The sequence below is a fragment of the Nocardioides abyssi genome (assembly GCF_030412915.1).
GTDB lineage: Bacteria > Actinomycetota > Actinomycetes > Propionibacteriales > Nocardioidaceae > Nocardioides > Nocardioides abyssi.
In genome coordinates this window covers 737,420-794,040 of sequence record NZ_JAUHJR010000002.1, presented here as the reverse complement: position 1 = coordinate 794,040, position 56,621 = coordinate 737,420, and the positions used below count along the sequence as shown (strand labels likewise).

The window sequence follows — 56,621 nt, the reverse complement described above, 5'->3', positions numbered from 1 at the left end:
AGCTCACCAAGCGCGACCTCCGCGCCTCCGCCCTGGCCCGCCTCCAGCCCGCCCCCGGCCAGCACCTCTGGGACATCGGCGCCGGGGCCGGGTCGGTCGGCATCGAGTGGATGCGCGCCCACCCCACCTGCCGGACCACGGCCGTCGAGTCCCACCCCGACCGCGCGGCTCGTATCGCCCGGAACGCCGCCCGCCTCGGCGTCCCCGACCTCCTCGTCGTCGAGGGCCGCGCCCCGGATGCCCTCGCCGCCCTCCCCGCGCCGGACGCGATCTTCATCGGCGGCGGTGCCACCCGCCCCGGCGTCCTCAGCGCCTGCCTGGACGCCCTCGCCCCCGGCGGCCGCCTCGTCGTCCACGGCGTCACGCTTGAGACCGAGTCACTCCTCGCCGACGCCTACCGCACCCACGGTGGCGAGCTGACCCGCCTCTCGGTCGAGACCACCGCCCCCGTCGGCACCTTCACCGGTTGGACGCCCGCCCGCACCGTGACCCAGTGGTCCTTGAGTCGGTGAGCGTTCTAGCCACGCGCGTTGACGGCCAGGCCAGCACCTCAGTCCGCTCAGCATGGGCGCCCACCCCGCCGCCTATGGGCCGGCGTTGATACGGACTCGTCGGCTTGACCCTGCTCGGGCCCCTACCGCGATGACGGGCCCACGACCGGCCGACGACCCTCGGGAGCGACCCGCCTACCGGCCGTTCAGCGGCTCCGGTCCTGCCAGAACGGCAGGTCGGCCCCCGCGGCCACCGCCTCGGCAGAGGTGGTGACGTCGACGCGGGGGTCGCCGGCGATGGCGAACAGGACGTCAGTGGAGATGGGCAGGTCGAGCTCCCGTGGGTCGCCGGTGATGGCCGGCCCGGCGTAGAACAGCAAGGCGGCGCTGTCGCCCTTCTCCACGACCACGTAGACCACGCCCGGGTCCTCCTCGGGCGCTTCGTCCTCCCACATCAGCACGCCCTGGTCGGTCTCCACGCAGCCGGCGAGCGAGTTCGTCGCCTGCGCGTCGCAGTCGACGAGGGACGTGTCGAGCCCCTCGCCCACCGCCACCACCAGCACGTCCCCGTCGTACCCACCCGTCGAGCCGTACCGGAGCTCGGCCCCGACCCCGCCCCGGGCGAACTCCTCCGCGGCGTCGCTCTCCCGTGCCGCGGAGTCCGGGGTCCCGGCGTGCTCGGCCGCGACGTGGGCGAGCGCCCGTGCCGTCGTCGGCTCACGCCCTCCGCTGCCGGCGTCCGTCGGGGTCGCCCGCGTGCCGTCGCCGCAGCCGCTCAGCCCCAGGGCGAGCAGGACGCCGACCAGGATCGACGCACGCATCTCCATCGTGCTCCTCACCCCCGCTCGGGCCAGCGCCACGGGACTGTCATCGACGCCCCGGCCTCGACGGCGCGCCACTGCTGCGACAGTGCGTCGAGGCGGGCGAGGACCCGGTCGAGGTCGGCGTCGCCGAGGTCGGTGGGCGGAGGGTCCTGACGGACGCCGGGGCTCCCGGGCTGGTGCCCGCTGCGTCGCAGCCAGCGTGGGTGGACCTGGGCCGCGAGGTCCTCGGACCGCCCCATGTCGGCACCGGTGGAGCTGTTGCGCCGCGCCACCCGGCGTGCCCACGCCTTCGTCCGCAGCTCCTCGGTCGGCACGAACGTCCCGGCGTTCCCGCCCGCGGCGAGCTGTCCGAAGATCCCGTTCCGCAGGCCGAGCTCCTCCTCGACCACCAGGTGCACCAGGTCGTGCGGGATCAGCTCCGAGTACCCCGGCGCCGGATCCATGCGGAGGTCGCCGTGCCTCTCGCGGAGCACGGCCACCGCATACCGCCGGTGCCCGGTGCGCTCGAACCTCACCTGCATCCCGGTGACGCTAACAACCCGGTGCCGTCCGTCTCGACCGGCTTTCACGCGAGTGCTGGTCACGGGCGAGGATCGGGTCCGCCGCCAGCGTGGTGCTACCCCCCCCCCCCCCGCCCGACTTCCCCCGAAGCGGCCTCGTCGTCGCAGGTCATCGTCACCAGGTAGCCCCGCCCGGCCTGCCGTCGACCAGTCGACCGTCCGACCATCCCGGCGGGCGGCAGCCACGCGTCCCTGGATGCCTCGCCGGCCCGCACCAGACCCTTGACAACTTTTCTCGTCAAAGCGCAGAGTGGCGATCATGCAGGACGTCGAGGTCATCGAGAGCACGGAGGCGGCCGCCGCCGCCTTGGACCCGGTCCGGGCCCGGCTGCTGGCCGAGCTCGCGGTCCCGGCGTCGGCCGCAGGGCTCGCCGCCCGGGTCGGCATCGCGCGCCAGAAGGTCAACTACCACCTCAAGGCGCTCGAGGCGCACGGGTTGGTGGAGCTGGCCGGCGAGCGCCGGCACGGCGGCATCACCGAGCGGGTGCTGCAGGCGTCGGCGGCGTCGTACGTCGTGTCGCCGGCGGCCGTGAGCGCGTCCGCGGCCGACCCCGACGCCAACGCCGACCACCTGTCGGCGGGCTACCTCGTCGCGCTGGCCGGTCGGCTGGTGCGCGAGGTCGGAGCCCTGGCGCGCCGGGCCGGCGCGTCCGGCAAGCGCCTACCGACGCTGACCATCGACACGCAGATCGGCTTCCGGTCGGCCGCCGACCGGGCGGCCTTCGCCGACGACCTGACCGCCGCGGTGCTCGACCTGGCCGCCCGCTACCACCACGACGACGGGCGCCCGCACCGGCTCCTGGTCGCCGCCCACCCCCTTCCCGAGGAGAACCCATGAGCACCACCCCGAACGTCCCCTACCGCCTCGAGTTCAGCGTCGAGGTCCCCGGCACTCCCGAGCAGGTCTGGCAGGCCATCGCCACCGCGCAGGGCATGAGCGCCTGGTTCACGCCGACGACGATGGAGGAGCGCGAAGGTGGCTCCCTCCACTTCGACATGGGCCCCGACATGGGCTCGGACGGCCAGGTCACCGCGTGGGAGCCGCCGCGCCGCCTGGTCTACGAGGAGGACTGGGCCGCGCTCATGGGCAAGGAGCCGGACGCGCTCAGCCCGCTCACCTCGGAGTTCATCGTCGAGGCGCAGTCCGGCGGGACCTGCGTCGTGCGGGTCACCAGCAGCGGCTTCGGGACCGGCGCCGCCTGGGAGTCGGAGTTCTGGGACACCATGGCCCCCGGCTGGATGCCGTTCTTCGACAACCTGCGCCTCTACCTGTCGCACTTCCCCGGACAGGAGGCCACCCACCTGGAGACCACTGCCGCGCACGCCGGCGACGCGGAGGCGCTCTGGACCGCCGTGAACGACGCGCTCGGTCTCGGCCCCGAGGGCGCCAGCGTCGACGTCCGCGGCGCCACGGGCACCGTCGAGCGGGTCGGCGACCGGCAGGCGCTGGTCCGGCTCACCGCGCCGGTGCCGGGCATGCTCAGCGTCTACACCTGGGACGACGGCGACGGCAAGGCCACCGCGGGAGTGCGGGCGTACCTGTTCTCAGCCGACGCGGCGGACTACGTGCGGCGCGAGGAGCCGGCCTGGCAGGCCTGGCTGCAGAGCCTCTCCGTCCCGGCCTGATCCCCGGCCGGCACCGGGGCGAACCCGGGGCCGGGCGGCCGCGTCGGCCGGCCGGCCCCGTAGCTCACTGCTCGAGCAGGTGCTCCCGCAGCGTGCTGCTGGTGTACTCCGTGCGCAGCCGCCCGCGCCGCTGCAGCTCGGGGACGACCATGTCCACGAACTCCTCGAAGCAGCCCGGGGTGTACGTCGCGATGAGCACGAACCCGTCGGCGCCACCCTCGTCGGCGCACGTCTCGAGCTGGTCGGCGATGGACGCCGGAGTGCCCACCAGGACCGGCATGCCCATGCCCTGGGCGTAGATCATCGCCGCCTCCGCGACCGTGACCAGCTCGCCGTTCTCGGCGTGAATGATCGACTCGACGAGGCTCTGGATGCCCGGGACGGCCGGCACGGAGGGGCGCCTGCGTGCGCCGGCGGTCGGAGCACGGCCTGGAGGCTGCGCGCGCGCCGCGAGACGAGAAGAACCGCCGGGGTCTCGGGTCCCCGGCGGTTCGAGCACCACACAACCACCGCCGGCGCAAGACCACCTCGAGGAATCCGCAAGATTCCCGCAACGTGCCCGGTCGCCGGCTCGGCTGCCGGCGCAGGTCACGGGCTCCGGGGACTGTCCGATCGGGCGCCTTCGCCTAGTCCTTTCGCACTAGTCCCTGGCGCGTCCTGGGCCCTGGGGGTTCTGCTTTTCGGCAGACACCAGAAGGACCGCTTCTCTCGGGTGGTGCGAGTGTCCATGGGGGACCGATGTCGAAGTGCACCCAGCCCAGAGTCGTGGTCGCGGACCAACAGGCGATGCTCGCCGAGTGCCTCGGGGTCGTCTTCGAGATGCGCCAGTACCAGTACCGCGTCGTCCCCATACCGCGCGAGCCGGCGAGCGTCGGGCACATGGTCGGCCAGGTCCTCAAGCTGCGACCCGACGTGCTGGTGATCAACGCCGACCTGGGCCCCACGTGCAACGGGGCGGCGCTGGTCGCGCCGACGACCCGGGCGGGCGTCGAGGTCGTCGTGCTCACCGACACCGTCGACGAGGCCCGCGCCGGCGAGTGCCTGCTGCAGGGCGCCCGCGCGGTGCTGCCGAAGAGCGAGCCGCTGGCCGTGGTGGTGTCGGTGATTCGGCGGGTGCTCGCCGGCGAGTCCGTCATCGACCACACCGAGCGCGAGCGACTCGTCGCCGCCTACCACCGACGGGAGTCCCACGAGCACGGCCTGCGCGAGCGGCTCGACCGGCTCTCCCCGCAGGAGTCCGAGGTGCTGCGGCACCTCATGACGGGCCGGACCACGCGCGAGGTGGCCCAGCTGCGGGTGGTCTCCGAAGCCACGGTCCGCACCCAGGTGAAGGCGGTGCTCGCCAAGCTCGAGGTCAGCTCCCAGCTCGCCGCCGTCGCCCTCGCCCGCCGGGCGGGCTGGACGGCGTCGGGAGGCATCCCCCGGGCCGTCGCGCGCGCCCCGCGACCGGCGCGGGTCCGCGCCGCGCCGCCTCAGCCGACCGGCGGGGCGGCCCCGCGCGCCGCGGCCGCGCAGGCCCCCTGACCGGCCGGGGCTGCGGGCGCGGCGTACGACTCCTCGTGGACCACGAGCGGCGAGCGCGAGCGCCAGCCGAACCGCTCGAGGTCGGGCACGTCGGGGACGTCCGCGACCCCGCCGACGCAGAGCCACGCCACCGGGCGGACGTGGGACGGGAAGCCGACGAGGTCGCTGAGGAACGGCTCGCGGTAGAAGCTCACCCACCCGACGCCGAGGCCCTCCGCGGTGGCGGCCAGCCAGAGGTTCTGGATCGCCAGGCACACCGAGTACAGCCCCGTGTCGGCGATCGCGTGCCGGCCGAGGACGTGCTGCCCGGCCGTGGTCGGGTCGTGGCCGACGACCAGCCCGAGGCCCGCCTCGACGATGCCCTCGACCTTGATCCGCGCGAACGTCTCGGCACGCTCCGGGTCGTCGGCCAGCGAGGCCGCGAAGGCCTCGCGCTCGGAGGCGACGTGGTCGCGGAACGCCACCAGCCGGGCCGGGTCGCGGACGGTCACGAACACACACGGCTGGGACATGCCGACGCTCGGGGCGCGGTTCGCCGCCTCCAGCACGCGGGCGAGCGCGGCGGCCGGCGGCGGGCCGGTGAACTCGGCGCGGGTGTCGCGGCGCCGGTGGATGGCGTCGTACACGTCCAGGTCAGCGCCTCCGCTGGCGGTCGGCGCTGTAGAGGAACGACTCCCCGCCGGCGCCGGACGCGTCGAGGGCACGACCGAGAAGGATGACCGCCGCCTGGCGCAGGCCCGCCTGCTCGACGCGGTCGGCGATGGTGCCGACGGTGCCGCGCAGGACGAGCTCCTCGGGCTGGGAGGCGCGGTGCACGACGACGACCGGGCAGTCGCCGCCCACGACCGGGGCGACCTCGGCCATCAGCTCGCGGGTGCGGGTGATCGCCAGGTGCAGCACGAGCGTGGCGCCGGTGGCGGCGAAGTCGGCCAGCGACTCGCCCTCCCCCATCGGTGTCGAGCGGGCGCGGGTGCGGGTCAGCACGACCGACTGCGCGACGTGCGGCACGGTCAGCTCGCGGCCGACGAGCGCCGTCGCCGCGGCGTATGCCGGCACGCCCGGCGTCACCGACCAGGCGACACCGGCCGCGTCGAGCCGCCGGGTCTGCTCGTGCAGCGCGGAGTAGAGCGACGGGTCGCCGGAGGTGAGCCGGACGACCCGCTCGCCCGCCCGCGCGCCGGCGGCGAGGTGGGCGGTGATCGCGTCGAGGTCGAGGTCCTGGGTGTCGACGAGCCGGGCGGCCGGACCGCAGTGGGCGAGCACGTCGGGATCCAGGTACGTGCCGGGGTAGAGCACCAGGTCGGCCTCGGCCAGGAGCCGCGCCGCCCGCAGGGTCAGCAGGTCGGCCGCGCCGGGACCGGCCCCCACGAACTGCACGGCGACCTGCCCGGGGAGGGCGCCGGTCACCGCACGTACCTCGGCGTCCACACGCCCGCCGCCGACACCCGCGTCGAGGAGGCGCCGATGATGAGCAGGCACTTCATGTCGATGGTGGCGGGGTCGAGCTCGCCGAGCGTGGTGATGGTCAGCGACTCCTCGGCCCGCCCGACGTCGCGCCCGACGACGACCACGGTCTCCGGCGCCCGGTGCTCGAGCAGCACCGCACGAGCCACCGCGACCTGGTCGGTCCGGGTCCGCGAGGCCGGGTTGTAGACCGCCAGCACGAGGTCGGCCTCGGCGATCGCCCGCAGCCGCCGCTCGACCACCTCCCACGGCTTGAGCCGGTCCGAGAGGCTCACCACCGCGAAGTCCGCGCCCACCGGCGCGCCCGCCCGGGCCGCGACGGCCTGCACCGCGCTGACGCCGGGCAGCACGCGCACCGGCACTGCGGCGTACGCCGGGTCCTCGGCCGCCTCGAAGACCGCGGCCGCCATCCCGAAGACACCCGCGTCGCCGCCGGACACGACGGCGACCCGCTCGCCGCGCGAGGCGAGGTCGAGCGCCAGCCGGGCGCGGTCGACCTCGACGGTGTTGCCCGACGCGTGCCGGGTCAGGCCGGCCCGCTGGGGGACGCGCGCGACGTACGTCCCGTAGCCGACGACGTGGTCGACCTCCGCCAGCGCGGCCGACGCCTCGGGGGTCAGCCAGCCGTCGGGCCCCGGCCCGAGCCCGACGACGAGCAGCTCGGCGGCGCCGGGGGCCGCGGTCTCGGGAGTCGCCTCGGCGGTCGCGGCGAGGTCCCGAGAGCGGCGGCCGTTGCGGCTGTCGCCGGTGACGACGATCAGCGAGAAGTACGGCACGGACGCGGGATCGACCTCGGCCACGGGGCGCCACTGCTCCTCGGGCATGGAGGCACGCTCGACGTACAACGCGTGCTCCAGCCGGCCGGCCTCGGCCAGCGCGCGGCGGACGGCGGGGAAGGTGCGGCCGAGCTTCATGATGACCGCGCCGTCGGTGTCGGCGAGCCGGCGCGCGAGCTCGGGCTCGGGCAGCGTGCCGGGCAGCACCGTGAGCACGTCGGTCTGCCGCACCAGCGGGCTCGCCACCGTGGCGGTGGCCGCCAGGAACGCCGGCACGCCGGGCACGACCTCCGCCTCGTAGCGGGCAGCGAGCCGGTCGTGCATGTACATGTACGACCCGTAGAACAGCGGGTCGCCCTCGGCCAGCAGCACCACGTCGCGGCCGGCGTCCAGGTGCGCCGCGAGCCGCGCGGCCGACGCCTCGTAGAACTCCGCCATCGCCCCCGCGTAGCCACCCGGGTGGTCGGTGGTCCCGGTCGTCACCGGATAGGTGAGCTCCTCCTCGAGCACGCCCTCCGGGATCAGCTCCGCGGCGATCCGGCGGGCGTTGGACCGCTTGCCCGCAGCGGCGTGGTACGCCACCACGTCGGCCTGCTCGATGAGCCGGGCCGCCTTGCGCGTGATCAGCCCGGGGTCGCCCGGTCCCACGCCCACCCCGGCGAACCGCCCGGCCCTCACTCCTGCTCCTGGGCGATCGCGTTGAGCGCGGAGGAGGTCATCGCCGAACCCCCGCGGCGACCGCGGACGGTCACGAAGGGGAGGTCGATGCCGTGGTCGGCGGCGAGGTCGACCAGCGCCTGCTTGGACTCCGCGGCGCCGATGAAGCCCACCGGGCAGCCGACCACGGCGGCCGGGCGGGGACCGCCGTCGAGGAGCACCTCGAGCAGGTGGAAGAGCGCCGTCGGGGCGTTGCCGATCGCGACCACGGCGCCCTCGAGGTGCGGCTCCCACAGCGAGACCGCGGCCGCGGTGCGCGTCGTCCCCCACTCCTCGGCGAGGCCCGGCACCCGCGGGTCGTCGAGGAAGCACAGCACCTCGTTGTCGGCGGGCAGCCGGCTGCGGGTCACGCCGCGGACGACCATCGTCGCGTCGCACAGGATCGGCGCGCCCGCCTCGAGCGCGGCGCGCGCGGCCGGCACCAGGCGCGGGTCGACCACCAGGTCGCGGACCAGGTCGACCTGGCCGCTGCCGTGGATCATCCGCACCGCGAGCCGCTCCGCGCTCGGCGGCACCGCCAACAGGTCGGCCTCGCGGCGGATCGTGGCGAACGAGTCGAGGTAGATGTCGGCCCCGCGGTCGACGTAGGTGTAGTGCCGTCGGGGCCGGCGGGGGCTGCCGGTCCTGCTCGGGATGCTCATCGGGACTCCTCCGGGACGAGGACGCCACGCCACGGCGTGACGACGAGGACGGGTGCGGCGGCGCAGAGCCGCTCGACGGCGGCGCGGTCGAGGCCGTCGTCGGGGACGGGCACGTGGACGCCACCGGGCACGGGACCGTGCGGCAGCGCCGACGCAGGCGGGGGCAGGCCGGGGTCCGGCAGGTGCGGCTCGACGAGCGGCTCGGCCAGCTCGGCGACGTGCCAGGCGGCGCCCGGCCCCTGGCCGCGCCTCTCGAGGAAGCAGCGAGCCAGGTCGAGCAGCGCCTCCGCCGCGCCGGCCAGGTCGACCACCTCGCCCCAGCCGTCCCCGACCCGCAGCTGGCCGCGGTGGGCGTCGATCGCCACCACCCCGAGGTCGCCGGGGCGGTCCGCGAGGTCCCCGCGGTCGTCGAGCACGTGCAGGAAGCGGCCCGGCAGCGCGGCGAGCCGCCGGTCCGCCCGCAGGCCGGCGTCGAGATCGGCGACGAGCGGCCGGAGGTCCGCCCGGCCGCCCGCAAGCCCGGTCTGCGGTGAGGCCATCACGTTCCGGGCGACGTCGTGCGCGCGGCTGGGCAGCAGCCCGGTCGCCTCGACCGCAGCGAGCACGTCGCCGGGCAACCGGTCGCCACCGGCCGCGGCCGGGAGGGCGCGGACCTGCAGGTTGGCGCGGCCGGTCACGCGCACCCGCCCGTCGCCGTACCGCTCGGCGACCCGCGACAGCGCCCGCAGCGACGCCGACGACACCCGGCCACCCGGCGGTCGCAGCCGGACCAGCAGGCCGTCGTCGGCGCGCCACGGTCGCAGGACGCCGGGGCAGCGATCTGGACGGGACCGGGGGACGGCTGACACCTTGGAGCTCACCTGTTCGAGTCCGGGTCCGGTTCGCGGGACCCTCGTTGACCCGACGACGGCTGTCGTCGAGGCCAGCAGGTCTTCGGACTCGGATCAACCGGGAGCTGGACGCCTTCCCAGGACCCGAGGGCCCCAGTGGCTCGCCGTTGCCGGCGTGTCCGTCCCGTCACCTCACCGCTGCGCGTCAGTCCCGGAGTCGCACCGGGTTCCCTGACTCCACTGAGGAGTACGACTGGCTGTGCCGGAGACTACCGGCTCGCGTCGACCGTCGGCGCCCCGCCCGCGCCCCGGACCCTCGGGTCGGCGCGTCCACCAACGCGCCGCACACCTCGCCGCCCACTCCGAGCCTGCTGCTACGTTCCCGTTGTTGCAAAGCATGTGCAACAGCGCTGCGAGGGGAAGGGGTCCTGGTGCTCGACACCGCAACGGCGCCGCGGTCGTCGGAGGGCGAGGACGCGGTCGACCCGCTCGGCCTCGACGCAGGCCGTCGGCGCGCGACCGCGTGGACACTCGGGCTGCTCGCCGCGCTCGTGGCGACGGTCGTCGCGGGCGTCGGCGTCGGCGCGGTCCCGGTGCCGGCCGGCACGGTCGCCCGCGTCGTCGGGCACCACCTGCTCGGCTGGCCGGGCGAGCCGACCTGGAGCGCGCCGGTCGACGCGATCGTCTGGCAGGTGCGCCTGCCGCGCGTGCTCCTGGGGGCGCTCGTCGGTGCCGGTCTCGCGGTCTGTGGCGTGGCGCTCCAGGCGATGGTGCGCAACGTGCTGGCCGACCCCTACCTGCTCGGCGTGAACTCGGGGGCCTCGAGCGGCGCGGCGGCGGCGATCCTGTTCGGCGTCGGCGCAGGGTTCGCCGAGCACGCCCTCCAGGTCATGGCGTTCCTCGGCGCGCTCGCCGCCTCCCTCTTGGTGTTCCTGGTGGCCCGCAGCGCCGGACGGGTCACCTCCGTGCGACTGCTGCTGGCCGGCGTCGCGGTCGGCTACGCGCTCTACGCGCTGACCAGCTTCCTCATCTTCGCCTCCGGCTCGGCCGAGGGCGCCCGCTCGGTGATGTTCTGGCTCCTGGGGTCGCTCGCGCTGGCGCAGTGGGACACCCCGCTGGCCGTCGTCGCGGTCGTGGTCCTGGGCACCGTCGCGCTGCTGACCCTCTGGGGACGTCGGCTCGACACGCTGGCCATCGGCGACGAGACCGCCCACACCCTGGGCGTGCGGCCCGAGCGGTTCCGGCTGCAGGCGCTGGTGGTCGTCGCGCTGTGCGTCGGGGTGGTCGTCGCAGCTTCGGGGAGCATCGGGTTCGTCGGGCTCGTCGTTCCGCACCTCGCCCGCCGCGCGGTCGGCGGCCGCCACGTGCGCGTGGTCGTCGTCGCCGCCCTCATGGGCGCCGTCCTGCTCGTCTGGGCCGACGTGCTCGCCCGCACGCTCTTCGCCCCCCAGGAGCTCCCGATCGGGATCATCACCTCCCTCGTCGGCGCACCGTTCCTGCTCGTGCTCATCCGCCGCCTGCACGCCACCACGGCCTGATCTCCGTCCCGACCCACCCTCCCGAGGAGAACCGTGCCCGCTCGCCACCCCCGTCCCCGCGCCCGCTGGACCGCCTGCGCCGGGATGGCCCTGCTGCTCGGCGGCCTGACCGCCTGCGGCACCGAGGACGACCGCGCCGCCCCCGCGTCGACGGCCACCGGCAACTACCCGGTCACCGTGGAGAACTGCGGCGCCGAGGTCACGTTCGATGAGGCACCGGAGCGGGTGGTGCTCCTCAAGAGCTCGGCCGTGCCGTTCCTCCAGGCCCTCGGTGTGCTCGATCGGGCGACCGCGCGTGCCGGGCAGTACCCGGCGGAGTATCACGACGACGCCACGCTCGCCGCGCTCGAGGAGGTCCCGCTGCTGACCGACGAGCTGGACAGCAGCGGGCACCTGCAGATCTCCAAGGAGGTCGTCATCGGCCAGGAGCCCGACCTGGTGCTCGGCGAGGTCGACAACCTCTCGCGCGCGACGCTCGACGCCGTCGGCATCCCGCTGCTGGAGGAGCCGGCACTGTGCGGCGGCGTCGACGCCCCCGGGTTCGACGACGTCTCCGCCCAGCTCGAGCTCTACGGCAAGGTCTTCGGCCGCGAGGCCCAAGCGCGGGAGGCGGTCGCCGACCTCGAGGCCGACCTCGCGGCGATCGACGCCGAGGTGGGCCAGCCGTCGGGGCGGACCGCCGCCGTGCTCTACCCGACCGTCGGTGGCGGCACGACGTACGCCTACGGCACCGCCAGCATGGCCCACCCGCAGCTGGAGGCGGCCGGCTTCGAGAACGCCTTCGCCGACGTCGACGAGCGGGTCTTCGAGGTCACCCTCGAGGAGCTGCTCGGCCGCGACCCCGACGTGCTCGTGCTGCTGCACAGCGACGGCGACCCGGCCGCGGTGGAGGACGCCGTCACCCGCCTGCCCGGGGCGGACCGGCTGACCGCGGTGCGCAAGGGGGACGTGATGACCCAGCTGTTCAACTTCACCGAGCCGCCCACCCCGCTCTCGGTCGCCGGCCTCGCCCGCATCGTCGAACGCTTCGGGACCGGCTCGTGATCGAGGCCGAGCAGCTCTCCTGGTCCTACGGACGCGCGCCCGTGCTCGACGCGGTCTCCCTCGCCGCGCCGCACGGACGGGTGCTCGGCCTCGTCGGGCCCAACGGCAGCGGCAAGACCACCCTGCTGCGGCTGCTCCACGGCGCCCTGACCAGCCCCACCGGCACCGTCACCGTCGACGGTGACGAGCTCCGCGCGCTCGCTCCGCGTGAGGCGGCCCGCCGACTGGCGGTGGTCGTGCAGGAGGCGGGCGGCGAGAGCGCACTGACCGTCGCCGAGATGGTCCTCCTCGGGCGCGGCCCGCACCTGTCCACCTTCCGGCGCACCCGGCCCGAGGACCACGCGATCGCCGCCCGGGCGCTCGCGACGGTCGGGGCCACGCACCTGGCCGGCCGCTCGTTCGCCGGGCTGTCCGGCGGCGAGCGGCAGCGGGTGCTCATCGCCCGCGCCCTGACCCAGCAGGCCACGCACCTGCTGCTCGACGAGCCGACCAACCACCTCGACATCCGCTACCAGCACGAGGTGCTCGGCCTGGTCGCCGAGCTCGCCCACGACCTGCACACCACCACCGTCGTGGTGCTGCACGACCTCAACCTCGCCGCCCGCTACTGCGACGACGTCGTCCTGCTCGGGGGCGGCGGCGTCGTGGCCTCCGGAGCAGTCGAGGACGTGCTGGCCCCCGAGGTGCTCGAGCCGGTCTACGGCATCGGCGTCGAGCGCGTCGAGGCCGGCGGCCGGCTGCACCTGCTCTTCCACCCCCGCCCCCGAGAGGACCTCCGCGCATGAGCCAGCACCCCGACCCCCTCCAGGCCAGGATCGACGACTACTGGACCGGGCGCGCCCCGTCGTACGACGCCTACCAGCAGCGGCCCGAGCGCCGCGACCTCGACCGGCAGGCCTGGGGCCGCGTGTGGTCCGGCGTCCTCCCCTCGGCACCCGTCGAGGTGCTCGACGTCGGCACGGGCAGCGGCCACGTCGCCTGCCTGCTCGCCGAGCTCGGCCACCGCGTCACCGGCATCGACCTCGCCGGCGGCATGCTGGATCTCGCCCGCGAGCACGCCGCCGAGCTGGCCGACCCGCCGCGCATCCTCGTCGGGGACGCCGTCGCCCCGCCGTTCCCGCCGGCGTCGTACGACGCGGTCGTGGGCCGGTACGTCATGTGGACGCTCCGCGACCCCGCCACCGCCGTCGCCCGCTGGGTCGAGCTGCTCCGACCCGGCGGGGTCGTCGCGATGGTGGACAGCACGTGGTTCACCGACGGGCTCGGCGCGCTGTACGGCGACCGCCCCGACGCGGCCCTCCCGCTGGCCGAGGCCCGCTCGATCGAGGCGACCGCCGACGTCCTCCGCGCGGCCGGGCTGGTCGACGTCGCCGTCGTCCCCCTCGAGGAGGTCCTCGAGCTCGACCGCGCCCACGGCGTCGCGCCCGGCCACGACGTCCAGCTGCAGTACCTCGTCACCGGCACCCGCCGCTGACGGCGGCCGATGCGAGCCACCAGGAAGCCGTCGCCACTCCCCCGGGCGCGAAGGAGAAAGGCCCCCGACCGCATCACTGCAGATCAGGGGCCTTGATCGGAGCCGCCTGTCGGAATCGAACCGACGACCTTCTCATTACGAGTGAGACGCTCTACCGACTGAGCTAAGGCGGCGCGCTGCCCGGCGCGGTCGGGACCTGCCGGGCAACCCGAAGGAGTATAGGGACGCCGCCCCGTCGGGGCGAAACCGAGGGCGTCAGGCCGCGAGGACGACCTTGCGGGACGTCGCCGGCGCAAGGCCGTAGGGCGCGGACTGCTCGGCGCCGCACCAGCAGGTGAAGGTGGCGACCGGGCCCTGCTCGCTCTCGGCGACCGCCGTGACCTGGGAGGGGAAGATGAGCTGGCGCTTCGCGCAAGCGGTGCAGACGTGGGTGAACACGGCGGATCCTTTCGTTCTCGGGTGCAGGAGTACTGACTCCATTCTGGAGGAGTTCCAGCCATAGGGGTAGCCTGACCTTCCTTCAGTCGACATAGGCTGTCCCTATGCTTTCTGTGCACCAGCTCACATGCTTCCTCGCGACGTACGAGCAGGGCTCCCTGACCCGCGCGGCCGAGGAGCTCGGCTACGCGCAGCCGTCGGTCTCCGAGCAGATTCGCGCCCTGGAGAAGTCGCTCGGCGTCCAGCTCTTCCGCCGGGTGGGCCGCGGCGTGGTGCCGACGACGGTCGCCGACACGCTGCGCCCGTACGCCGAGCGGGTGCTCGCGTCGATCGACAAGGCCGAGCGCGCCGTGCGGAGCGTCCGGTCGCTGGAGACCGGGACCATCCGGTTCGGCATGTTCGGCACCGCCCGGCTCTACGCGGGAGCGGACCTGGTGGCCGACGTGCTCGAGCGCTACCCCGGCGTCCGCGTCGAGCTGGTGGGCCAGAACTCCACCGACGTGCAGGAGGAGCTGCGCCGCGGCCGGCTCGAGGCGGCGATGATCGCGGTCGCCGCCGCGACGAGCGAGGGCATGACCATCACCCCGGTGGCCAAGGACGAGCTGGTCTACATCTCCGCCGACCCCGAGCGGGTCGCGTCGCCAGTGACGGCTGCCCGCCTCTCGCAGGCCTCGCTGGTCATGCCGGAGACCACCTGGCGCGCCAACGACTCGACCCGCATCGTGCTGCGCCAGATGCTCCACGAGACCGGCCGCAACCCGGTGACGCGGATCGAGGTGGAGGACGTCGAGACGGCGGTCGAGCTGGTCGGCATGGGACTGGCCGACAGTGTCGTCCCCCGTGGCGTCGTCGACCAGCTGTTGCCGCGCCTCGCGCCGGACGCCGGCTGGACCTCGCTGCGCCCCCGCCAGCACGACGTGCTCGCGATCGTGCACCGGGCCGACGCGATCCTCTCCCCCGCGGCGCAGCTGATGATCGAGCTCGCGACGCGGCGCATCCAGGAGATCTGCGAGCCGGTGCGGCCCCGGTGACCGCTTCTCCTGTTATTGTCGAGTGACCCAGTCGACTTACAACAGGAGGAACCGTGACCAGCACCCTGGACCGTCCGACCGGCTCGCCCGACAGCACCAGCGCCGACACCCCCACCCTGCCCACCGTCCGCAAGGTCGGCGGCCGCATCGGCGCCGTCGTCGAGGGTGTGACCCTCGGCCCCGACCTGCACCCCGAGGTCGTCGCGACGATCCGCGCCGCCCTGCTCGCCCACAAGGTCGTCTTCTTCCGCGGCCAGCACCACCTCGACGACGCCGGCCAGCTCGCCTTCGCCGAGCAGCTCGGCACGCTCACCACCGCGCACCCGACCGTCAACACCGGCAGCGCGCACGTGCTCAGCCTCGCCGCCACCCAGGGCATGGCCGCCAACAGCTGGCACACCGACGTCACCTTCGTCGACCGGGTCCCCGCGATCAGCATCCTGCGCAGCGTCACCATCCCGCCCTACGGCGGCAACACCGTGTGGGCCAACACCGTCGCGGCGTTCGACGCCCTCACCCCGCCGCTGCGATCGCTCGTCGACGGGCTCTGGGCGGTGCACACCAACGAGTACGACTACGTCGCCTCCTCCGAGGACCCCGACGGCGACTCCCCGGACCGCGACGCGCTCGACCGCGGCCAGTTCCGGGCGACCTACTACGAGACCGAGCACCCGGTGGTCCGCGTGCACCCCGAGACCGGTGAGCGATCGCTGCTGCTCGGGCACTTCGTCAAGCGCTTCCTCGGGCTCAACACCGCCGAGTCGAGCGCGCTGTTCCAGCTCCTGCAGGACCGCGTCACCAAGCTGGAGAACACCGTGCGCTGGCAGTGGCAGCAGGGCGACGTCGCGATGTGGGACAATCGGGCCACCCAGCACTACGCGGTCGCCGACTTCGACAACCACCGCCGCGAGGTACGCCGCGTGACGCTCGTCGGCGACGTGCCGGTCGCCCTCGACGGCCGCACCAGCCGCGTGGTGGCCGGCAGCTCGGACGCCTACACCCGCATCGACGAGCTGATCAGCTGAGCGGCCGGCCGGGCTCCGGCGCCGCCGGCGGGTTTCGAGACGGTTCCCAGCGGAACCTCCTCAACCAGCCGATGCTCTTCCGGCCGGGTCTCGAGACGGTTCCCAGCGGAACCTCCTCAACCAGCCGTGCACCAGCCGAGGGGCTCAGCAGCGCAGGCCGTCCGCCGGGACGGTCCCGTCGACCAGGTAGGCCTCGACGGCCCCGTCGACGCAGGCGTTGCCGGCGCGGTAGCCGGTGTGGCCGTCGCCGTCGCGGGTGACCAGCACGCCCGGCTCGAGCTGCTCGGCCAGCGCCTCGGCCCAGGCGTACGGGGTGGCGGGGTCGCGGGTCGTGCCGACCACCACGATCGGCGGAGCACCCGAGGCGTCGACCTCGGGCGTCTCGACCGTGGCCTTCGCGCGCACGCCGAGGCAGCCGGCCAGCCCCCAGGCGAAGACCTCGCCGAAGGTCGGCGAGACGCGCTCGAAGGCGGGCACCTGCGCGGGGACGTCAGCGGGGTCGACCGCGGTCGGGTCGTCGAGGCAGTTGATCGCGAGGATCGCCTCGGAGCTGTTGTCGGTGTAGCCGTCCGGCCCCCGCGAGGCGTAGAGGTCCGCGAGCTGGAGCAGCGGGGCGCCGTTGCCGTCGAAGGCCGCGCCGAGCGCCCGGGTCAGCAACACCCAGTACTCCCGGTTGTAGAGCGGCAGGACGATCCCGTAGAAGGCGTTGCCGACGGCGAGGTCACGGTCGCCGGCCGGCAACGGCTCGGCGTCCACCTCGTCGAGGAAGTCGGTGAGCCGCTGCAGCCCGCCCTCGACGGAGTCGCCGAGCGGGCAGCCGTCGGAGGCGACGCAGTTCTCGACGTACGCCCGGATGGCGGTCTCGAAGCCCTGCGCCTGGCCCAGGCTCTGCTCGCGCGAGCTGAGTGAAAGGTCGACGGCGCCGTCGAGGACGAGGCGGCCGGCGCGGTCGGGGAAGAGCTCGGCGTACGTCGCACCGAGCTTGGTGCCATAGGAGGCACCGAAATAGGTCAGCGTGGACTCGCCCAGGGCCGAGCGCAGCACGTCCATGTCCATCGCGGCCTCGACCGTGGTCACGTGGTTCGCGAGGTCGCCGGACTCCGCCGCGCACCCGGCGTTGAAGGCGCGCTGCGCCCGGGCGAGCGCGGCCGCCTCGGCGCGGTCGTCGGGGGTCGGGTCCGCGGCGAGGAAGACGTCGAGCTGCTCGTCGGAGACGCAGTCGATCGCGGTGGAGAAGCCGGTGCCGCGGGGGTCGAAGCCGACGACGTCGAAGCGCTGGAGCAGCGGCTGCCCGAAGACCAGGCCGGCCTGCGAGGCGTACGTCGTGCCGGGTGCGCCGGGACCGCCGGGGTTGACCACGAGCGAGCCGGCCCGCCGGTCGGGGTCGGCGGCGGGCACCCGCAGCACCGCGACCTCGATGGTCTCGCCGCGGGGCCGGGCGTAGTCGAGCGGCACGGTCAGCCGGGCGCACTCCTGGTCACCGCACGCCGCCCAGTCCAGCTCCTGCTCGTAGAAGCGGGCGAGCGCCGGGCGGGGCGGGTCCTGCGCGCCGGGCGCCGGCGTGGTGGTCGGCGCCGGGACGGTGCGGGCCGGCGCCTCGGAGGAGCCGTCGCCCGGGGAGCCGTCGCCGGAGGTGAGCCCGGCGATCGCGATGCCGATCCCGCCGAGGACGAGGGCGGCGACGAGCAGCAGCACGATGACGCGGACGGTTCCCTGCTTCACCGGGCGCTCCCCTGGGTCGGCACCCGCAGGGCGACCATCATCGACTCCAGCGCCAGCGCGACCGGCACGTTGAACTCCAGCATCTGCTCGCGGGCCTCGAAGACCCAGCCGATCCGCCGCAGGTTGAGCTCGGGGCTCGAGGTGCGCGCGACCTGCTCGACCGCGGGCCGGATCTCCTCGTTGACCAGCTCGCCGGCGGCGCCGGTCGCCACGGCGATCGCGTCGCGGTAGACGGAGACCAGGTCCATCAGGCCGCGGTCGACCACGTCGAGGTGCCGGCGCTTGGCGCGCGTCTTCTGGCCGCGCTCGAGCGTGGCGAGCGCCGGGGAGTACTCCCGGGGGCGCCGGCCGCGCTCCACCACGCCGTAGGAGGAGTCGAGGTCGGCCTTCTCCCGGGCGTCGAGCTCGCCGGTGAGCAGGTCGGCCTCCTCCTTGGTGACCTCGACGAGCCGCGACGCGGCGCGCATGCAGGCACCGAGGCTGGTCAGCGTCGCCGGGATCGCCACGACCTCCTCGCGCCGCGTGCGGGCACCCGCGTCGCGGGCCAGCGCGCGGGCCCGGCCGATGTGGCCCTGGCTGGCGCGGGCGGCGTACGACGCCAGGCCGGGCTCGACGCCGTCGGTGCGCACGAGGAACGCCGCCACGTCGGCGGTCGCCGGCGTCGAGAGCGTGACCAGCCGGCAGCGCGAGCGGATCGTGGGGAGGACGTCCTCGACGGTCGGCGCGCACAGCATCCACACGGTGCGGTCCGTGGGCTCCTCGATGGCCTTGAGCAGCGCGTTGCAGGCCTGGTCGGTGAGCCGGTCGGCGTCCTCGACCACCAACACCTGCCAGCGCCGGCCGACGGGCGCGAGGGCGGAGCGGCGGACGAGGTCACGGACCTCATCGACGCCGATGGAGAGCTTCTCGGTGCGGACCAGGGTGATGTCGGCGTGCGATCCCCCCAGCGCGGTGCGGCACTCGTGGCAGCTGCCGCAGCCGGCCTGCTCGCACTGGAGCGCGGCGGCGAAGGCGACCGCGGCGTTGGACCGGCCCGAGCCGGGCGGCCCGGTGAACAGCCACGCGTGGCTCATCCCGTGGCCCTCGGCGGCGGTCCGGAGCGCCTCGACGGGGCGGGCCTGGCCGACCAGGGAGTCCCAGACGGTCATCGCACGGCCTGCCCGAGCAGCGGCTCGACCCGGGCGCGCACGGCGGCCTCGATCTCCTCGACCGGCGACCGGGCGTCGAGCACGAGGTAGTGGTCGGGGTCGGCCGCGGCCATCCGCAGGAACGCCTCGCGGACCCGCCGGTGGAACCCCAGCGACTCCCCCTCGATCTTGTCGCGCTCGGCGAACCGGGCCAGCCCCTGCTCCGGCTCGAGGTCGAGCACGACGGTCAGGTGCGGCCGCAGGTCGTCGGTGGCCCACCGCGAGACCCGCTCGACCATCGCCACGTCCAGGTCGCGGCCGGCGCCCTGGTAGGCGAGGGAGGAGTCGACGTAGCGGTCCATCACCACGACCTCGCCGCGCTCCAGCGCGGGCCGCACGACGCGGGCGACGTGCTCAGCGCGGTCGGCGGCGTACAGCAGCGCCTCGGTGTGTGGGTCGAGCGCGCCGGTCGCCGGGTCGAGCACCAGCCGGCGCAGCACCCGGCCGACCTCGGTGTCACCGGGCTCGAAGGTCAGCACGACGGCGTACCCCTCGGCCTCCAGCCACGACCGCAGCCGGCGGGACTGCGTGGACTTGCCGGAGCCCTCCCCTCCCTCGAAGCAGACGAGGACGCCGGTCGTTGCGTGCACGGGCCGAACCTACGTGGGCGCGCCGACACCCACCAACCGGGGCGTCGCTGGGGCCGCCTGCCAGACTCCCCCGCCATGACGACCGCGCGCACGGTCCCGGTCACGACCGAGATGGACGGCGACGAGCTCGACGCCGAGGACGCCTGGCACCTGGCGCGCCACCACGGGCTGCGACGGGTGGCGGTCGACTCCTTCGTGCGGTTCCGGTACGGCGACGGGTTCACCAACAGCCGCGCGCTCGCCCTGCAGGCCTGCCTCGCGGTCGTGCCGTTCCTGCTCGCGCTGACCGGGCTCACCGCCGACCTCGACCGGGAGCGGCTCGCCGAGGTCGTCGCCCTCACCGTCCAGCAGGTCTCGCCCGGCCACGGCGGCGGGGACGCGCTCGCGGGTGCGGTCGCCGGCGGCGAGAGCAGCGAGGACGCCGGCGAGCTCGCCCTCGCGCTCGGCCTGCTGCTGTCCCTGGTCTCGATGGCGACCGCGATGGGGCAGGTCGAGCGCGGCACCAACCGGATCTACGGCATCCGCCGCGACCGGCCCGCCCTCCACAAGTACGGCCGGGCTGCGGTGCTCACCGCGCTGCTGGCCGTGCCGGTCGGGCTCGGCTTCCTGCTGCTCGTCGCGGGCGGCGCGTTCGGGGACGCCATGGTCGAGGTCTACGGCTGGTCGGCGGGCACCGACCTGGCCTGGGACATCGCCCGCTGGCCGCTCGGGATCGTCCTGCTCGTCGTGACGATCGCGGTCCTGCTCGACCACGCGCCCCGCCGCCGGCAGCCGGCGCTGTCGTGGCTGGCGCTCGGCTCGGCCACCGCCGTCGCGGTCAGCCTGCTCGCGGCGGCCGGCCTGGCGGCGTACGTCCGGCTCAGCGGGTCGTTCGGCGAGACCTACGGGCCGCTCGCCGGGATCATGGCGCTGCTGCTGTGGTCGTGGCTGAGCGCGACCGGGCTGTTCTTCGGGACCGCGGTCTGCGCGCAGCTCGAGGCCTACCGCGCCGGCGAGCCCGACCCGGCGTACGACGACCCCGGCCGCCCGCACGGGCGGGCGGTCCGGGACCTCTGAGCTGCGGCTACGCCTTCTTCGCCGCGGCCTTCGTCGTCTTCTTGGCGGCGGCCTTCTTGGTGGTGGTCTTCTTCGCGGCCGTCTTCTTCGCCGGGGCCTTCTTGGCCGCCTTCTTCGCGCCCTTCTTGGCCGGACCGCGCTCGCGCCGCTCGGCGAGCAGCTCGGCCGCGCGCTCGATCGTGATCGACTCGACCGAGTCGTCCTTGCGGAGGGTGGCGTTGTACTCGCCGTCGGTGACGTACTCGCCGAACCGGCCGGACTTCACCACGACCGGCTGCCCGGACACGGGGTCGTTGCCGAGCTCCTTGAGCGGCGGCGCCGCGGCGGCACGGCCGCGCTGCTTGGGCTGGGCGTAGATCCGCAGCGCCTCGTCGAGGCCGATGGTGAGCAGCTGCTCCTCGGAGGTGAGCGTGCGGGAGTCGGTGCCCTTCTTCAGGTAGGGCCCGTAGCGGCCGTTCTGGGCGGTGATCTCCTCGCCGTCCTCGGCGGTGCCGACCACCCGCGGGAGCGAGAGCAGCTTGACGGCGTCCTCGAGCGAGATCGTGTCCAGGGACATCGACTTGAACAGCGAGCCGGTGCGCGGCTTGGCGCTCTTCGGCGCGTCCTCGGGCAGCACCTCGGTGACGTAGGGGCCGTAGCGGCCGTTCTTCGCCACGACCTCCAGGCCGGACTCGGGATGGCGGCCGAGCTGGATCTCCTCGCCGGCGGGGTTGGCGAAGAGCTCCTTGGCCTTCTCCAGTGTCAGCTCGTCGGGGGGCAGGTCGTCGGGCACGTTGGCGCGCTTGCCGGCCAGGCTCCCGTCGTCGTCGCCCCCGTCGGTCGGGACGGCCTCGAGGTAGGGGCCGTAGCGGCCCACCCGCAGGTGGATGCCGGAGTCGTCGCCGCCAACCGGGAACGTCGCCAGCTCGCGGGCGTCGATGTCGCCGAGGCCGTCGACGAGCTTCTTCAGCCCCTCGACGTCACCGGAGCCGAAGTAGAACTCGGCGAGCTCGGTCTTGCGGTCCTTGCGGCCGGCCGCGATCTCGTCGAGCACGTCCTCCATCTGGGCGGTGAACTCGTAGGAGATCTGCCGCGGGAAGTGCTCGACCAGCAGCCGGATCACCGAGAAGGCCAGCCACGCCGGCACGAGCGCGTTGCCCTTCTTGTAGACGTAGCCGCGGTCGATGATGGTCTTGATGATCGAGGCGTACGTCGACGGGCGGCCGATCTCGCGCTCCTCGAGCTCCTTGACCAGCGTGGCCTCGGTGTAGCGCGCGGGCGGCTTGGTCTCGTGGCCGGCGGCGGCCAGCGAGGCGGCCGACAGCGCGTCACCCTCGGTCAGCACCGGCAGCCGGGTCTCGGCGTCGTCCTTCTGCCCGCCGTCGTCGGTGCCCTCGACGTACGCCTTGAGGAAGCCGTGGAAGGTGATCGTGCGACCGCTGGCGGAGAACACGACGTCCTCGCCCGTCGCCGCGGTGCCGCCGATGCGGACCGAGACCGACTGGCCAGTGGCGTCCTTCATCTGCGAGGCGACGGTCCGCATCCAGATCAGCTCGTAGAGGCGGAACTGCTCACCGGTCAGGCCGGTCTGCCCGGGGGTGCGGAAGGTGTCGCCCGCGGGACGGATCGCCTCGTGCGCCTCCTGGGCATTCTTGACCTTGCCCGCGTAGGTGCGGGGGGCGTCGGGGAGGTACTCCGCGCCGTACAGCTCGCGCACCTGCGAGCGCGCCGCCTCGATGGCGCCCCCCGACAGCGTCGAGGAGTCGGTGCGCATGTAGGTGATGAAGCCGTTCTCGTAGAGCCGCTGCGCGACCGACATCGTCACGCTGGCGCTCATGCCGAGCTTGCGGCTGGCCTCCTGCTGCAGCGTCGTGGTGCGGAACGGCGCGTAGGGCGAGCGGCGGTAGGGCTTGGACTCCACCGAGCGCACCTCGAAGGTGCTCTCCTGCAGCGCCGCGGACAGCGCCTCGGCGCGGGCGCGGTCGAGGTGGACGACCTTCGCGCCGTCCTTGAGGACGCCGTCCTGGGTGAAGTCCGAGCCACGGGCCACGCGGGTCTCGTCGACCGAGTGCAGCTTGGCCGGGAACATCCGCTGGTCGTGCTTGGCGCCGGCGTCGAAGGTGGCGTCGATGTCCCAGTACGACGCCACGTGGAAGCGCATCCGCTCGCGCTCGCGGTCGACGACCAGGCGGGTCGCCACCGACTGCACGCGGCCGGCGGACAGGCCGGACATGACCTTCTTCCACAGCACCGGGCTGACCTCGTAGCCGTAGAGGCGGTCGAGGATGCGGCGCGCCTCCTGGGCCTCGACGAGGTCCATGTCGAGCTCGCGGGGGTTCTCCGCGGCGGCCAGGATCGCGGGCTCGGTGATCTCGTGGAAGACCATCCGGCGCACCGGGATGCCCTTGGGCTTCAGCTCGTCGAGCAGGTGCCAGGCGATCGCCTCGCCCTCGCGGTCCTCGTCGGTGGCGAGGAACAGCTCGTCGGCGTCCTTGAGCAGCGACTTGAGCTTCTTGACCTGGTCCTTGGAGCGCTTCGGGACGACGTAGTGCGGCTCGAAGCCGTTGTCGACGTCGACCGCGAGGCGGCCCCACGGCTTGTCCTTGATCGCGGCCGGGGTGTCGGCGGCGGACTGGGGCAGGTCACGGATGTGGCCGATCGAGGACTCGACGACGTACCCCTGACCGAGGTAGCCCCCGATCTTCTGGGCCTTCGCCGGGGACTCGACGATCACCAACTTGTGTGCCACGGACCTGTCATTTCCTCACGTTGCCGGGTGGATCCCCGCGCTCGCGGGGCTCACGGCCCATCACGGTAGCGCGTGGTGGCGACCTCGCCGCCTCGGCGGCCCCCGCCCCGGACCCTCAACGTTCGGTGGCCTCCCCCCGTCATCAGGGGGACAGTGAGACCTGGACGGACAGGAGGGCCGCGTGGTGGGTGGTTCACCGGGGGCTGGCACGACCGACGACTTCGGCGACTTCGTCGCGGCGCACCAAGGGGCGTTGCTGCGCCTGGCGCACGCGCTGACCGGGGACCCGCACGACGCGTGGGACCTGGTGCAGGAGACGCTCGCCCGGCTCGGCGAGCGGTGGTCGGGGCGGCGCCCCGACGTGCCGGAGGCGTGGGTGCGGACCGTGATGGTCCGGCTCAACATCGACCGCATCCGGCGCCTGCGCCGCGAGCTGCTGCTGCTCGGTGGCGGCGGCGACCGGGCCGACGCCCCGCCGGCGCTCGCCGGTGAGGCCGAGGGCTGGCTCGTCGAGGCGCTCGCCACGCTGAGCCCCCGCCAGCGCACCGCGCTCGCGCTGCGCTACGTCGAGGACCTCGACGTGCGCGGCATCGCCGAGCGGATGGGCTGCTCGGAGGGCACGGTCAAGAGCCAGCTCTCCCGCGGCACCGAGCGGCTGCGCGAGCACGCCCGCCACCACCTCCCCACCGTCCAGGTCGCCGCCCGAGGGAAGGACGCAGTGCGATGAACGAGACCTCCGAGCGAGACCCGCTCCTCAGCGACGCCTACGACCGGCTGGCCGGGGCGACCCACGCCCCCGCCGACGGCCCCGCCCGCGTGCAGCGCCGGATCGCCGTACGCCGCCGGCGACGCCGCGTCGCGACCGGCCTGGCCGTCGCGGTGGCGGTCGGCGGGACCACCCTTGCCGCGGTCACCACCGGCGGGGAGCCCGACCGGGCCGTCGACGCGGCCTCCGAGCCGCCGCCGAGCCCCCTCACGACCACGCTGGCCGACGGGTCGACGTACGCCTTCGAGGGCATCGAGGTGACCTGCGAGGACGGCCTGCTCGTCGCGCAGAACGAGCAGCAGCTGACCGGCAGCGGCGACGAGGCGCGCCTGGCCGAGCCCTTCATCTACCTCGAGGTCCGGCCCGACCAGGTCACGCCGGGCGAGAGCCTCACGCTCCCGGTCGACGGGCCCGGCAGCTCCGACACCTACCCGGTGCTGCTCTTCTTCGCCCTCGAGGACCGGCCCGGTGGCCCGCCCGAGCGGCGCGCCAACGAGCTCTCCAGCGCGTCCATGGGGTCCAGCGGCACCGTCCGCGTCGACGAGGCCACCTGCGGTCCCGAGCCGCGGCTCGCGCTGACCGTCGACGCGGTGCTCGGGAGCGAGCTGGAGAACCGTGCCGCGATGCCGCTCAGGGGCGAGCTGCGGTGAGGAACCCCTCCTTCACGAGCTCGCCGACCACCGGCAGGTAGGTCGCGCGGGTCTCGTCGGGGTCGCGGTCCAGCAGCTGGGCCACGGCGTCGAGGATCTGGCCGACGGTCAGCTCGCCGTCGCAGGCACCCACCAGGGCGGCCTCGACGGTGTCGACCTGCCGGGCGCGGCGCAGGCCGCGCTGCTGGCGTAGCACGATCGTCTCGGGGTCCTCGACGCCCACCGGGCCGGTGGTCTCCTGGCGCACGTCCTCGCGGGTCGTCAGCCGCGCGTCGGCACCGACCCCCGCCGCCAGCACCGGGCCGGCGTCGCCCCAGGCGCCGATGGCGGGACCGATGGGCTGCTCGACGTCGTACGGCCAGTCCAGGAAGGTGCGCCGGCTCGCGCCGGGCCCGACCTTGTGCAGGTTGACCCAGCCGAAGCCGATCGCCTCCACGCCCTGGTCCTCGAACCACGACAGCCACGTGTCGTAGCGCACGAGGTAGTCCGGGGCACCGTGCTGGCCGGCGTCCTTGAGCCACAGCTCGACGTACGCCGCCGGGTCGAGGACCTCGCGCTGCACCACGAGCGCGTCGCAGTCGTCGGCGACCCACGGGGCCAGCCGCTCGTCCCACGGGCGGCCGTCGACGATCGCCCAGTTGGCGAGCACCTGGCACCAGCCGCCGTCGGCGAGGTGGGCCGGCGCGGCGCGGACGATGTCCTCGACGACCCGGTCACCGGGCAGGCCGGAGTCGCGGTAGACCAGCCGCTCGCCGGTGGCCGGGGAGATGACGAACGGCGGATTGGTGGCGACGAGGTCGAACAGCTCGCCGGCCACCGGCTCGAAGTAGGACCCGTCCCGCACGTCGATGCGGTCGGCCACCCCGTTGAGCGCGGCGTTGAACCGGGTCACCCACAGCGCCCGGCGGTTGACGTCGGTCGCGACCACCTCGTCGGCATGGGTCGTCAGGTGGAGCGCCTGCACGCCGCAGCCGGTGCCGAGGTCGAGCGCGCGGCCGACCGGCTCGCGCAGGGTGAGCTGCGCGAGCGACGTCGAGGCCGGGCTGATGCCGAGCACGTGGTCGGCCCCGACCGCCTGCGGGCCGCCGTCCAGGCCGGGGGTCAGGTCGCTGACCACCCACAGGTCGCGGCCGTCGGCGGCGTACGGCCGGACGTCGAGGCGCGCGGCGACCTCGCCCACCGTCTGCTCGACCAGGCCCTCGGCCGCCATCCGCTCGACCAGGTCGGGCAGCGCGCGCTCGGCCGCGGCCAGCTCGACCGGCGTCTGGAGGAGGAAGAGGCGGACCAGGGTCTCCAGCGCGGACCCGCCCTGGGTGCGGCGCAGCCCGGGCGTCGTCTCGTTGCGCCCCAGCGCCTCGTGGGCGCGCGGGCCGAGCAGCTCGGCGACCGCGTCGTAGGTGAAGCCGGCGACGGAGAGCGCCGCGCGGAGGCGGGCCGGCAGGTCGGAGGTGCTCATCGGATCGAGCCTAGGGCCTGGACGGGCCATCGCCGCCACCCGAGAGCACTACCCGGGTGGGTCGTCCGGACGGTCGGACCTGGTCGGCGACATGGCCCGGACGGACTAGTCCGTTCGGGCCATGTCCGGTCAAAGAGACCTCCTACCTCCGCGGCGAACCCCTAGGTTCCGAGCCCTGGGGGGAACCAGGGCGCGCTCGACGCGCTGCACAGACACGTCCGGTCGGGAGCCGGGCGTCCGATGGGGAGGAATCCCGCATGCCCACGCACCACCGCGCGCTCAGCGCGCTCGCCACCACCGCCCTGCTGTCCTCGGGCCTCGCGCTCGGGACCGTCGTGCCCGCCCAGGCCGCTCCGGCCCAGCCGTCGCCGATCGTCCAGCCGCAGGACAAGGGCCTGGGCGACCTGGTCGCACTCATCACGAACCCGGTCCTGAACCTCCTCTCGGGCGTTCCCGGCGTCGGGCAGGCCGTCTCGGTCACCAAGCCCGTCGTCGACAGCGTCCTGGGCATCCTCAACCTCGACATCGTGTGGCTCTGCGACGGCAGCGTCATCCCGGGCTCCGAGGGTTTCTGGACCTTCGTGCCCACGGAGGCGCAGGCCGGGTGCGAGCTCGCCGCGAAGACCATCGCCACCGTGCTCGGCGTACCGATCTCCGGCATCACCCGGGTGATCGAGATCCCGCTCTCGAGCATCCCCGGCCTGCCCGGCTCCGTGAAGGCCCCGGTCGCGACCAAGGCGGTCACGATCCCCACGACGGCGAAGGTCGGCGCGCCGGTCTCCGCGACCGCGCCCACCTGGGACGACTCGGGCGAGGTCAAGACCGTCACCACCTACCAGTGGCTGCGGGCCGGCACCGCCATCCCGGGCGCCACGCTGGCGACGTACACCCCCACTGTCGAGGACCTCGGCAAGGCCATCTCCGTGCAGGCCACCGGCACGCGCGAGAAGGCCCCGCAGCCGACCGTGTCGACGAGCTCGCCCGTCACCGTCACGCAGGGCGACGCCCCGACCGCGACCGTGGCCCCGTCGATCGCCGGCACCCCGAAGGTCGGCGAGACGCTGACCGTCAACGCCCCGACCTGGTCGGGCACCGGGACGACGGCCAACGGCTACCAGTGGCTGCGCGACGGCCAGCCCGTCACCGGCGCGACCGCGACGACCTACGTCCTCACCGAGGCCGACGCCGGCAAGGCGATCACGGTCAAGGTCACCGGCAAGCGCACCGGGTACGCCGACGGCACCGCCACCAGCAGCCCGGTCACCGTGACCGCGGACGACAAGCCGCTCACCCCGACCGTCGCCCCGTCGATCGCCGGCTTCGCCGAGGTCGGCCGCACCCTGACCGCGAGCCCCGGCTCGTGGACCGCGCCGGACGCCGAATTCACCTACGTCTGGCGCCGCGGCGGTGTCGCGATCCCGGGCGCCACGCAGCCGACGTACGTCGTGCAGGTGGCCGACATCGGCTCGCGCCTGACCGTCGAGATCACCGCGGTGGCGACCGGCTTCACCGAGGGCGCCGCCACCGCCAGCACCGCCGGCACCGTCGCCCGCCTGACCTCGACGACCGGGGTGGCGCTCGCGAAGAAGACCGTCAAGAAGGGCCAGAAGGCCAAGCTGACCATCACCCTCCGCTCGGCGGGTGCGGCCCGCACCGGCCAGGTCCGGATCTTCGACGGCAAGCGCCTCGTGCGCACGCTGTCGGTCAACGGAAAGCGCTCGGTCAAGCTGCCGAAGCTGGGCGTCGGCAAGCACCGGATCAAGGTCACCTACGTCGGCTCGCGCACCACCGCGCCGTCGACGTCGAAGGTCGTCGTGCTGAAGGTCGTCAAGAAGAAGAAGTGAGTCGTCCGGGTCGGTCCGCCGGTCCAGACCACCGGGGGCATGCGGGCGTTCCGCGTGTCCCCGGTCACGCTCCGCCGTACGGTCGCGAGCGGAGGAAGCAATTTCCGGCGCCTGGGAGGGCGCCGACATGGGAGGGAAACATGCAGTCGTACCAGCGCGCCCTGGGCGCCGTCGCCACCGCGTCACTGATCAGCACCGGCCTCGTCGCCGGGTCCGCCGTCACCCCGGCCCACGCCGTGCCGCCGGCCCCCGCATCGGCCCTACCGGGACTGCCCGACCTGCCGCTGCCCGAGCTGCCCGGCGGCCTCGACCTGCTGTCGATGCTGACCAACCCGCCGAAGCTCGAGGGCGTCCCCGGCATCGGCAGCCCGCTCACGCTGCTGGCACCGGTCTTCGACCTGCTGCCGATCAACCTGCAGAAGCTGCTGTCGTTCGACGTCTCCTGGCTCTGCGACGGCTCGCTCATCACGCTGCCCGCCGGCGCCGACCCGTGGAAGTTCGTGCCCACGCAGGCGCAGGAGGGGTGCCAGATGGCCGCGAAGGTGACCACCACCGTCCTCGGCTTCCTGCCGCTGGAGATGATCACCGGCGCGCTGCAGCTGCCGGGCGCCGAGGCGACCGCGCCGAAGGTCGTCACCGCCGCGGCCATCACCGGCACCGCCAAGGTCGGTGAGGCCCTCACCGGCGCCGCGCAGTTCGAGGACGGCGCCACCACCACCTACCAGTGGCTGCGCTCCGGCGTCCCGATCCCGGGCGCCACCGCCGCGACCTACACCGTCACGCCCGAGGACGGCCTCAAGGCGCTGACGTTCAAGGCCACCGGCGCCAAGGGCGACCTGACCACCGTCTCGACCGCCGAGGTCACCCCCGCCCTCGGCGCGGCGCCGACGAGCATCAGCGGTGCGACCGTCAGCGGCAACCCGGTCATCGGCCGCACGCTGTCGGTCACGCCCGGCACGTGGAGCGGCACCGGCCCGATGCAGTTCACCTACCAGTGGATGCGCGGCCAGCAGGCCATCTTCGGCGCCACGGAGTCGACGTACGTCGTGCAGGGCGCCGACGCCGGCCAGCAGCTGTGGGCGGTCGTCACCGGCACCCGCACCGGCTACGAGCCCGGCCGCGCCGGCACCGACCCGGTCACGGTCGCCAAGGCCAGCACCACGGTGAAGCTGGCCCTGCCGAAGAAGAAGATCGCCAAGGGCGCCAAGGGCGTCCTGAAGATCCGCCTCGCCGCCAGCGGCCTCAAGCCGGCTGGCAAGGTCACCGTGCTCGACCGCGGCAAGGCGATCAAGAACTACACCGTCCGTGCGTCCGACAACGGCGCGCGCACGGTCAACCTGCCGAAGCTGAAGCCGGGCAAGCACAAGCTGCGCGCGGTGTACGCCGGCAGCGCGACGACCGCCGGCTCGCGGTCCGCGCAGGTCGTCCTGACGGTCCTGAAGAAGAAGTAGCCCGGCCCCGGGCGCACCACTGCCCGGGCGCACCGCACGCGAAGAGCCCCCGACGCCTCAGGCGTCGGGGGCTCTTGCGTGCTGCTCGGTGCCGCTAGGGGGTGGGCGACTGGTAGGGCCGGGTCGGCTGGTCGTCGACGACTGGCCCGCCGGGCGCGTGGCCGCCGACCGGGAGGCCGGTGCCCGGGTCGGTCCTCGGGTCGGTCCTCGGGTCGGTCATCGGGTCGGTCATCGGGTCGGTCATCGGGTCGGTCATCGGGTCGGGCGCGGACGTCGGCGGCGCCGGCGGTGCGGGCGGCGGCGCGGGGTTGCCGTCGTCGTCGCCGATGACGACCGAGCGCCGCTTGGAGATCACGACGGCCACGGCGATGCCGGCGGCCGCCACCAGGGCGATGACCACCGACAGCGGACGGTTGGCGTCCTCGCCGACGTTGAGCGAGACGATCGCGCCGACGATGAGCAGCGAGACCAGGTTCATCACCTTGATGAGCGGGTTGATCGCCGGGCCGGCGGTGTCCTTGAACGGGTCGCCGACGGTGTCGCCGATGATCGTCGCCTCGTGGGCGAGCGAGCCCTTGCCGCCGTGGTGGCCGTCCTCGACGAGCTTCTTGGCGTTGTCCCAGGCCCCACCGGCGTTGGCGAGGAAGACCGCCATCAACGTGCCGGCCCCGATCGCGCCGGCGAGGAAGCCGGCCAGCGGCCCCACCCCGAGGCCGAAGCCCACGGCGATCGGCGCCAGGATCGCGAGGATGCCCGGCGTGGCCAGCTCACGCAGGGAGTCGCGGGTGACGATGTCGACGACCTTGCCGTACTCCGGTCGGCCCGTGCCCTCCATGATCCCGGGGATCTCGCGGAACTGGCGGCGCACCTCGAAGACCACCGCGCCGGCCGCCCGGCCGACGGCGTTGATCGCCAGGCCGGAGAAGAGGAAGACCACGGCCACGCCGATCAGGAGCCCGACGAGGACGTCGGGGCTGAAGACGAAGAAGCTGATCAGCCCGTCGTCCTCGGTGGGCCGGACCTCGCGCAGCTTGTCGACCGCCGTGCCGATGTAGGAGCCGAACAGCGCGCTCGCCGCCAGCACCGCGGTCGCGATCGCGATGCCCTTGGTGATCGCCTTGGTGGTGTTGCCGACCGCGTCGAGCTCGGTGAGGATCTGCGCGCCCTCCGGGCCCACGTCACCGGACATCTCGGCGATGCCCTGCGCGTTGTCCGAGACCGGCCCGAAGGTGTCCATCGCGACGATCACGCCGACGGTGGTCAGCAGGCCGCAGCCCGCGAGCGCCACCGCGAACAGCGCGATGGACAGGGACCCGCCGCCCAGCAGGAAGGCGCCGAACACGGCCGCGCCGATGACCAGCGTCGTGTAGACCGCCGACTCGAAGCCGACCGAGAGCCCAGACAGGATCACGGTCGCCGGACCGGTCAGGGAGGTGCGGCCGACGTCCTTGACCGGCTTGAACTCCGTGCCGGTGAAGTAGCCCGTCAGCGCCAGGATGGCCGCGGCCAGCACGACGCCGATGACGACCGCGACCGCCGCGATCAGGGCCGGGTTGCCGTTGGCGGCGTCGTAGCCGAAGGACTGGTCGAGCGGGCTGCCGCCGGCCGGGACGCCGGTCAGGTCCGCGAAGCTGGTCGGGAGGTAGACGAAGGACAGCACGATGCACGCCAGCGCCGCGACGCCCGCGGAGATGTAGAAGGCGCGGTTGATGGTGGTCAGGCCGTTCTCGCCGGCCCGCGGCTTGCACAGGTAGACGCCGGCCACGGCCGTCAGGGCGCCGATGGCCGGGACGAGCAGCGGGAAGACCAGGCCCTTGTCGCCGAACGCCTGCGACCCGAGGATGAGCGCCGCGACCAGCGTGACGGCGTACGACTCGAAGAGGTCGGCGGCCATGCCGGCGCAGTCGCCCACGTTGTCGCCGACGTTGTCGGCGATGGTCGCGGCGTTGCGGGGGTCGTCCTCGGGGATGTTGTTCTCGACCTTGCCGACCAGGTCGGCGCCCACGTCGGCGGCCTTGGTGAAGATGCCGCCGCCGACCCGCATGAACATCGCCAGCAGCGCGGCCCCGAAGCCGAAGCCCTCGAGGACGTCGGGGGCGTCGTCCTGGAAGAACAGCACGACGAGGCTCGCACCCAGCAGGCCCAGGCCGACCGTGGCCATGCCGACCACGGCGCCGGTGCGGAAGCCGATGTTCATCGCCGGCTCGCGACCCGTGGTCTCGGCCGCCGCCGCGACGCGCAGGTTGGCGCGGACCGCGAGCGACATGCCGAGGTAGCCAATCGCGGCGGAGAAGCCCGCCCCGAGCAGGAAGAAGACCGAGCGGAAGACGCGAACGAGCGCGTCGTCGGCCGGCAGGACGAGCAGCAGGAAGAAGGCGATGACAGCGAAGACCGCCAGCGTGCGGAACTGCCGCTGGAGGTAGGCGTTGGCCCCCTCCTGCACCGCGGTGGCGATCTCCTTCATCTTCGGGGAGCCCTCGCCGGCGGCGAGCACCTCCTGGCGGAACATCACCGCCATCGCGAGCGCGCCGAGCGCGATCAGCGCCACGACGATGACGAGGACGAGGTTCCCCCCTTCGACCGCGACGGCGGGATGGATCCCGGGCATGCGCTACCTCCTGAGCTCGGGGAGGGCCACGCCGGCGGCGACGTCGACGTGACCTGGGTCACGTTGCGGGCCGGAGTCTACGCACGCCGAGGCCCCGCTTGTCTCGTCGTGGCGTCACGACGGCGCGCCGCGGTGCGGCCGGGGGCGCCGGCTGGAGGGCAGGCGGGTGAGCAGCGGCGTACGACGCCCCGTAGGTGCCGGAGGCGCGGGAGGTGCGGCGGAGGCGCCGCGGGGGCTCCGGCGGTGGGAGCCCGGGAGGGTCAGCTGCCGGCGAGCGCGGCGTCGGCGGACTCGTGGATCACGAAGACCTTCGCGAGGCCGGTGATCCGGAAGATCTTGAGCAGACGGTCCTGGGTGCAGACCAGCTGGAGCGAGCCGTCGTGGGCACGGACCTTCTTCAGGCCGCCGACCAGGACGCCGAGGCCGGTGGAGTCGAGGAACTCCACGGCCTCCATGTCGATGACGAGGTCGTAGACGCCGGCGGCGACGAGCTCGGTGATCTTGTCGCGCAGCTTGGGGGCCGTGTAGACGTCGATCTCGCCACCGACGGCAACGATGGTCGTCCCATCGACGTCGCGCGTCGCAAGAGTCAGGTCCACGTGTTCTCCCTGAAGACTGTCGGTCGGTGGCGAATGTACGCGGTCGGCGTCCCACCCCGACACTCGGCCTGCACTATGAAACCACGCCCGGCCGAGCCGGTGCACCAAGACAGTAAAGCCGGGCGTTGTCCCCGGCCCCTGCGACACTGTGGCAGTGACCTCGACCGCCCAGCGACGCCCGCTCCCCGTGGCCGACCTGGTCGACCGGCTGGCGTCGGTGCCTGGCCGCGAGGGTCGGCTCACCCACCTGGAGACGCTGCCCGCCCGCGAGGCCGTGATGGCGGACTGGCCGGCATGGGCCGACGCCTCCGTCGTCGAGGCGTTCCGCGCCCGCGGGGTCGACCGGCCCTGGCAGCACCAGGCCGCCGCGGCCGACGCCGCCCACGCCGGGCAGCACGTCGTGCTCGCCACCGGCACCGCCTCGGGCAAGTCGCTCGCCTACCAGCTCCCGGCCCTGTCCCGCGTGCTGGCCGACCGCGGCCGTCGCGGCCAGCGCGGCGCGACGGTGCTCTACCTCGCGCCGACCAAGGCCCTCGCCCAGGACCAGCTCGCCGGCATCGCCGGGCTCGGGCTCGACGTGCGCGTGACGACCCACGACGGCGACAGCGGCCGCGACCAACGCGACTGGGCCCGCGACCACGCGGAGTACGTCCTGACCAACCCCGACATGCTCCACCGCTCGCTGCTGCCCGGCCACCAGCGGTGGGCGCAGTTCCTCGGCTCGCTCGCCTACGTCGTGGTCGACGAGTGCCACCACTACCGCGGGGTCTTCGGCGCGCACGTCTCCCACGTGCTGCGGCGGCTCCGGCGGGTGTGCGCGTCGTACGGCGCGTCCCCGACGTTCGTCCTCGCCTCGGCCACCGTCGCCGAGCCCGAGGTGGCCGCCGCCCGGCTGACCGGCCTCGACGTCCTGGCCGTCACCGGGGACGCGTCCCCGCGCGGCCAGGTGTCGCTGGCGATGTGGGAGCCGCCGTTCACCTCCTACAGTGGCGAGAACGGCGCTCCCGTGCGCCGGGCCGCCTCCTCGGAGACCGCCGACCTGCTGGCCGACCTGGTGGCCGAGGACGTGCGCACCCTGGCCTTCATCCGCTCTCGCCGCGGCGCCGAGCAGGTGGCGATGACCACCGCCGCGCTGCTCGCGGAGGTGGACCCGTCGCTGCCGGCCCGGGTCGCCTCCTACCGCGGCGGCTACCTGCCCGAGGAGCGGCGGGCCCTCGAGCAGGCCCTGCGGCGCGGGGAGATCACCGGGATGGCGGCGACGAACGCCCTCGAGCTCGGCATCGACGTCAGCGGCCTCGACGCGGTGCTGATGGCCGGCTTCCCGGGCACCCGTGCCGCGCTGTGGCAGCAGGTCGGCCGGGCCGGGCGCGGGGCGCAGGACGCGCTCGGCGTGCTCGTCGCCCGCGACGACCCGCTGGACACCTACCTCGTCCACCACCCCGAGACGCTGCTCGGCCGCCCCGTCGAGGCGACCGTCTTCGACCCCGGCAACCCCTACGTGCTCGGGCCGCACCTGTGCGCGGCCGCGCAGGAGATCCCGCTGACGGCCGACGAGCTCGACCTGTTCGGCCCCACGGCCGCGGCGGTGGTCGACCGGCTCACCGCGGCCGGGCTGCTCCGCAAGCGTCCGCGCGGCTGGTTCTGGACCGACCGCCGCCGCGCGGCCGACCTCGCCGACATCCGCTCCGCGGGCGGCCGGCCGGTGCAGCTCGTCGAGGGCGGGACCGGCCGGGTCGTCGGCACCGTCGACGCCTCGAGCGCCCACGGCACCGCCCACACCGGCGCGGTCTACGTCCACCGCGGCGAGACCTACCTGGTCTCCTCGCTGGACCTCGACGAGCACGTGGCGGTCGTCGACCGGGCCGAGGTCGACTACTCCACCTCGGCGCGCGAGGTCACCGACATCACGATCGTCGCCGAGCGCGAGTCGCGGCGCTGGGGCGACTGCCGGCTCTCCTTCGGCGACGTCGACGTGTCGCACCAGGTCGTCTCCTACCTCAAGCGCCGCCAGCCCAGCGGCGAGGTGGTCAGCGAGGAGCCGCTCGACCTGCCGGCCCGCTCGCTGCGCACCACCGCGGTCTGGTGGACCGTGCCGGAGCACGCGCTGCAGGAGGCGGGTCTGGACAAGCGCGACCTGCCCGGGGCGGCCCACGCCGCCGAGCACTGCTCTATCGGCCTGCTCCCGCTCTTCGCCACCTGCGACCGGTGGGACATCGGCGGCGTCTCGACCGCGCTGCACGCCGACACCGGCATGCTCACCGTCTTCGTCCACGACGGGCACCCGGGCGGCGCGGGCTTCGCCGAGCGCGGGTACGCCGCCGCCCGTGCCTGGCTCACCGCCACCCGCGACGCCATCCGCTCCTGCGCCTGCGACGACGGCTGCCCCTCCTGCATCCAGTCGCCCAAGTGCGGCAACCAGAACAACCCGCTCGACAAGCTCGGCGCGGCCGCGCTCCTCGACGTCCTGCTCGGGGACGGCTGACCGCTCCCGAGCGCCGGGTCAGCGCGGGAGTCAGCCGGGTCGGCCGGGTCAGCCCGAGTCAGGGGGGTCAGGGGGGGTCAGCCGGGTCAGCCGGGGCCGGCGCGGAGGTCAGCCGGGGCCGGCCCGGGCCTCGGCGGCCAGGTCGGCGACCTGGCCGAGCCACCGGGGGCCGGCCACCTCGGCGCGGACCCGGACGTCGCGTCCGTCGAGGGTGCAGGCGAGCAGGGTGGCGCCGTTGCGCTGGGCGACGTCCGCCGCCGCGGCGCACGGGCCGCCGGCCGGTCCGCCGGGTCCGACGGAGGTGGCACCGGCCAGCGCGGCGAGGTCGGCCGCGGCCTGGGCGGAGCGGTGGGCCCGGACCATGGCCGCCACCACCCCGAGGGCCGAGCCGACCAGGAGCAGCAGGGCCAGGCAGCCGACGGCGAACAGGGTGACCGACCCGGTCTCCGCCCGCGGCCTCCGGCCTCCCGCGGTCACGGCCCGTCCTGCTCGTCGAGGGCGTAGGCGGTCGCCTGCACCCGGACGGCCGGGAGGACGTCGAAGAGCCCACCGGGCCCGTCGACCCGTCCGCTGGCCTCCACGACCACCTCGCCGCCGGAGCGGCGGAGCACGACCGTGCTGCCCGGCGGCGCCACCCGCTCACCCCGGGCCACCGCCGCCGCGTCGTCGTCCCCGCGGGCGGCGGCCCGGGCGGTCTCCCGGGCGGCGTCGACCACCCGGACCTGGGCCGCACCGACCGCGAGCAACCAGACCAGCCCCGCGGTCACGGCCACGAGGGCCGGCAGCACGAGCGCGAGCTCCGCCGTGGCCGCTCCGCGCTGGTCCCGCCCGCGGCCGGTGGGGCGGCTCACCCGATGCCCAGCAGGCCGAGGACGTGGTCGAACAGCGTGGTCAGCAGCTCGTTGCCGAAGCCGCCGCTGAGCATCTTGTAGAGCAGGCCGGCCAGGCCGGCGCCGGCGGCCGTGCCCACGGCGTACTCGGCGGTCGTGATGCCGTCCTCACGACGGGGACGTCGCTGGACGGTGAGGGGGTTGCGGGTCATGCTCGCTCCTTCGTTCGGGGCCACGGTCGTGGCCGGGTGGGTCGAGGTTGGCCGGACCGGCGGGGGCGGCGCGGGCCGCGCGGCGTCCGCTGTGGACGCCGGTGCAGGACCGGGCGCTGTGGACGCGGGGCGGCTCATCGGGCCAGCTCGCCCAGCAGCCCGGCGACGAGCGGCACGATCCCGACCAGCAGGAAAGCCGGCAGCAGGCAGAGCCCGAGCGGCACCGCGGCGCGCACGCCGACCGTGCGGGCGCGGTCCTCGACCTCTCCTCGGGCCCGGGCGGCCAGCTCGTCGGCGAGCCGCTCGACGGTGGCGACGACCGGGGCGCCGGTGGCGTGCGCGCGGGCCAGCGCGCGTCCCAGGGGCGCGAGCTCGCCGTCCTGCCCGAGCCCGGCCCACACGGTCGCCGGGTCGACGCCGAGCGCGAGCCGCGCCGACGCGGTCGCCAGCCGGTCCGCCGCCGGCCCGGGCAGCGCCCGGCACACCAGCTCGACGGCCTCGCCCGAGGCCGCACCGGACCGCAGCGCGGCCGCCAGCAGCGTGACGACGTGGGGCAGCTCCCGGCGGACCGCCTCTCGCCGGCGGCGTACCTCCGGCGGCTCGGCCCGGGTGAGCACCACCCAGGCGCCCACAGCCGCCGCGACGCCGGCGACGGGGGCGCCCACCCCACCCACGAACAGGTACGCCGCCACGCCGCTCAGCAGCGCCAGGGCGGGCCGTTGCCGGCGCATCCAGCCCGTCTCGGCGACCGCGGCGGCGACGGGCTCGGCCGCCGGCAGCCGCTCGCGGGCCGGTGGCAGCAGGGCTGCGGCGATCGCTGCGGCACCCACCGCGAGCAGGCCGGTCACGTCGCGCCGTCCACGTCGCGGGCGATGGCCTCGATCCAGGCCAGCCCCGCCCAGCCGAGCGCCAGCCCGGCGGCCAGGCAGGCCAGCCCGACGGGGTGGCCGAGCAGGAAGCCCCACGGGTCGCCCCCGGCGCCCGAGCCCATCAGCAGCGCGAGGACCGGCAGGCACGCCACGAGCCGGGCGGTCGCTCGCGCCGAGGCGAGCTCGCCGCGGACGATCCGCCGGGTGGCGTGCGCGGCCCGCAGGTCGGCGGCGACCCGGTCGACCGCGTCGGCCAGCCCCTGGCCGGTGCGCGCCGCGACCTGCCAGGCCGCGGCGACCAGCCGGAGGTCACGCGCGCCCGGTCGCTCGGCGGCCGACCGCAGCGCAGCCGGCACGTCCGCGCCCATCCGGTGCGCGGCAGCCACCGGCCCCAGCGGCGGCCACCCCTCGGCGGCCCGGTCGAGAGCGGCGGCTGGTGGCTGCCCGGACGCGAGCTCGGAGGCCAGCTGCTCGCAGGTCTCCAGCACGTGGTCCCCGGTGGCCAGGGCCTCGGCCCGGCGGCGCCGGGTACGTAGCAGGCCGCGGGCACCGAGCCCGGTTCCCAGCGCGATCAGCGCCAGGACCGTCGTGGTGGGCCCTGCGCCCAGCACCAGGAGGAGGGCGGCGGTGGGCGCGGCCAGCCCGAGCGGCACGAGCCGACGCGGTCCGGCGTCCTGCGCTGCAGGGCCAGGAAACATAGGCGGACGCGCCGGGGCGGGCACGACCAGGAGGACGGCGAGCCCGGCCGCGACCGCGGCCACGACGGCTGCCGACCCCGGGCCGATCACGTCGCGCTCCGGCGGTCGAGGAGCTGCTCGAGCCGCTCGGCGCCCGGCCCCGCCCGGACCACCCCGGCGGCGTCGACCTCGACGGCCGGCTCGAGCGCGACGGTCCCGTCGGCGAGCCTCGTCGTCACCGCCACCTCGGCGAGCCGGCGCCGACCACCGCGGGGGCGCACGAGGTGCAGCACGACGTCCACGGCCGAGGAGAGCTGGCTGTGGGCGGCCGCCCGGTCGAGGCCGCCGGCGAGCGCGAGCGCCTCGACGCGTGCGGCGACGTCGACGGCGGAGTTGGCGTGCAGGGTGCCGCAGCCGCCGTCGTGGCCGGTGTTGAGCGCGGCGAGGAGGTCGACGACCTCGGCCCCGCGCACCTCCCCCACGACGATGCGGTCCGGACGCATCCGCAGCGCCTGCCGGACCAGCGTGCGCAGGTCGACCGCGCCGGCTCCCTCGACGTTGGCCGGCCGGGCCTCGAGCCCGACGACGTGCGGGTGGTCGGGCCGCAGCTCGGAGGAGTCCTCGACGACGACGAGCCGCTCCCGGGGCTCGACCAGCGCGAGCAGCGCGGCGAGGAGCGTGGTCTTGCCGGTGCCGGTGCCGCCCGTGACGAGGAACGCGAGCCGCGCGTCGACCACCGCCCGCACCAGGCGGGCGGTCTCGTCGGTGAGCGTGCCGGCGGCGACGAGCTCGGCCAGCGTGAACGTCCGGCCGCGGGGCACGCGCAGGGAGATGGTGGTCCCGGGTCGCGCCACGGGCGCGAGCACGGCGTGCAGCCGTGACCCGTCGGCGAGGCGGAGGTCGACGTGCGGGACGGCGTCGTCGAGCCGCCGGCCGCCGAGGGCGGCCAGCCGCTGCGCGAGGCGGCGCACCGCGGCGTCGTCGGCGAACCGGACGTCGGTGCGCTCGAGGCCGTCGCCGCGGTCGACGTACACCGCGTCCGGGCCGTTGACGAGCACGTCGGTGACGTCCGGCAGGCGCAGGAGCGGTTCGAGCGGACCGGCGCCGAGCACGTCGCGACGCAGCAGGTCGTGGACGGCGAGCACCGTCGCGTCGCCGACCGGACGACCGGCAGCGCGCAGCGCCTCGGCGACCCGGTGCGGGGTGAGGTCGCCCGGCGTGCGCGCCAGCCGCTCGCGCACCGCGTCGACCAGCTCGGCCTCGACCTGGGCGGCGGCAGCCTGCGGGGCCGCCGTGGGCGGGCTCACGCCGCCACCACCGACGCCGACGGCCCGGCGATGGCGAGCCGCTCCAGGACCGCAGCGGCCGCGCGGCCCAGGTGGCAGCGCGGCGAGCGCACCGGGCCGAGACCCAGGTCGATGGACTCGTGCAGCCCGCGCTGCGAGGGGACCGCCGCGACCACGGGGACACCGCAGACTGCGGCGACCTCGCTCGCGGTGATCCCGCGGCCGCGGACCACGAGGCCGACCCGGTCGCGGTCGGGCAGCCGGGCGCAGAGCCGCGCGGCCGAGGAGACCCCGGCGACGTCGGGCCGCACCACGACGAGCACCTGGTCGCACCGCGGCAGCACCTCGTCGGTGATGGACCCGGGGAGCCCGTCGAGCGAGCGGGGCAGGTCGACGACGACGGTGTCGTGGCCGCGGCGGGCCGCGGAGACCACCTCGCGGACGGCGCCCGGCTGGAGCGGGTGGGTCGAGCCGGCGTACCACCCCAGCACCCCGAGCCCGCCGCGCCGCGGCAGCGCCTCGCGCAGGGCGCGACCGCTCAGCCGTCCCGTGGTGCGCGCGAGGGCGTCCCAGCGGAACCCCTCGACGCCGTCCAGCCCCAGCACCCGGTCGACGCCCGGCCCCAGCGGGTCGGCGTCGACGACCAGCGCCCGCCCCGACCGGGCCGCGACCTGCCCGAGCGCGCAGGCGAAGGTCGTCGCCCCGGCGCCGCCCGAGCCACCGAGCGTCCCCACGACGACCCCCGGCGTGGACCCGCCCTCGCCGACGTCGGTGAGCAGCTCGGTGACGCGTGGGGCCGCGTCGGGCAGGCCCAGGACCGACTCGACCCCGACCGCCACCGCGTCGCGGTAGGCCGGCTCGCCGGGCGTGCCCCAGGTCACGAGGTGCGCGGCGGGCCGGCGCGCGGGGGCCAGGTGGGCCAGCTCGGCGGCGAGGTCGGCACCGACCAGCACCAGCGGTGGCCCGGTCCAGCGGCGCAGCGCACCGGCCGCATCGGTGGCGGTCTCCACCTCGACCCCGGCGGCCGCGGCGAGGCGACGCAGGTCGTCGAGGAGGGCGGGGTCGGAGGTCGCGAGGAGGGAGGGCTGCATGCCGGGAACCGTTCCCGGCCGCACCGACGACCCCGGGTCGTCACCGGGCGGGGTGTGGACAACCGCGACCGACGGGCTCCTGTGCACGGTCACCGGGCCGGGAGGGGCGCCCTACGATGGCGCCATGTCCCGCCCCACCGCGGCCTTCTTCGACCTCGACAAGACGATCATCGCGAAGTCGAGCACGCTCGCGTTCAGCAGGCCGTTCCAGGCCGGGGGGCTGATCTCGCGGCGGGCGGTGCTGCGCTCGGCGTACGCCCAGTTCGTCTACCTCGTCGGCGGCGCCGACCACGACCAGATGGAGAAGCTGCGGCACTTCCTCTCCCAGCTCGTCGGCGGCTGGGACGTCGCGACGGTCCGCGAGATCGTCGCCGACACGCTGCACCACGTCGTCGACCCGCTGGTCTACGACGAGGCCGTCTCGCTGATCGAGGAGCACCGCCTCGCCGGCCGCGACGTCGTCATCGTCTCCACCTCCGGCAGCGAGGTCGTCGAGCCGATCGGCGAGATGCTCGGCGCCGACCACGTCGTGGCGACCCGGCTCGAGATCGTCGAGGGCCGCTACACCGGCGAGATCGAGTACTACGCCTACGCCGAGGAGAAGGCCATCGCCGTGCGCCAGCTCGCGGAGGAGCGCGGCTACGACCTCGCCGAGTGCTACGCCTACAGCGACTCGATCACCGACGTGCCGATGCTGGAGGCGGTCGGCCACCCGTACGCCGTCAACCCCGACCGCGACCTGCGCAAGGTCGCGAACGCCCAGGGCTGGCCGGTGCTGGTCTTCGTCAAGCCGGTCGCCCTGCGCTCCCGCGTGCCGCTCCCGCCGGCCGGGCCGACCCTCGCGGCGCTCGCCGTCGGCGGGCTCGCGGCCGTCGGCGGGGTGCTGTGGGCCAACGCCCGCAAGCGGCGACTCGAAGCCTGATTTCACCTGCCTTCTTCACCTGGTTGCTCACCTGGCCGATCCCCCGGCCGCTCACCTGCACGGACGCTCGTCGAGCGCCCGTCGGTGCCGCCCCGGGGGACGGGGGGACGCTCATCAGGCCGCGGATGTCAAGGGTTGATCGGGCTCGCGGACCGGCGTACAACGGAGAGCAAGAACTCCACAGACGTACACGGGGACCGAGGTACCCACGCGGCGATCCACCCTTTTTCAGGGCGCTGGCACTCGGAAGACTTCCGCGGCAGCAATTGAGATGCACGCTTGGTAGCCATGATCCACGTGTCCAGCGGTGGCACTCGAGTCGATCAGGATTCGGGTGCCACCTGCATGTGGTGGGTCGGGTGGGTCGGTTGTCCACAGGTTGGCGGCCGGTCGCGGGGTAGTCCGTGACGTTTCGCAGGCGATCCGGCCGAAACACCTGCCGAACGTCACGGACTACCCCGCCCGACGGCAGGTCTCGAGACGGCGCTGGCGCGACTTCTCACCAGGCGGGAGGTCAGTCGCGCAGCGGGCTGGCGTCGGCGCCGGCGGCGTACGCCTCGGGGGCGTAGAGCAGCCAGGAGTGGACGCCGTTGCGGGTGCCGCCGGCGTACCCCCGCAGGTTCGACTCGTACGCCGCGCGGTTGGCGAGGTGGCCGGCCTCCGGCACGACGAGTGACTTCTCGTCGACCCCGCGGGCGACCAGCACGAGACGCTCGACCGCGCGGGCGACGATCCCGTTGTGGGACGGGAAGGCCGCGACGGAGACCAGGTCGGCGTGGACGACGGCGGCGAGCAGCAGCGCGGGGGCGGAGGTGGTGCTGGTGAGCAGCGCGGCGACGTCGCGCAGCCGGGCCGCGGCCTCGCCGCTGCGGGGGCGGCCGAGCTCGTCGTCGGGGAGCGTGCCGCGGGCGGCGAGGGCGTGCAGCCGGGCGAGGGCCTGCAGCGGGGAGCGGGCGAGCAGCGGGGAGAGGCCGAGTAGCTCGGTGGAGACGCGGACGGCGTCCTGGGCGATGGCGTCGCCCTCGCCGGCGCGGACCTGGTCGAGCGTGGAGGTGGAGCCCTCGAGCACGGCGCTGGCGTGCGCCCCGCGCAGCAGCGACTCGCCGGTCGTCTCGGGCGAGGTCTTGCGCAGCCCGCGGTCGCGGAGCATGACGTCGATGCCGTCGCGCGCCGCGGCGTACGCGGACGGCACGCCCTCGAGGGACACCAGCCAGGCGAGGGGATCGGCGGTCACGGCCAGAAGCGTACGCAGCCGGTAGCCTCGGCCCGATGGCAGACCAGTCCCCCGCGACCAGCCCGTCGTCCGGTGCCGCGACCGGTCCCGGGCGCTCCTTCGGCGGCGTCGTGGACGCCTACGACCGCGGTCGCCCGTCGTACCCCCGCGAGGCGGCGGCGTGGTTGGCCGGCACCGAGGCGTGCACCGTCCTCGAGGTGGGCGCCGGCACCGGCAAGCTGACGGCGGTGCTCGCCGGGCTCGGCCACGACGTCCACGCGACCGAGCCCGACCCGGCCCTGCTGGCGGTCCTCAAGCGCGACCTGCCCGACATCCCTGTGAGCGAGTCGCCGGCCGAGGACCTGCCGCTGCCCGACGGGTCGGTCGACGTGGTCGTGGCCGCGCAGAGCGTCCACTGGTTCGACCACGAGCGGGCGCTGCCGGAGATCGCGCGCGTGCTGCGCCCCGGCGGGCGGCTGGCCCTGGTCTGGAACGTCACCGACACGCGCATCCCCTGGGTGCGCCGCCTCGGCGCGCTCCTCGGCACCCAGGAGCACCAGGACGAGCCGGCCGCGCCGGTGGTCACCTCCCCGCACTTCGGGTTCGTGGAGGAGGCGTCGTTCAAGCACTGGCAGGTCGTGGACCGCGAGTCGATCCGCGACCTCGCGCTGTCGCGGTCCAACATCGCCACGCTGGCCGAGCCGGAGCGGGCGGAGAAGGTCGCCGAGGTGGTGGCGTTCTACGACGACTACGGCCGCGGGATGGACGGCATGCAGCTGCCGTACGTCGCCCGGTGCTTCCGCGCGACCGTCGTCCGCGACGACGCGTCGTCCGGCAGTGCGGGGGCGGACGAGGAGCCGGAGGGCGCGCGCGACCCGATGACCGACACCATCTCCGACGGCACCGACACCGACATGCTCCTCATCGACTTCCGCTGACCTGGTCGGCGGACGGGCGGACGGGGGGGGCGACGAGCGTGGTCCGGGCCTGGCGCCGCACCCACCTCGGCAGCGATGCCGACCGGGCGACGTTCCGCGCGCTGCACTCCGCGTCGCTGGCCAGCCCGGCGCTGCGCGAGGGACTGACCACCGCCTCTGCCGAGCGGAGCATCCGTCACCTGCGCGCGCTGCTCGGCACGCCCGCGCTGGCGATCACCGACACCGCGGGGCTGCTGGCGTGGGACGGCACCGGCCAGCACCACGAGGGCCAGGTGCCGGCCCTCGTCACGGCCACCCTCGAGCGCGGCGGCACCGGCAGCGTCGACCGGGCCGAGCTGCCGTGCACCGAGGCCGGCTGCCCGGTCCGCACCGCCGTGGTCTCGCCGCTGGTGGTCGAGGAGCGGGTGGTCGGGACGCTCCAGGCGTTCGCGCCCTACCCGACCGCCGGCCTCGCCCGCGCCACCGACGAGGTCGCCCAGTGGGTCTCGGGCCAGCTCGAGCTCGCCGAGCTCGACGCCTCGCGCACCCGGCTGATGGAGGCCGAGGTCCGCGCGCTGCGGGCCCAGATCAGCCCGCACTTCATCTACAACTCCCTGGGCGCGATCGCCAGCTTCGTGCGCACCGACCCCGACCGGGCGCGCGAGCTGCTGCTGGAGTTCGCCGACTTCACCCGCTACTCCTTCCGCCGCCACGGCGACTTCACGACCCTGGCCGAGGAGCTGCGGTCGGTCGAGCGCTACCTGCTCCTCGAGCAGGCCCGCTTCGGCGACCGGCTCCGGGTGACGCTCGGGATCGCGCCGGAGGTGCTCCCCGTCGCCGTACCCTTCCTCTGCGTCCAGCCACTCGTCGAGAACGCCGTGCGCCACGGGCTGGAGTCGGCCGAGGGCGTCGGGCACATCCGGATCAGCGCGCACGACCGGGGGCAGGAGTGCGTGATCGAGGTCGAGGACGACGGCGTGGGCGAGGACCCGGAGCGGGTGCGGCGGGCATTGGCCGGCGACACCTCCCTCGACTCCGTCGGGCTCGGGAACGTCGACGCGCGGCTGCGCAACGCCTTCGGTGACGACTTCGGCCTGGTCGTGGAGACCGCGCCGGGTGCCGGCACCAAGGTCGTCGTGCGGGTGCCGAAGTTCGCCCCCGGGGTGCACCCGTGAGGGCCGCCCGATGAGGGCCCTGGTCGTCGACGACGAGCGGCCCGCGCTCGACGAGCTGCGCTACCTCCTCGCGCAGGACGACCGGATCGCGGAGGTGCTGACCAGCGACTCCGCGACCGAGGGGCTGCGGATCCTCCAGGACGCCGACGTCGACGTGGTCTTCCTCGACGTGCAGATGCCCGGCCTGACCGGGCTGGAGCTCGCCCAGGTGCTCAGCCGCTTCCGCACCCCGCCGGCCATCGTCTTCGTCACCGCCCACGACGAGCACGCCGTCGAGGCCTTCGAGGTGCGCGCGGTCGACTACGTCCTCAAGCCGGTGCGGGCCGACCGCCTGGCCGAGGCGGTACGCCGCGTGGTCGAGGCCACGGGCGGCGCCCGGCAGGCGGGGGTCGAGCCGGCGACGGCGCGCGACGAGGTGCAGGTGGCCGTCGAGCGCGGCGGGGTGACCCGGTTCGTCGAGCGCTCCTCGATCAGCCACGTCGAGGCGCAGGGCGACTACGCCCGGCTGCACCTGTCCGACGGCTCCTACCTGGTGCGGACCCCGCTCTCGCAGCTGGAGGAGGAGTGGGGGCCGGCCGGGTTCGTGCGGATCCACCGCTCGCTGCTGGTCTCGCTGGCCCACGTGGCCGAGGTGCGGATGGACGGCGGCCGCTGCTCGGTCGTCGTCGCGGGCGGCACCGAGCTGGGCGTCAGCCGCCGGCACACCCGGCAGCTGCGCGACCTGCTGCTGCGCCGGTCGGGCGCATGACCGGCCCGCCGCCGGACCGGCCCGAGCGGCCCGACCGGCCCGAGCGGGTGCGCGTGGAGCGGGTCCGGGTGACCGGCCCGCCCCGGCGGCGTACCCCCGCCGCCCGCACGCGCGACATCGACGCCGAGACCCGCCTGGGCGAGGTCTACATGGGCTCGTTGCTGCGCGAGCAGCTGTGGCTCGCGGTGCGGGTGCTGGCGGTGCTCGCGGTCGGAGTCGGGTCGCTGCCGCTGGCCTTCCACCTGTGGCCGGGGCTGACCGGGGTGCGGCTGCTCGGCGCGCCGCTGCCGTGGCTGCTGCTGGGCGTCGCGGTCTACCCGTTCCTCGTGCTGCTGGGCTGGCGCTACGTGCGGCGCGCGGAGCGCAACGAGCAGGACTTCCTCGACCTGCTCAGCGAGGTGGACGGGTGACCAGCGTCCCGGGGATCGTCGCGGTCGTCGTGGTGGCGCTCGCGACCCTGGCGATCGGCACCTGGGGCCTGCGGGTGTCGCGGACGACCAGCGACTTCCTCGTCGCGTCGCGCTCGGTGGGGCCGCGGCTCAACGCGAGCGCGATCGGCGGGGAGTACCTCTCGGCCGCGTCGTTCCTCGGCGTCGCCGGCCTCGTGCTGACCTTCGGCGCGGACATGCTGTGGTACCCGATCGGCTGGACCGCCGGCTACCTCGTCCTCCTCGTCCTGGTCGCCGCCCCGCTGCGCCGCTCGGGCGCCTACACGCTGCCGGACTTCGCCGAGGCGCGGTTCGGGTCGCGACGGGTGCGCTCGACGTGCTCGCTGCTGGTCGTGGCGATCGGGCTGCTCTACCTCTACCCGCAGTTCCAGGGCGCCGGGCTCACCCTGCGCTCGGCGGTCGGGGCGCCGACCTGGGTCGGCCCGGTGATCGTCGGCGCGGTCGTGCTGGCCAACGTCACCTCCGGCGGGATGCGCAGCATCACCTTCGTCCAGGCCTTCCAGTACTGGCTCAAGCTCTGGGCCCTGCTCCTCCCCGCCGCCGTCCTCGTGGCCGTGTGGTTCTCCGACGGCCGGCCCGGCGCCGCGTCGTCGCTGGCGGACGCCCCCGGCGGCGACTGGTCCTCCCCGCTCGCGGTCGGCGGCGGCCAGGGCCTCTACGTGACGTACTCCCTCATCGTCGCCACCTTCCTCGGCACCATGGGCCTGCCCCACGTGGTCGTGCGCTTCTACACCAACCCCGACGGCCGCGCCGCCCGCCGCACGACGCTGGTCGTGCTCGCGCTGCTGGGGCTCTTCTACCTGCTGCCGCCGGTCTACGGCGCGCTCGGCCGGGCGTACGCCGCCGAGCTGGCCGCCGCCGGCCGCTCCGACGTGCTGGTGCTCGAGCTGCCGCGGCTGATGGTCCCCGGGATGCTCGGCGACGTGCTGACCGGGCTGGTGACCGCCGGCGCGTTCGCGGCGTTCCTCTCGACCTCCTCGGGGCTCTGCATCGCGGTCGCCGGCGTGCTGTCGCAGGACGTCACCGGCCGGCCGTGGCGGGGGCGGCGGCTCGCGGGCGTGACGGCCTTCCGGGTCGGCGCGGTCGTCGCGGTGGTCGTGCCGACGCTGATGGCGCTCGCCGCGCCGCACGTCGGGGTGGCCCGAGCGGTGGGTCTCGCCTTCGCGGTCGCGGCCTCGACGTTCTGCCCGCTGCTGCTGCTCGGCATCTGGTGGCGCGGCCTGACCGCGGCCGGGGCGGTCGCCGGGCTGGCCGCGGGCGGGCTCGGCTCCGGAGCCGCCGTGCTGCTCACGCTGACCGCCGCTGCGCCCGAGGGCTGGCCGACGGTGCTGCTCGAGCAGCCGGCCGCGTGGTCGGTGCCGCTCGCCTTCGCCACGATGGTCGGCGTCTCGCTGGCCACCCGCTCGCAGGTCCCCGCTCACACCGGTCGGTTCATGGTGCGGCTGCACACCCCCGAGGCGCTCGACCTCGATCGGGGGTGACCGCGACCTCTGCCACGGCCGGTTCGGGGCAGCTCCGGGGCCAGCTTGGGGCGTCGACATTCGTTCAATTGCGCGGTTGTCGCGGGGTGGAAGCGGTTGCACACGTTCAGAACTCAACAATTGAACGATCGTGCACGGACCAGCGCCCGCGCCCGGGAGACGACGAGGTCCACGACGAGCGGGTGCGGGCCGATGACGTCGGCGACGAGGGCGGCGCCGGCGTCGAGGCAGTCGGTGCGGAGCCGGCGGTCGAAGTAGCCGGTGGCCAGGAGGTACGGCGCGACCGCGTCCCCGGGGCGCACGACGTCGGCCGGGCGCGGGCCGAGGCCCGTGAGCGTCGCCCAGCGGACGTCGCCGCCCCACGCGCGGCCGAGCAGGTCGGCGGAGCGCTCCAGGTCGCGCACGGCCAGCGGGTCGGTCGAGCCGGCAGCGACCATGACGACCGGCGACCCGGGCGCGGCGCCGGCGGAGATCAGCCGGGCGACCATCGCCGAGGCGAGCAGCGGGTGCGGCCCCAGCTGCCGGCCGAGCCGCAGGCCGGAGCCGGCCACCATCTGCGGCAGGTCCGAGCGCACGTGCATCCCGGTCGACAGCAGCAGCGGCACGACGACCCCGCCCTCGGAGCGACCGGCCGCGCCCGCGGCGACGTCGGAGAGCAGCGGCTCCGCCAGCTCGACGTACGCCGCCACGCCGGCCAGGCCGAGCCGGGCCGCGGCCCGGGCCGTCACCTCGCGGGCGACCTCGTTGCCCGCGGCGGTCCGCGTGCCGTGGGCGACGGTGACCAGCAGCGTCACGGGCGCCCGCTCACGACGACACCGCGAGCCGGTAGCCGCGCTTGACGACCGTCTGCACGATCCGCGTGCCGAGGGCGGACCGCAGCCGGGCGACGGCCATCTCGACGGCGTGCTCGGAGCCGGCCGTGCCGGAGGGCAGCGCGGCGAGCAGCTCGCGCCGCGACACGACGTGGCCGGGGTTGACCAGCAGCGCCTGGAGCAGCGCGAAGGGGGCCGGCGAGAGCCGCACCGGCGTCCCGTCGAGCAGCACCTCGTCGCCGTGCAGGAGCAGCGTGTGGCCGGCGACCTCGAGGCTGACGCCGGCGCTGCGCGAGGGCAGCTCGCTCTCGAGCTGCTTGACCATCGCGGCGAGCCGGTTGCGCTCGGGGTGGATGGTCGGCACGCCCCACAGCTCGAACGCGGCGGCGGTGACCGGGCCGACGCAGGAGGCGACGACGTCGGCCTGGAACGCCGCGACCACGTCGTCGCGCCGCCCGGTCGGGCCGGCGGCGTCCATGAGCGCGGCGACCGCGGGGGCGGAGGTGAAGGTGACCGCGTCGAGCGCGCGGTCGGCGACCAGGTCGATGAGGCGGAAGAGCGGGTCGAGGTCCTCGGCCGACTCCACGCGGTAGACCGTGACCACGGTGACGTCCGCGCCCTGCCGGCGCAGAGCGTGCGCGACCATCGACAGCGACTGGCCGTGCTCCTGCACGACGATCCGCAGCCCCTCGAGCGAGCGGCCGCGCAGGTGCTCGAGCACGTCCTCGAAGCACTCCGACTCCGGCGCCCACAGCTCGCGCAGGCCGCGCCGGCGCAGCGCCCCGACCGACTTCGGGCCGCGGGCCAGGATCTCGGCCCGGCCGAGCGCGGCCACCAGCGCCTCACCCAGGCCCCACCCGTCGGCCGCGTCGAACCACGCCCGCATCCCGATGCCGGTCGTCGCCAGGAACATGTCGACCGGCCGGGCCAGCACCTCCTCGGTCGCCGCGCGCAGCGAGGCGTCGTCGACCCGGTTGGGCTCGAGGGAGAGCGCGGGCGCCCAGACGACCTCGGCGCCGCGGCGCTGGAGCAGGGCGATCTGCTCGTCGACCTTGCGCGCGGCGGTCACGCCGACGCGGTAGCCGCGCAGCGGGAGCGGTCCGTCCACGTCCCCTCCCTCGCTCGACCCGGCCGGCGGTCCGACCACCGGCTCCGTCATGACCCCGCGTCCACCTCCGCCGGCCCGACGAGCACCTCGCCGTCCCGGACGACGACGGCGTACGTCGGCACCCGCACCGCCGCGTCGTCGAGGCACTGCCCGGTGCGGAGGTCGAAGCCCTGCTTGTGCATCGGGGAGGCGACGAACGGGACGTCCCCGCGCGTGCCGACGATGCCGCGGGCCAGCACCGAGGCCCGCGAGAAGGGATCGTAGTTGCCCAGGGCGAACACCTCGTCGTCGTACGTCCGGAACACCGCCACCGCCTGCCCCTCGACCAGCGCGCACACCCCCGCCTCGCGCGGGATCCGGTCGAGCCGGCAGACGGAGGTGTACGCCGCCGGGTCGGCCGCCGGCGCCCGCAGGCTCACCGGGGTGCCCCGACCGGGATGGCCGACCCGAGGACGACGGGCCCCGCGGGCTCGGCGGGATCCGCCGGCACCTGCTGGCCCCGCTCGGCGCGGAAGCCGATGTGCGGGTCGGGCGCGTCCGGGGCGTTGACGAACGACACGAACCGGGCAAGCTTGTCGGGGTCCTCGAGGGTGTCGCGCCACTCGTCGCGGTAGCCGGCGACGTGCCGCGCCATCGCGGCCTCCAGCTCCGAGCCGAGGCCGAGCGCGTCGTCGACGACGACCTCGCGGACCCGGTCGAGCCCGCCGTCGAGGGACTCGATCCACGGCGCGGTGCGCTGGAGTCGGTCGGCCGTGCGGATGTAGTAGAGGAGGAACCGGTCGAGGTAGCGCACCAGCGTCTCGTCGTCGAGGTCGCCGGCGAGCAGCCGGGCATGGGCGGGGGTGGCGCCGCCGTTGCCGCCGACGTAGAGGTTCCAGCCCTGCTCGGTGGCGATGATCCCGAAGTCCTTGGCCCGCGCCTCGGCGCACTCCCGGGCGCAGCCGCTGACCCCGCCCTTGAGCTTGTGCGGGGAGCGCAGCCCGCGGTAGCGCAGCTCCAGGTCGATCGCCATCCGGACCGAGTCCTGCACGCCGTACCGGCACCAGGTCGACCCGACGCACGACTTCACGGTGCGCAGCGACTTGCCGTAGGCGTGGCCGGACTCGAAGCCGGCGTCGACCAGGCGCCGCCAGATGTCGGGCAGCTGCTCGAGCCGGGCGCCGAAGAGGTCGATCCGCTGCCCGCCGGTGATCTTGGTGTAGAGCCCGAAGTCGCGAGCGACCTCGCCGATCACGATCAGTCCCTCCGGCGTGATCTCGCCGCCGGGCACGCGCGGGACGACGGAGTAGGTGCCGTTGCGCTGGATGTTGGCGAGGTAGGCGTCGTTGGTGTCCTGGAGCACCGCCCGCCCCTCGCCGAGCACGTGCCGGCCGAGCTGGGAGGCGAGCACGGAGGCGACAGTCGGCTTGCAGACGTCGCAGCCGCGGCCGGTCCCGTGCGCGGCGACGACCTCGTCGAACGACGTGTGGCCGTGGACCGCGACGGCGTCGAAGAGCTCCTGGCGGGTCATCGCGAAGTGCTCGCACAGGCTGCGGTCGACGGTGCGGCCCTGCGAGGCGAAGTAGTCCTCGACGACCTTCTTGACCAGCGGCTTGCACGACCCGCAGGTCGCGCCGGCGCGGGTGGTGCCGTCGCAGGCGGCGGCCGCGACGATGTCGGCCTTGCTGACGTCGTTGCAGGAGCAGACCTGCGCCTCGTCGGGCAGCGCGACCTCGGCACCGCCGCTGCGCGACGCCGGGAGGATCAGCTCCTCGGGGTTGTCGGGCAGGTCGATGCCGGAGCTGACCATCGGGCGGAGCACGCCGTACGCCGACGCGTCGCCGACCAGGATCCCGCCGAGCAGGCGGCGACCGTCCGCGGAGACGACGAGCTTCTTGTAGACCCCCGCCACGGCGTCGGCGAGCACCATCTCCAGTGCCCCGTCCGTCGTCGCGAACGCGTCCCCGAAGGACGCCACGTCCACGCCCATCAGCTTCAGCTTGGTCGACATGTCGGCGCCCGTGAACGCCCCCGGGCCGCCGAGCAGCGCGTCGACGACGACCTCGGCCATCGCGTAGCCGGGCGCGACCAGGCCGTACATCCGGCCGCCCGGCGCCGCGCACTCCCCCACCGCCCACACGTGCGGGTCGGACGTGCGGCACTGCTCGTCGACCAGCACGCCGCCGCGCTCGGCCACGTCCAGCCCGGCCGCGCGGGCCAGGGCGTCGCGGGGCCGGATGCCGGCGGAGAAGACGACGACGTCGGCCTCGACCGTGCCGCCGTCCTCGCCGAGGTCGAGCCCGGCCGCTCGCCCGTCGCGCTCGACGACGGCCCTGGTCGCGACGCCGGTGTGCAGCACCAGGCCCAGCGCCTCGACGTGGCGCGCCAGCGTCGCGCCACCGGCGTCGTCGACCTGCACCGGCATCAGCCGCGGCGCCATCTCCACGACGTGGGTCTCCAGCCCGAGCCCGTGCAGCGCGTTCGCCGCCTCCAGGCCGAGCAGCCCGCCGCCGACCACCGCCCCGGCCCGGGCCCCGGCCGCGGCCTCGCGGATCGCCTCGAGGTCCTCGATCGTGCGGTAGACGAGGCAGCCGGGCAGGTCGTGGCCCGGCACCGGCGGCACGAACGGCGCGGCCCCCGTGGCGAGCACCAGCTCGTCGTACGCCAGCTCGCCGCCGTCGGAGAGCCGGAGGGTCCGCGCGGCCGGGTCGACCACCTCGACGGTGGTGCCGAGCAGCAGCCGCACCCGCGGGTCGTCGTACTCCCCGGTGGGCAGGAACGACAGCGCCTCGGCGCCGACGTCGAAGAACGAGGTGAGCGCGACCCGGTCGTACGCCGGTCGCGGCTCCTCGCCGACCACCACCACGTCGTGGGTCTCGGTCAGGCCGCGCTCGATCGCGGCCTGGACGAAGCGGTGGCCGACCATGCCGTGGCCGACGACGACGAGGGTCCTGCGCAGGTGGGGGCTCATCGGGGGGTTCCTTCCAGCTGGGTGGTGCGGGTGGCGAGCAGCTGCCGGACCGCGTCGGAGCAGCCGCCGCAGCCGGTGGTGGCCCGGGTGGTGGCCCGGACCTCGTCGAGGGACGCGCAGGCGCGGACGGCGCCCGCGCTGACCCCGGCGCAGGAGCACACCTCGGCGTCGTCGGGGAGCACGACCGGTGTGGCCGCGGTGGCGCGGTCGGGCATGAGCAGGTGGCCGGGCTCGGTCGGGCCGAGCACGGTGCCGCGGTCGAAGTGCTGGGTGACCAGACCGATCCGCGACAGGTCGCCGACGAACGTCGCGGCCACGACCCGGCCGTCGCGCACGACGAGCCTGCGGTGGGAGCCGGTCACGGGATTGGTCACCTCGACGACCTCGCCCGCCGTGCGCTCGGGCTCGCCGAGGACGGCCACGTCGAGGCCCGTGGCGCGCAGCCGGGCGACGACGCGCGACCCGTCGTACGTCGCGTCCTCGCCGCGCAGGTGGCGGGCCAGCACGCCCGCCTGCTCCCACGCCGGTGGCACGAACCCGGTCGTCCGGTCGCCGCGCTGGGCGCAGTCGCCGATCGCGGAGATCCGCTCGTCGCTCGTGCGCAGGTGCTCGTCGACGACGACCCCGCGGCGCACCTCGAGGCCCGCGCGGCGGGCGAGGGCGGTCGACGGCCGGCCGCCGGCGGTGAGCACGACGAGGTCGAGGTCCTCGAGCGCGTGCCCGTTGTCCAGGCTCAGCCGGCAGGTGGGGCCGGTGGGGGTCAGCCGCACCGCCCGCGCGCCGGTGTAGACGCTCGTGCCGAGCCGGCCGAGGCCGCGCGCGAGCACGGACCCGGCGGACGGGCCGACCTGGCTGCGCAGCAGGTGCTCGCCGCCCTCGACGACCTCGGTGGCCAGGCCGCGGACGGCCAGCGCCCGGGCGACCTGGAGGCCGAGCAGGCCGCCGCCGACCACGACCGCGCGGCGTGCGCCGGGCACCGCGGCGTCGAGCCGGCGGCAGTCCTCGAGGCTGCGGAAGGCGTGCACCCGCTCGTCGAGCCGGCCGTCGACGCGGACGAGCCCGCGGATCGGCGGCAGCGTCGGGATGCTGCCGGTCGCCAGCACGAGCCGGTCGTAGGGCACCCGGCTGCGTTCCGCGAGCTCGACCTCCCGCTCGGCGCGGTGCACGTCGACGACGCGGGTGCCGAGCCGGAGGTCCACCTCGTCGGGCAGCGGCATCGCCAGCGACGCCGGGTCGTGGGTGCCCTCGAGCACGGCCGAGAGCAGGATCCGGTTGTACGGCGCGTGCGGCTCGTCGCCGAGCATCGTGACGTCGTGCCGCCCGCCCGCCACGAGGTCCTGCGCGAGCCGGACGGCCGCCATCCCGGCGCCGACGACGACCACCCGCTCCCGCGTCCGCGGACGGCTCATGCGCGCACCGCGCACGAGCAGGCCTTGAACTCCGGCATCCGCGAGGACGGGTCGAGCGCGTCGTTGGTGAGCCGGTTCGCGCCGACCCAGTGGAACGGCACGAAGACGGTGTCGGGCCGGATCGTCGCCACCACCCGCGCCGGCGCCTTCAGCTCTCCCCGCCGCGTCGTCACGACCACCGGCTCGCCGTCGCGCGCGCCGATCCGCTCGGCGAGCAGCGGGTGCAGCTCCACGAACGGCCCGTCGTCGGGGAGCTCGCGGACGCGGCGGGTCTGGGCGCCGGACTGGTACTGCGCGAGCACGCGGCCCGTCGTCAGGTGCAGGGGGTACGCCGCGTCCGGCTGCTCCGCGGCGCCGACGTGGTCGACCGCGACGAACCGGGCGCGGCCGTCGGGTGTCGAGAAGCGGTCGGCGAAGAGCCGCGGCGTGCCGGGATGATCGGCATCGGGGCACGGCCAGAACATCCCGTGCTCGGCCCGGATCCGCTCGTGGCTGATGCCGGAGTAGTCCGCGCGGCCGCCCGCCGAGGCCCGGCCGAGCTCGGCGAAGACCTCCGCCGGGTCGGTGGAGAAGGGCACCGGCGAGCCGAGCCGCTCGGCCAGGCCGGCCATCACCTCCAGGTCGCTGCGCACCCCCTCGGGCGGGGCGACGGCCTGCTCGCGCAGCACCACCCGGCCCTCGAGGTTGGTCATCGTCCCGGTCTCCTCGGCCCACTGGGTTACCGGCAGCACGACGTCGGCGAGCGCGGCGGTCTCCGACATGACGATGTCGGCGACGACGAGCAGGTCGAGCGCGGCGAGCCGCTCGGCGACGTGGGTGGCGTTCGGCGCGGAGACCACGATGTTGCTGCCCAGCACCAGCAGCGCCCGGGCGCCGTCGTCGGTGCCGAGCGAGTCCAGCAGCTCGTACGCCGACCGGCCGGCGCCCGGCAGGCTGTCGGGGTCCACGCCCCACACGCGGGCGACGTGCTCGCGGGCGGCCGGGTCGTCGATCATCCGGTAGCCCGGCAGCTGGTCGGCCTTCTGCCCGTGCTCGCGCCCGCCCTGGCCGTTGCCCTGGCCGGTGAGGCAGCCGTAGCCGGCACCCTCCCTGCCGGGCATCCCCAGCGCGAGCGCCACGTCGATCCAGGCCAGCACCGTCGCGGTGCCCTGGCTGTGCTGCTCGGCACCGCGGGCGGTCAGCACCATGACCCGCTCGGAGCCGGCGAGCAGGTCGGCCAGCTCGCGCAGCTGGGCGGCCGGCACGCCGCTGACCCGCTCGACCCGCTCCGGCCACCACGCGGCCACCGACCGGCGGACCGCGTCGTAGCCGGTGGTGCGCGCGGCGACGTACTCCTCGTCGACGGCGCCGGCCGCGTCGAGCAGGTGCAGCAGCCCCAGCGCGACGGGCAGGTCGGTGCCGGGGACGGGCTGGACGAAGACGTCGGCGCGGTCCGCGGTCGGCGTGCGCCGCGGGTCGACGACCACCACCCGGCCGCCGCGCTCGCGCAGCCGGTCGAGGTGGCGGGCGGCCGGCGGCATGGTCTCGGCGAGGTTGGAGCCGACGAGCACGACGACGTCCGCGCGCTCGACGTCGGCCAGCGGGAAGGGCAGCCCGCGGTCGATGCCGAAGGCCTGGTTGGCGGCCGACGCGGCCGAGCTCATGCACCAGCGGCCGTTGTAGTCGACCTGGCTGGTGCCGAGCGCGACGCGGGCGAGCTTGCCGAGCTGGTAGGCCTTCTCGTTGGTCAGCCCGCCGCCGCCGAAGACGGCGACCGCGTCGCGGCCGCGCGCGTCCTGGAGCGCGCGCAGCCGGTCGGCGACCAGGTCGAGCGCCTCGTCCCAGCCCGCCGCCCGCAGCGCGCCGGTCACCCGGTCGCGGACCAGCGGTGTGGTCAGCCGCTCGCGGTGGCCGCGCAGGCCGGTGGCGGTCCACCCCTTGCGGCACAGCGCGCCCTCGTTGACGGGGAACTCCGGCCACGGCCGCACCTCCAGCGTCCGGCCGACCCGCTCGAGGGTCATGCCGCACTGGAGGCTGCAGTAGGGGCAGTGCGTCCGCGTGCTCGTCGCGGCGGTCGTCGCGGCGGTCGTCGCGGCGGTCGGCACTCAGATCCCCGCCTGCGCCAGGCTTCCCGCACCCGCGCGGCGGCGGAGGAACACGGCGTACACCGTGGCGGCGCAGACGACGTAGAACGCGGTGAAGACGACGAAGGCGCCCTGGGTCGCCGCCATCGGGTCGTCGACCCAGGGAGCGCTGAACGCCAGCGGGACGAGGAAGCCGCCGAGCGCACCGACCGCCCCGATGACGCCGATCGCGGCGGAGGCCTGCTTGGTCGCGGTGTCGAGCGCGGCGGCCCGCTGCGGCGTGCCGGGGGTGGTGGTGCGCTCGGCCTCGGTGCGCCAGATGGCGGGGATCATCTTGTACGTCGACCCGTTGCCGATGCCGGTCGCGGCGAAGACGCAGAGGAAGAAGGCCAGGAACCAGGGGAACCAGGAGCGGTTGTCGGCGGCGATCGCCGGGTCCTGCGTCGGGTTCGGCGTGAGCTGCACGAGCGTCCACAGCACCGCGAGCGTGGCGACGACCATCGCGGCGAAGGCGCCGAGGGTGACCTTCGCGCCGCCCACCCGGTCGGCCAGCCAGCCGCCGAGCGGCCGGGTCGCGGAGCCGACCAGCGCGCCGAGGAAGGCGTAGTAGGCGAAGTAGATGCCGGTGCCGAGCGGCGCCGGGTCGGGCACCCAGAAGTTCAGCTTGATGAGCAGCGGCATCGCCGCGGAGTAGCCGATGAAGGACCCGAACGTCCCGACGTAGAGGAACGCCATCACCCAGGTCTGGCGGTGCCGCACCACCCGGAGCTGCTCGCGCGGCCGCGACACGGCGGTGCCGAGGTTGTCCATCCAGCGCCAGGCGGCGAACGTCGCGACGACCGCCAGCCCGGCGTAGACCCACGCCGCGCGCTCGAGGTGGACCCCGCCGCCGGAGGCCTGCACCAGCCCGAAGACCCCCGCGCCGCCGACGATCACCGGCAGCAGGAGCTGGACGAGCGCGACCCCGAGGTTGCCGCCGGCCGCGTTCAGCCCGAGGGCGGCGCCCTTCTCGGCGGCCGGGTAGAAGAAGTTGATGTTCGCCATCGACGAGGCGAAGTTGCCCCCGCCGAGGCCGGCCGTGGCGGCGATGAGGCAGAAGACCCAGTACGGCGTCGCCGGCTGCTGCACGGCGTACGCGAACAGCAGCGTCGGCACCAGCAGCAGCGCCGCGCTCACCATCGTCCAGTTGCGCCCGCCGAACCGCGGCACCGCGAACGTGTAGGGCAGCCGTAGCAGCGAGCCCACCAGGTTCGGCAGCGCCACCAGC

At 75.0% G+C, this 56,621-nt stretch carries 53 protein-coding genes, 1 tRNA gene and 1 riboswitch (2 of these 55 running past the window's edge); of the genes, 22 read left to right on the top strand and 32 right to left on the bottom strand.

The features are described from left to right. Positions 1–512: the end of a precorrin-6y C5,15-methyltransferase (decarboxylating) subunit CbiE gene (cbiE, locus tag QWY29_RS08890; protein ID WP_300960354.1), read on the top strand. Its footprint begins 736 nt before the window's first position; only the last 512 of its 1,248 coding nucleotides appear in the window; its start codon lies off the left edge, out of view; its stop codon occupies positions 510–512. 185 nt (positions 513–697) lie between these two features. Here cbiE and QWY29_RS08885 read toward each other — a convergent pair whose 3' ends face one another. Together QWY29_RS08885 and QWY29_RS08880 are read right to left on the bottom strand one after the other, a co-directional pair. Then, the gene (locus QWY29_RS08885) at positions 698–1,318 is read right to left on the bottom strand and encodes a hypothetical protein (RefSeq protein ID WP_300960353.1); all 621 of its coding nucleotides are present in this window, start codon (positions 1,316–1,318) and stop codon (positions 698–700) included. Between the two features lie 8 nt (positions 1,319–1,326). Further along, a complete protein-coding gene (locus tag QWY29_RS08880; RefSeq protein ID WP_300960352.1) occupies positions 1,327–1,836 on the bottom strand; it encodes a Rossmann-fold NAD(P)-binding domain-containing protein in 510 nt (169 codons plus the stop codon). 298 nt (positions 1,837–2,134) lie between these two features. Between QWY29_RS08880 and QWY29_RS08875 the strand changes: the two genes are divergently transcribed. Both QWY29_RS08875 and QWY29_RS08870 read left to right on the top strand, forming a co-directional pair. After that, positions 2,135–2,713, top strand: coding sequence for an ArsR/SmtB family transcription factor (locus tag QWY29_RS08875; protein WP_300960351.1), 579 nt, complete (start codon positions 2,135–2,137; stop codon positions 2,711–2,713). Beyond that, positions 2,710–3,501: an SRPBCC family protein gene (locus QWY29_RS08870; RefSeq protein WP_300960350.1), complete on the top strand. Its 792-nt coding sequence runs from the start codon at positions 2,710–2,712 to the stop codon at positions 3,499–3,501. Before QWY29_RS08875 ends, QWY29_RS08870 begins: the two co-directional genes overlap by 4 nt. 64 nt (positions 3,502–3,565) lie before the next feature. Here the strand turns inward: QWY29_RS08870 and QWY29_RS08865 are convergent, their stop codons facing one another. Next, the gene (locus tag QWY29_RS08865) at positions 3,566–3,892 is read right to left on the bottom strand and encodes an LLM class oxidoreductase (protein WP_300960349.1); all 327 of its coding nucleotides are present in this window, start codon (positions 3,890–3,892) and stop codon (positions 3,566–3,568) included. Positions 3,893–4,266: 374 nt separating this feature from the next. Between QWY29_RS08865 and QWY29_RS08860 the strand changes: the two genes are divergently transcribed. Further along, positions 4,267–5,025 (top strand): helix-turn-helix transcriptional regulator, encoded by a 759-nt coding sequence (locus QWY29_RS08860; RefSeq protein ID WP_300960348.1) that lies wholly within the window; start codon positions 4,267–4,269, stop codon positions 5,023–5,025. Here QWY29_RS08860 and bluB read toward each other — a convergent pair. Genes bluB through QWY29_RS08835 form a run of 5 tightly spaced genes read right to left on the bottom strand, consistent with a single transcriptional unit; the run spans position 4,974 to position 9,483 of the window. After that, the gene (bluB, locus tag QWY29_RS08855; protein ID WP_300960347.1) at positions 4,974–5,651 is read right to left on the bottom strand and encodes a 5,6-dimethylbenzimidazole synthase; all 678 of its coding nucleotides are present in this window, start codon (positions 5,649–5,651) and stop codon (positions 4,974–4,976) included. The genes QWY29_RS08860 and bluB overlap by 52 nt on opposite strands. A 7-nt stretch (positions 5,652–5,658) precedes the next feature. After that, positions 5,659–6,432 (bottom strand): cobalt-precorrin-4/precorrin-4 C(11)-methyltransferase, encoded by a 774-nt coding sequence (locus QWY29_RS08850; RefSeq protein ID WP_300960346.1) that lies wholly within the window; start codon positions 6,430–6,432, stop codon positions 5,659–5,661. Further along, positions 6,429–7,943, bottom strand: coding sequence for a precorrin-2 C(20)-methyltransferase (locus tag QWY29_RS08845; RefSeq protein ID WP_300960345.1), 1,515 nt, complete (start codon positions 7,941–7,943; stop codon positions 6,429–6,431). The genes QWY29_RS08850 and QWY29_RS08845 overlap by 4 nt, the downstream gene beginning before the upstream one ends. Continuing rightward, entirely contained in the window at positions 7,940–8,623 is a 684-nt protein-coding gene (locus QWY29_RS08840; protein WP_300960344.1) for a precorrin-8X methylmutase, read from the bottom strand. Before QWY29_RS08840 ends, QWY29_RS08845 begins: the two co-directional genes overlap by 4 nt. Beyond that, the gene (locus QWY29_RS08835; protein WP_300960343.1) at positions 8,620–9,483 is read right to left on the bottom strand and encodes a ferredoxin-like domain-containing protein; all 864 of its coding nucleotides are present in this window, start codon (positions 9,481–9,483) and stop codon (positions 8,620–8,622) included. The genes QWY29_RS08840 and QWY29_RS08835 overlap by 4 nt, the downstream gene beginning before the upstream one ends. Before the next feature lie 47 nt (positions 9,484–9,530). Then, positions 9,531–9,726, bottom strand: a riboswitch (cobalamin riboswitch). Positions 9,727–9,989: 263 nt separating this feature from the next. Here QWY29_RS08835 and QWY29_RS08830 point away from each other — a divergent pair. The 4 genes from QWY29_RS08830 to QWY29_RS08815 are packed head-to-tail and all read left to right on the top strand — an operon-like array spanning position 9,990 to position 13,509. Then, positions 9,990–10,991: a FecCD family ABC transporter permease gene (locus tag QWY29_RS08830; protein ID WP_439117414.1), complete on the top strand. Its 1,002-nt coding sequence runs from the start codon at positions 9,990–9,992 to the stop codon at positions 10,989–10,991. A 33-nt stretch (positions 10,992–11,024) separates the two neighbouring features. Then, positions 11,025–12,035: an ABC transporter substrate-binding protein gene (locus QWY29_RS08825; protein ID WP_300960341.1), complete on the top strand. Its 1,011-nt coding sequence runs from the start codon at positions 11,025–11,027 to the stop codon at positions 12,033–12,035. Positions 12,036–12,076: 41 nt separating this feature from the next. After that, positions 12,077–12,820, top strand: a complete 744-nt coding sequence (locus QWY29_RS08820; protein ID WP_439117413.1) for an ABC transporter ATP-binding protein — start codon at positions 12,077–12,079, stop codon at positions 12,818–12,820. Further along, positions 12,817–13,509, top strand: coding sequence for a class I SAM-dependent methyltransferase (locus QWY29_RS08815; protein WP_300960339.1), 693 nt, complete (start codon positions 12,817–12,819; stop codon positions 13,507–13,509). The genes QWY29_RS08820 and QWY29_RS08815 overlap by 4 nt, the downstream gene beginning before the upstream one ends. A gap of 100 nt (positions 13,510–13,609) precedes the next feature. On the opposite strand, the gene QWY29_RS08810 is transcribed toward QWY29_RS08815, so the two are convergent. Together QWY29_RS08810 and QWY29_RS08805 are read right to left on the bottom strand one after the other, a co-directional pair. Next, positions 13,610–13,682: transfer RNA gene (locus tag QWY29_RS08810), tRNA-Thr, on the bottom strand. Positions 13,683–13,764: 82 nt separating this feature from the next. Next, on the bottom strand, positions 13,765–13,947 hold the full coding sequence (locus QWY29_RS08805) for a hypothetical protein (protein WP_300960338.1): 183 nt from the start codon (positions 13,945–13,947) through the stop codon (positions 13,765–13,767). Positions 13,948–14,051: 104 nt separating this feature from the next. Between QWY29_RS08805 and QWY29_RS08800 the strand changes: the two genes are divergently transcribed. Together QWY29_RS08800 and QWY29_RS08795 are read left to right on the top strand one after the other, a co-directional pair. After that, positions 14,052–14,978, top strand: coding sequence for a LysR family transcriptional regulator (locus QWY29_RS08800; protein ID WP_300960337.1), 927 nt, complete (start codon positions 14,052–14,054; stop codon positions 14,976–14,978). A 53-nt stretch (positions 14,979–15,031) separates the two neighbouring features. Further along, on the top strand, positions 15,032–16,003 hold the full coding sequence (locus QWY29_RS08795; RefSeq protein WP_300960336.1) for a TauD/TfdA dioxygenase family protein: 972 nt from the start codon (positions 15,032–15,034) through the stop codon (positions 16,001–16,003). Positions 16,004–16,147: 144 nt separating this feature from the next. Here the strand turns inward: QWY29_RS08795 and QWY29_RS08790 are convergent, their stop codons facing one another. From QWY29_RS08790 to tmk, 3 genes are read right to left on the bottom strand one after another with little or no spacing between them, the layout of a single operon-like run. Then, positions 16,148–17,725 (bottom strand): alpha/beta hydrolase, encoded by a 1,578-nt coding sequence (locus QWY29_RS08790; protein ID WP_300960335.1) that lies wholly within the window; start codon positions 17,723–17,725, stop codon positions 16,148–16,150. After that, positions 17,722–18,873 carry a DNA polymerase III subunit delta' gene (locus QWY29_RS08785; RefSeq protein ID WP_300960334.1) on the bottom strand — a complete coding sequence of 384 codons (1,152 nt, stop codon included), beginning with the start codon at positions 18,871–18,873 and terminating at the stop codon, positions 17,722–17,724. Before QWY29_RS08785 ends, QWY29_RS08790 begins: the two co-directional genes overlap by 4 nt. Continuing rightward, positions 18,870–19,502, bottom strand: a complete 633-nt coding sequence (tmk, locus tag QWY29_RS08780) for a dTMP kinase (protein ID WP_300960333.1) — start codon at positions 19,500–19,502, stop codon at positions 18,870–18,872. The genes QWY29_RS08785 and tmk overlap by 4 nt, the downstream gene beginning before the upstream one ends. A gap of 75 nt (positions 19,503–19,577) precedes the next feature. On the opposite strand from tmk, the gene QWY29_RS08775 reads away from it, so the two are divergent. Then, the gene (locus QWY29_RS08775; RefSeq protein ID WP_300960332.1) at positions 19,578–20,558 is read left to right on the top strand and encodes a YihY/virulence factor BrkB family protein; all 981 of its coding nucleotides are present in this window, start codon (positions 19,578–19,580) and stop codon (positions 20,556–20,558) included. 7 nt (positions 20,559–20,565) lie between these two features. Here QWY29_RS08775 and topA read toward each other — a convergent pair whose 3' ends face one another. Then, entirely contained in the window at positions 20,566–23,286 is a 2,721-nt protein-coding gene (gene topA / locus QWY29_RS08770) for a type I DNA topoisomerase (protein WP_300960331.1), read from the bottom strand. A 181-nt stretch (positions 23,287–23,467) separates the two neighbouring features. Between topA and QWY29_RS08765 the strand changes: the two genes are divergently transcribed. Next, positions 23,468–24,013 carry a SigE family RNA polymerase sigma factor gene (locus QWY29_RS08765; protein ID WP_300960330.1) on the top strand — a complete coding sequence of 182 codons (546 nt, stop codon included), beginning with the start codon at positions 23,468–23,470 and terminating at the stop codon, positions 24,011–24,013. Further along, the gene (locus QWY29_RS08760; RefSeq protein WP_300960329.1) at positions 24,010–24,702 is read left to right on the top strand and encodes a hypothetical protein; all 693 of its coding nucleotides are present in this window, start codon (positions 24,010–24,012) and stop codon (positions 24,700–24,702) included. Before QWY29_RS08765 ends, QWY29_RS08760 begins: the two co-directional genes overlap by 4 nt. Here QWY29_RS08760 and QWY29_RS08755 read toward each other — a convergent pair. Then, the gene (locus QWY29_RS08755; RefSeq protein WP_300960328.1) at positions 24,683–26,158 is read right to left on the bottom strand and encodes a N5-glutamine methyltransferase family protein; all 1,476 of its coding nucleotides are present in this window, start codon (positions 26,156–26,158) and stop codon (positions 24,683–24,685) included. The genes QWY29_RS08760 and QWY29_RS08755 overlap by 20 nt on opposite strands. A gap of 257 nt (positions 26,159–26,415) precedes the next feature. Here QWY29_RS08755 and QWY29_RS08750 point away from each other — a divergent pair, with 257 nt between their 5' ends. Next, positions 26,416–28,002: an Ig-like domain repeat protein gene (locus tag QWY29_RS08750; protein ID WP_300960327.1), complete on the top strand. Its 1,587-nt coding sequence runs from the start codon at positions 26,416–26,418 to the stop codon at positions 28,000–28,002. 140 nt (positions 28,003–28,142) lie between these two features. Then, positions 28,143–29,453, top strand: a complete 1,311-nt coding sequence (locus QWY29_RS08745) for an Ig-like domain repeat protein (protein ID WP_300960326.1) — start codon at positions 28,143–28,145, stop codon at positions 29,451–29,453. Positions 29,454–29,547: 94 nt separating this feature from the next. Here the strand turns inward: QWY29_RS08745 and QWY29_RS08740 are convergent, their stop codons facing one another. Together QWY29_RS08740 and QWY29_RS08735 are read right to left on the bottom strand one after the other, a co-directional pair. After that, positions 29,548–32,061: a sodium-translocating pyrophosphatase gene (locus tag QWY29_RS08740; RefSeq protein WP_300960325.1), complete on the bottom strand. Its 2,514-nt coding sequence runs from the start codon at positions 32,059–32,061 to the stop codon at positions 29,548–29,550. Between the two features lie 260 nt (positions 32,062–32,321). Beyond that, the gene (locus tag QWY29_RS08735) at positions 32,322–32,660 is read right to left on the bottom strand and encodes an anti-sigma factor antagonist (RefSeq protein ID WP_300960324.1); all 339 of its coding nucleotides are present in this window, start codon (positions 32,658–32,660) and stop codon (positions 32,322–32,324) included. 154 nt (positions 32,661–32,814) lie between these two features. On the opposite strand from QWY29_RS08735, the gene QWY29_RS08730 reads away from it, so the two are divergent. After that, on the top strand, positions 32,815–35,142 hold the full coding sequence (locus QWY29_RS08730; RefSeq protein WP_300960323.1) for a DEAD/DEAH box helicase: 2,328 nt from the start codon (positions 32,815–32,817) through the stop codon (positions 35,140–35,142). Positions 35,143–35,250: 108 nt separating this feature from the next. Here the strand turns inward: QWY29_RS08730 and QWY29_RS08725 are convergent, their stop codons facing one another. From QWY29_RS08725 to ssd, 7 genes are all read right to left on the bottom strand, one after another. Beyond that, entirely contained in the window at positions 35,251–35,619 is a 369-nt protein-coding gene (locus tag QWY29_RS08725) for an Rv3654c family TadE-like protein (RefSeq protein ID WP_300960322.1), read from the bottom strand. Beyond that, positions 35,616–35,993, bottom strand: a complete 378-nt coding sequence (locus QWY29_RS08720; protein WP_300960321.1) for a TadE family type IV pilus minor pilin — start codon at positions 35,991–35,993, stop codon at positions 35,616–35,618. The genes QWY29_RS08725 and QWY29_RS08720 overlap by 4 nt, the downstream gene beginning before the upstream one ends. Beyond that, positions 35,990–36,184, bottom strand: a complete 195-nt coding sequence (locus QWY29_RS08715; RefSeq protein WP_300960320.1) for a DUF4244 domain-containing protein — start codon at positions 36,182–36,184, stop codon at positions 35,990–35,992. The genes QWY29_RS08720 and QWY29_RS08715 overlap by 4 nt, the downstream gene beginning before the upstream one ends. A gap of 134 nt (positions 36,185–36,318) precedes the next feature. Next, positions 36,319–37,032, bottom strand: a complete 714-nt coding sequence (locus QWY29_RS08710; RefSeq protein WP_300960319.1) for a type II secretion system F family protein — start codon at positions 37,030–37,032, stop codon at positions 36,319–36,321. After that, positions 37,029–37,706, bottom strand: coding sequence for a type II secretion system F family protein (locus tag QWY29_RS08705; RefSeq protein WP_300960318.1), 678 nt, complete (start codon positions 37,704–37,706; stop codon positions 37,029–37,031). The genes QWY29_RS08710 and QWY29_RS08705 overlap by 4 nt, the downstream gene beginning before the upstream one ends. A 131-nt stretch (positions 37,707–37,837) precedes the next feature. After that, positions 37,838–39,037 carry a TadA family conjugal transfer-associated ATPase gene (locus QWY29_RS08700; RefSeq protein ID WP_300960317.1) on the bottom strand — a complete coding sequence of 400 codons (1,200 nt, stop codon included), beginning with the start codon at positions 39,035–39,037 and terminating at the stop codon, positions 37,838–37,840. Further along, a complete protein-coding gene (ssd, locus tag QWY29_RS08695; RefSeq protein WP_300960316.1) occupies positions 39,034–40,107 on the bottom strand; it encodes a septum site-determining protein Ssd in 1,074 nt (357 codons plus the stop codon). The genes QWY29_RS08700 and ssd overlap by 4 nt, the downstream gene beginning before the upstream one ends. 124 nt (positions 40,108–40,231) lie before the next feature. Here ssd and QWY29_RS08690 point away from each other — a divergent pair, with 124 nt between their 5' ends. Further along, complete coding sequence (locus QWY29_RS08690; protein WP_300960315.1) at positions 40,232–41,029, top strand: HAD family hydrolase; 798 nt, start codon at positions 40,232–40,234, stop codon at positions 41,027–41,029. Positions 41,030–41,543: 514 nt separating this feature from the next. On the opposite strand, the gene QWY29_RS08685 is transcribed toward QWY29_RS08690, so the two are convergent. Continuing rightward, complete coding sequence (locus tag QWY29_RS08685) at positions 41,544–42,263, bottom strand: Fic family protein (protein WP_300960314.1); 720 nt, start codon at positions 42,261–42,263, stop codon at positions 41,544–41,546. Between the two features lie 35 nt (positions 42,264–42,298). On the opposite strand from QWY29_RS08685, the gene QWY29_RS08680 reads away from it, so the two are divergent. The 5 genes from QWY29_RS08680 to QWY29_RS08660 are packed head-to-tail and all read left to right on the top strand — an operon-like array spanning position 42,299 to position 47,012. Next, positions 42,299–43,180 (top strand): class I SAM-dependent methyltransferase, encoded by an 882-nt coding sequence (locus QWY29_RS08680; RefSeq protein ID WP_300960313.1) that lies wholly within the window; start codon positions 42,299–42,301, stop codon positions 43,178–43,180. 38 nt (positions 43,181–43,218) lie between these two features. Beyond that, a complete protein-coding gene (locus tag QWY29_RS08675) occupies positions 43,219–44,334 on the top strand; it encodes a sensor histidine kinase (protein WP_300960312.1) in 1,116 nt (371 codons plus the stop codon). Positions 44,335–44,344: 10 nt separating this feature from the next. Next, a complete protein-coding gene (locus tag QWY29_RS08670; protein ID WP_300960311.1) occupies positions 44,345–45,082 on the top strand; it encodes a LytR/AlgR family response regulator transcription factor in 738 nt (245 codons plus the stop codon). Continuing rightward, positions 45,079–45,492, top strand: a complete 414-nt coding sequence (locus QWY29_RS08665) for a DUF485 domain-containing protein (RefSeq protein ID WP_300960310.1) — start codon at positions 45,079–45,081, stop codon at positions 45,490–45,492. The genes QWY29_RS08670 and QWY29_RS08665 overlap by 4 nt, the downstream gene beginning before the upstream one ends. Further along, positions 45,489–47,012, top strand: a complete 1,524-nt coding sequence (locus QWY29_RS08660; protein WP_300960309.1) for a sodium/solute symporter — start codon at positions 45,489–45,491, stop codon at positions 47,010–47,012. Before QWY29_RS08665 ends, QWY29_RS08660 begins: the two co-directional genes overlap by 4 nt. 113 nt (positions 47,013–47,125) lie before the next feature. Here the strand turns inward: QWY29_RS08660 and QWY29_RS08655 are convergent, their stop codons facing one another. The 7 genes in view from QWY29_RS08655 to QWY29_RS08625 are tightly spaced (at most 47 nt apart) and all read right to left on the bottom strand, a layout consistent with a single transcriptional unit that may run on beyond the window. Continuing rightward, positions 47,126–47,806 (bottom strand): sirohydrochlorin chelatase, encoded by a 681-nt coding sequence (locus tag QWY29_RS08655; RefSeq protein ID WP_300960308.1) that lies wholly within the window; start codon positions 47,804–47,806, stop codon positions 47,126–47,128. A gap of 10 nt (positions 47,807–47,816) precedes the next feature. Then, complete coding sequence (locus QWY29_RS08650; RefSeq protein WP_300960307.1) at positions 47,817–48,932, bottom strand: uroporphyrinogen-III synthase; 1,116 nt, start codon at positions 48,930–48,932, stop codon at positions 47,817–47,819. A 47-nt stretch (positions 48,933–48,979) separates the two neighbouring features. Next, positions 48,980–49,351 (bottom strand): nitrite reductase small subunit NirD, encoded by a 372-nt coding sequence (nirD, locus tag QWY29_RS08645; RefSeq protein WP_300960306.1) that lies wholly within the window; start codon positions 49,349–49,351, stop codon positions 48,980–48,982. After that, on the bottom strand, positions 49,348–51,882 hold the full coding sequence (nirB, locus tag QWY29_RS08640; protein WP_300960305.1) for a nitrite reductase large subunit NirB: 2,535 nt from the start codon (positions 51,880–51,882) through the stop codon (positions 49,348–49,350). Before nirB ends, nirD begins: the two co-directional genes overlap by 4 nt. Beyond that, a complete protein-coding gene (locus tag QWY29_RS08635) occupies positions 51,879–53,291 on the bottom strand; it encodes an FAD-dependent oxidoreductase (RefSeq protein ID WP_300960304.1) in 1,413 nt (470 codons plus the stop codon). Before QWY29_RS08635 ends, nirB begins: the two co-directional genes overlap by 4 nt. Further along, positions 53,288–55,375 (bottom strand): molybdopterin oxidoreductase family protein, encoded by a 2,088-nt coding sequence (locus QWY29_RS08630; protein WP_300960303.1) that lies wholly within the window; start codon positions 55,373–55,375, stop codon positions 53,288–53,290. The genes QWY29_RS08635 and QWY29_RS08630 overlap by 4 nt, the downstream gene beginning before the upstream one ends. Next, positions 55,376–56,621, bottom strand: the 3' portion of a protein-coding gene (locus QWY29_RS08625; protein WP_300960302.1) for an MFS transporter. It continues 269 nt past the right edge of the window; only the last 1,246 of its 1,515 coding nucleotides appear in the window; the start codon falls outside the window, past its right edge — the gene reads right to left on this strand; it ends in the stop codon at positions 55,376–55,378. It abuts the gene before it with no gap.

Excerpts from the sequence above, each read along its gene's own strand:
- QWY29_RS08750 (WP_300960327.1), top strand. The coding sequence starts at position 26,416 with ATGCCCACGCACCACCGCGCGCTCAGCGCGCTCGCCACCACCGCCCTG.
- QWY29_RS08665 (WP_300960310.1), top strand. The coding sequence starts at position 45,079 with ATGACCGGCCCGCCGCCGGACCGGCCCGAGCGGCCCGACCGGCCCGAG.
- QWY29_RS08745 (WP_300960326.1), top strand. The coding sequence starts at position 28,143 with ATGCAGTCGTACCAGCGCGCCCTGGGCGCCGTCGCCACCGCGTCACTG.
- QWY29_RS08800 (WP_300960337.1), top strand. The coding sequence starts at position 14,052 with ATGCTTTCTGTGCACCAGCTCACATGCTTCCTCGCGACGTACGAGCAG.
- QWY29_RS08715 (WP_300960320.1), bottom strand. The coding sequence starts at position 36,184 with ATGACCCGCAACCCCCTCACCGTCCAGCGACGTCCCCGTCGTGAGGAC.
- QWY29_RS08680 (WP_300960313.1), top strand. The coding sequence starts at position 42,299 with ATGGCAGACCAGTCCCCCGCGACCAGCCCGTCGTCCGGTGCCGCGACC.
- QWY29_RS08775 (WP_300960332.1), top strand. The coding sequence starts at position 19,578 with ATGACGACCGCGCGCACGGTCCCGGTCACGACCGAGATGGACGGCGAC.
- ssd (WP_300960316.1), bottom strand. The coding sequence starts at position 40,107 with ATGCAGCCCTCCCTCCTCGCGACCTCCGACCCCGCCCTCCTCGACGAC.
- QWY29_RS08635 (WP_300960304.1), bottom strand. The coding sequence starts at position 53,291 with ATGAGCCGTCCGCGGACGCGGGAGCGGGTGGTCGTCGTCGGCGCCGGG.
- QWY29_RS08840 (WP_300960344.1), bottom strand. The coding sequence starts at position 8,623 with ATGAGCATCCCGAGCAGGACCGGCAGCCCCCGCCGGCCCCGACGGCAC.
- QWY29_RS08875 (WP_300960351.1), top strand. The coding sequence starts at position 2,135 with ATGCAGGACGTCGAGGTCATCGAGAGCACGGAGGCGGCCGCCGCCGCC.
- QWY29_RS08785 (WP_300960334.1), bottom strand. The coding sequence starts at position 18,873 with ATGACCGTCTGGGACTCCCTGGTCGGCCAGGCCCGCCCCGTCGAGGCG.
- QWY29_RS08740 (WP_300960325.1), bottom strand. The coding sequence starts at position 32,061 with ATGCCCGGGATCCATCCCGCCGTCGCGGTCGAAGGGGGGAACCTCGTC.
- QWY29_RS08755 (WP_300960328.1), bottom strand. The coding sequence starts at position 26,158 with ATGAGCACCTCCGACCTGCCGGCCCGCCTCCGCGCGGCGCTCTCCGTC.
- QWY29_RS08760 (WP_300960329.1), top strand. The coding sequence starts at position 24,010 with ATGAACGAGACCTCCGAGCGAGACCCGCTCCTCAGCGACGCCTACGAC.
- QWY29_RS08885 (WP_300960353.1), bottom strand. The coding sequence starts at position 1,318 with ATGGAGATGCGTGCGTCGATCCTGGTCGGCGTCCTGCTCGCCCTGGGG.
- QWY29_RS08880 (WP_300960352.1), bottom strand. The coding sequence starts at position 1,836 with ATGCAGGTGAGGTTCGAGCGCACCGGGCACCGGCGGTATGCGGTGGCC.
- QWY29_RS08670 (WP_300960311.1), top strand. The coding sequence starts at position 44,345 with ATGAGGGCCCTGGTCGTCGACGACGAGCGGCCCGCGCTCGACGAGCTG.
- QWY29_RS08690 (WP_300960315.1), top strand. The coding sequence starts at position 40,232 with ATGTCCCGCCCCACCGCGGCCTTCTTCGACCTCGACAAGACGATCATC.
- QWY29_RS08815 (WP_300960339.1), top strand. The coding sequence starts at position 12,817 with ATGAGCCAGCACCCCGACCCCCTCCAGGCCAGGATCGACGACTACTGG.
- nirB (WP_300960305.1), bottom strand. The coding sequence starts at position 51,882 with ATGAGCCCCCACCTGCGCAGGACCCTCGTCGTCGTCGGCCACGGCATG.
- QWY29_RS08870 (WP_300960350.1), top strand. The coding sequence starts at position 2,710 with ATGAGCACCACCCCGAACGTCCCCTACCGCCTCGAGTTCAGCGTCGAG.